Annotated in this window: 36 protein-coding genes and 1 pseudogene (2 of these 37 only partly in view); 15 read left to right on the top strand and 22 right to left on the bottom strand. The window is 61.5% G+C overall.

The features are described 5' to 3' along the window. Nucleotides 1–923, top strand: partial view of a cysteine--tRNA ligase gene (gene cysS, locus MPN23_RS14910; protein WP_243544995.1) — the 3' portion only. 535 nt of this gene lie to the left of the window's left edge; only the last 923 of its 1458 coding nucleotides appear in the window; the start codon falls outside the window, past its left edge; its stop codon occupies nucleotides 921–923. 556 nt (nucleotides 924–1479) lie between these two features. Here cysS and MPN23_RS14905 read toward each other — a convergent pair. From MPN23_RS14905 to MPN23_RS14870, 7 genes are all read right to left on the bottom strand, one after another. Next, nucleotides 1480–3558, bottom strand: a complete 2079-nt coding sequence (locus MPN23_RS14905) for an HD-GYP domain-containing protein (protein WP_243544994.1) — start codon at nucleotides 3556–3558, stop codon at nucleotides 1480–1482. Nucleotides 3559–3581: 23 nt separating this feature from the next. After that, nucleotides 3582–4625 carry a transglutaminase-like cysteine peptidase gene (locus MPN23_RS14900; protein WP_243544993.1) on the bottom strand — a complete coding sequence of 348 codons (1044 nt, stop codon included), beginning with the start codon at nucleotides 4623–4625 and terminating at the stop codon, nucleotides 3582–3584. Continuing rightward, nucleotides 4625–5959, bottom strand: a complete 1335-nt coding sequence (locus MPN23_RS14895) for an HlyD family type I secretion periplasmic adaptor subunit (RefSeq protein ID WP_243544992.1) — start codon at nucleotides 5957–5959, stop codon at nucleotides 4625–4627. Before MPN23_RS14895 ends, MPN23_RS14900 begins: the two co-directional genes overlap by 1 nt. A 6-nt stretch (nucleotides 5960–5965) precedes the next feature. Further along, nucleotides 5966–8200, bottom strand: coding sequence for a type I secretion system permease/ATPase (locus MPN23_RS14890; RefSeq protein ID WP_243544991.1), 2235 nt, complete (start codon nucleotides 8198–8200; stop codon nucleotides 5966–5968). Nucleotides 8201–8362: 162 nt separating this feature from the next. Further along, on the bottom strand, nucleotides 8363–9091 hold the full coding sequence (pgl, locus tag MPN23_RS14885; RefSeq protein ID WP_243544990.1) for a 6-phosphogluconolactonase: 729 nt from the start codon (nucleotides 9089–9091) through the stop codon (nucleotides 8363–8365). 163 nt (nucleotides 9092–9254) lie between these two features. Further along, a complete protein-coding gene (locus MPN23_RS14880) occupies nucleotides 9255–10583 on the bottom strand; it encodes a TolC family outer membrane protein (protein WP_243544989.1) in 1329 nt (442 codons plus the stop codon). 106 nt (nucleotides 10584–10689) lie between these two features. Continuing rightward, nucleotides 10690–25050, bottom strand: coding sequence for a cadherin-like domain-containing protein (locus MPN23_RS14870; RefSeq protein ID WP_279388675.1), 14361 nt, complete (start codon nucleotides 25048–25050; stop codon nucleotides 10690–10692). A 434-nt stretch (nucleotides 25051–25484) separates the two neighbouring features. On the opposite strand from MPN23_RS14870, the gene MPN23_RS14865 reads away from it, so the two are divergent. Beyond that, on the top strand, nucleotides 25485–26825 hold the full coding sequence (locus tag MPN23_RS14865) for a tetratricopeptide repeat protein (RefSeq protein WP_243544988.1): 1341 nt from the start codon (nucleotides 25485–25487) through the stop codon (nucleotides 26823–26825). Between the two features lie 43 nt (nucleotides 26826–26868). Next, nucleotides 26869–28212: a tetratricopeptide repeat protein gene (locus MPN23_RS14860; protein WP_243544987.1), complete on the top strand. Its 1344-nt coding sequence runs from the start codon at nucleotides 26869–26871 to the stop codon at nucleotides 28210–28212. Nucleotides 28213–28221: 9 nt separating this feature from the next. On the opposite strand, the gene MPN23_RS17110 is transcribed toward MPN23_RS14860, so the two are convergent. Next, entirely contained in the window at nucleotides 28222–28578 is a 357-nt protein-coding gene (locus tag MPN23_RS17110) for a rhodanese-related (seleno)protein (RefSeq protein ID WP_341540116.1), read from the bottom strand. A gap of 173 nt (nucleotides 28579–28751) precedes the next feature. Here MPN23_RS17110 and phrB point away from each other — a divergent pair, with 173 nt between their 5' ends. After that, a complete protein-coding gene (phrB, locus tag MPN23_RS14850; protein ID WP_243544985.1) occupies nucleotides 28752–30116 on the top strand; it encodes a deoxyribodipyrimidine photo-lyase in 1365 nt (454 codons plus the stop codon). An 84-nt stretch (nucleotides 30117–30200) separates the two neighbouring features. Here phrB and MPN23_RS14845 read toward each other — a convergent pair whose 3' ends face one another. Beyond that, complete coding sequence (locus tag MPN23_RS14845; protein WP_243544984.1) at nucleotides 30201–30968, bottom strand: exodeoxyribonuclease III; 768 nt, start codon at nucleotides 30966–30968, stop codon at nucleotides 30201–30203. A 282-nt stretch (nucleotides 30969–31250) separates the two neighbouring features. Between MPN23_RS14845 and MPN23_RS14840 the strand changes: the two genes are divergently transcribed. After that, nucleotides 31251–32447: a BaiN/RdsA family NAD(P)/FAD-dependent oxidoreductase gene (locus tag MPN23_RS14840; protein ID WP_243544983.1), complete on the top strand. Its 1197-nt coding sequence runs from the start codon at nucleotides 31251–31253 to the stop codon at nucleotides 32445–32447. A gap of 369 nt (nucleotides 32448–32816) precedes the next feature. Here the strand turns inward: MPN23_RS14840 and MPN23_RS14835 are convergent, their stop codons facing one another. The 6 genes from MPN23_RS14835 to MPN23_RS14810 form a co-directional block, all read right to left on the bottom strand. Beyond that, complete coding sequence (locus tag MPN23_RS14835; protein ID WP_243544982.1) at nucleotides 32817–34001, bottom strand: THUMP domain-containing class I SAM-dependent RNA methyltransferase; 1185 nt, start codon at nucleotides 33999–34001, stop codon at nucleotides 32817–32819. Beyond that, nucleotides 34001–34333, bottom strand: a complete 333-nt coding sequence (locus tag MPN23_RS14830; protein WP_243544981.1) for an MOFRL family protein — start codon at nucleotides 34331–34333, stop codon at nucleotides 34001–34003. The genes MPN23_RS14835 and MPN23_RS14830 overlap by 1 nt, the downstream gene beginning before the upstream one ends. A gap of 2 nt (nucleotides 34334–34335) precedes the next feature. Then, entirely contained in the window at nucleotides 34336–35583 is a 1248-nt protein-coding gene (locus tag MPN23_RS14825; protein ID WP_243544980.1) for a hypothetical protein, read from the bottom strand. Nucleotides 35584–35699: 116 nt separating this feature from the next. Further along, nucleotides 35700–36734, bottom strand: coding sequence for a cytochrome d ubiquinol oxidase subunit II (gene cydB / locus MPN23_RS14820; protein WP_243544979.1), 1035 nt, complete (start codon nucleotides 36732–36734; stop codon nucleotides 35700–35702). Between the two features lie 30 nt (nucleotides 36735–36764). Then, a complete protein-coding gene (locus MPN23_RS14815; RefSeq protein ID WP_243544978.1) occupies nucleotides 36765–38072 on the bottom strand; it encodes a cytochrome ubiquinol oxidase subunit I in 1308 nt (435 codons plus the stop codon). A gap of 129 nt (nucleotides 38073–38201) precedes the next feature. Next, nucleotides 38202–39545: an ATP-dependent 6-phosphofructokinase gene (locus tag MPN23_RS14810; protein ID WP_243544977.1), complete on the bottom strand. Its 1344-nt coding sequence runs from the start codon at nucleotides 39543–39545 to the stop codon at nucleotides 38202–38204. A gap of 103 nt (nucleotides 39546–39648) precedes the next feature. On the opposite strand from MPN23_RS14810, the gene MPN23_RS14805 reads away from it, so the two are divergent. From MPN23_RS14805 to MPN23_RS14780, 6 genes are all read left to right on the top strand, one after another. Next, nucleotides 39649–40047 carry an Hsp20/alpha crystallin family protein gene (locus MPN23_RS14805; RefSeq protein ID WP_243544976.1) on the top strand — a complete coding sequence of 133 codons (399 nt, stop codon included), beginning with the start codon at nucleotides 39649–39651 and terminating at the stop codon, nucleotides 40045–40047. Nucleotides 40048–40097: 50 nt separating this feature from the next. Then, the gene (locus tag MPN23_RS14800; RefSeq protein WP_243544975.1) at nucleotides 40098–40847 is read left to right on the top strand and encodes a substrate-binding periplasmic protein; all 750 of its coding nucleotides are present in this window, start codon (nucleotides 40098–40100) and stop codon (nucleotides 40845–40847) included. Nucleotides 40848–40903: 56 nt separating this feature from the next. Beyond that, nucleotides 40904–41644 carry a substrate-binding periplasmic protein gene (locus MPN23_RS14795; protein WP_243544974.1) on the top strand — a complete coding sequence of 247 codons (741 nt, stop codon included), beginning with the start codon at nucleotides 40904–40906 and terminating at the stop codon, nucleotides 41642–41644. Between the two features lie 158 nt (nucleotides 41645–41802). Continuing rightward, nucleotides 41803–42654, top strand: coding sequence for a zinc metalloprotease HtpX (locus MPN23_RS14790; RefSeq protein ID WP_243544973.1), 852 nt, complete (start codon nucleotides 41803–41805; stop codon nucleotides 42652–42654). Nucleotides 42655–42945: 291 nt separating this feature from the next. Then, complete coding sequence (locus tag MPN23_RS14785) at nucleotides 42946–43983, top strand: trypsin-like peptidase domain-containing protein (protein ID WP_341540079.1); 1038 nt, start codon at nucleotides 42946–42948, stop codon at nucleotides 43981–43983. 116 nt (nucleotides 43984–44099) lie between these two features. Then, the gene (locus tag MPN23_RS14780; protein ID WP_279388674.1) at nucleotides 44100–44669 is read left to right on the top strand and encodes a class I SAM-dependent methyltransferase; all 570 of its coding nucleotides are present in this window, start codon (nucleotides 44100–44102) and stop codon (nucleotides 44667–44669) included. 82 nt (nucleotides 44670–44751) lie between these two features. On the opposite strand, the gene MPN23_RS14775 is transcribed toward MPN23_RS14780, so the two are convergent. Continuing rightward, nucleotides 44752–44964, bottom strand: a complete 213-nt coding sequence (locus MPN23_RS14775) for a flagellar biosynthesis anti-sigma factor FlgM (RefSeq protein ID WP_243544971.1) — start codon at nucleotides 44962–44964, stop codon at nucleotides 44752–44754. Nucleotides 44965–45246: 282 nt separating this feature from the next. Here MPN23_RS14775 and MPN23_RS14770 point away from each other — a divergent pair, with 282 nt between their 5' ends. After that, a complete protein-coding gene (locus MPN23_RS14770; RefSeq protein WP_243544970.1) occupies nucleotides 45247–46917 on the top strand; it encodes a glycosyltransferase family protein in 1671 nt (556 codons plus the stop codon). 187 nt (nucleotides 46918–47104) lie between these two features. On the opposite strand, the gene ilvD is transcribed toward MPN23_RS14770, so the two are convergent. From ilvD to MPN23_RS14750, 4 genes are all read right to left on the bottom strand, one after another. Beyond that, the gene (gene ilvD, locus MPN23_RS14765) at nucleotides 47105–48769 is read right to left on the bottom strand and encodes a dihydroxy-acid dehydratase (protein ID WP_243544969.1); all 1665 of its coding nucleotides are present in this window, start codon (nucleotides 48767–48769) and stop codon (nucleotides 47105–47107) included. Between the two features lie 77 nt (nucleotides 48770–48846). Beyond that, on the bottom strand, nucleotides 48847–49671 hold the full coding sequence (locus tag MPN23_RS14760; RefSeq protein ID WP_243544968.1) for a TatD family hydrolase: 825 nt from the start codon (nucleotides 49669–49671) through the stop codon (nucleotides 48847–48849). A 15-nt stretch (nucleotides 49672–49686) separates the two neighbouring features. Next, nucleotides 49687–51111, bottom strand: coding sequence for an NADPH-dependent glutamate synthase (gene gltA / locus MPN23_RS14755; protein WP_243544967.1), 1425 nt, complete (start codon nucleotides 51109–51111; stop codon nucleotides 49687–49689). Then, nucleotides 51104–51952 (bottom strand): sulfide/dihydroorotate dehydrogenase-like FAD/NAD-binding protein, encoded by an 849-nt coding sequence (locus tag MPN23_RS14750; protein ID WP_243544966.1) that lies wholly within the window; start codon nucleotides 51950–51952, stop codon nucleotides 51104–51106. The genes gltA and MPN23_RS14750 overlap by 8 nt, the downstream gene beginning before the upstream one ends. Nucleotides 51953–52419: 467 nt before the next feature. On the opposite strand from MPN23_RS14750, the gene MPN23_RS14745 reads away from it, so the two are divergent. After that, nucleotides 52420–52848, top strand: coding sequence for a hypothetical protein (locus tag MPN23_RS14745; RefSeq protein WP_243544965.1), 429 nt, complete (start codon nucleotides 52420–52422; stop codon nucleotides 52846–52848). Between the two features lie 6 nt (nucleotides 52849–52854). On the opposite strand, the gene MPN23_RS14740 is transcribed toward MPN23_RS14745, so the two are convergent. Beyond that, nucleotides 52855–53769, bottom strand: coding sequence for a DMT family transporter (locus tag MPN23_RS14740; RefSeq protein ID WP_243544964.1), 915 nt, complete (start codon nucleotides 53767–53769; stop codon nucleotides 52855–52857). 144 nt (nucleotides 53770–53913) lie between these two features. On the opposite strand from MPN23_RS14740, the gene MPN23_RS14735 reads away from it, so the two are divergent. Then, nucleotides 53914–56388, top strand: a complete 2475-nt coding sequence (locus MPN23_RS14735) for a heavy metal translocating P-type ATPase (RefSeq protein ID WP_243544963.1) — start codon at nucleotides 53914–53916, stop codon at nucleotides 56386–56388. An 8-nt stretch (nucleotides 56389–56396) separates the two neighbouring features. Here MPN23_RS14735 and MPN23_RS14730 read toward each other — a convergent pair whose 3' ends face one another. Then, a complete protein-coding gene (locus MPN23_RS14730) occupies nucleotides 56397–56720 on the bottom strand; it encodes a hypothetical protein (protein WP_243544962.1) in 324 nt (107 codons plus the stop codon). A gap of 558 nt (nucleotides 56721–57278) precedes the next feature. Between MPN23_RS14730 and MPN23_RS14725 the strand changes: the two are divergent. Further along, nucleotides 57279–57671, top strand: a pseudogene (locus MPN23_RS14725) (sodium-dependent transporter) (it continues 973 nt past the right edge of the window).

Below are 57671 nucleotides of genomic sequence, written 5' to 3'. Positions count from 1 at the left end.
ATTTCGCCCTGTGGAAGGCGGCCAAGCCCGGCGAACCTTCCTGGGAAAGCCCGTGGGGACAGGGACGGCCCGGCTGGCATCTCGAATGCTCGGCCATGAGTGAAAAATACTCCACCCTGCCGCTGGACATTCACGGTGGCGGACAGGACCTCGCCTTCCCGCATCACGAAAACGAGATCGCCCAGTCCGAGGCGGCCACGGACAAGGAATTCTCCCGCTTCTGGGTGCATAACGGATTCGTGCAGATCAATTCCGAAAAGATGTCCAAGTCCCTTGGCAACTTCTTCACCATCCGTGACATTCTCGCCCAGTTCCTGCCCGAGACCCTGCGCTACTTCCTGCTGACCATGCACTACCGCAGCCCTCTGGACTTCTCCTTCGACGCCCTTGAGGAAGCGGAAAAGGGCATCAAGCGCGTCTACGCTGCCCTTGCCCAGATCGATCAGGAACTTGGCAAGAGCTCGTGGAAGAAATCCCCGTTCCCGGAAGACATCGTCGCCGAACTCGACGAGATCGAAAAGCACTGGAACGAGGCCATGGAAGACGACATGAACACCGCTGCGGCCCTCGGCCACATGTTCTCGGCCATCCGCCTTGCCGGACGCGTGTTCGAGGACAAGAATCTGCGCAAGGCCGAAGGCGGACGCGATCTCATGGAACGCATCCGCAAGGACATGGCCGCATGGGGCGACGTGCTCGGCGTGTTCCGCCGCGATCCCGCGGAATTCCTCCTTGAACTGCGCGACAACCGCGCCGCGCGCCGAGGCATTGAACCGACCAAGGTCGATGAACTCATTCAGGGCCGCCAGCAGGCACGCAAGGACAAGGACTTCGACCGCGCCGACCAGCTGCGAGACGAAATCGCCAACCTCGGCGTCGAGGTCAAGGACACCCCCCAGGGACCGGTCTGGGACGTGGCCTAACACCCCAAATATTCACAAATAAAAAAGGGAGCGTCCGATGTGGCCGCTCCCTTTTTTTGCCTTCGGCGACCAGAGAAACCTTGATTCGACCCGACCTGGGCCTCACCCTTCGGGCGCTGCAAAGCCAGCGTCCAAATCCGCTGTCCTGCGGATTTGTCATGAAAGTTTCTCTGGACTCTTCAAAGCTTTCTGGCGCTACGCCGCCTGCGGGGATGAGGAAACTTGTCCGGCTTGCATGGCGGCGTAAGGAGATGCGGAAAAGCGAAAAATTCTGCTCTCGAAAAATACAACTCCGGAGAAACAGGTAAAAGAAAAAAAAGTCAATTTCTCTTTAGAAGCCACCCCGTCTTGAGAATTTGGAGAGGCCGGATGCATGTCCCGACAGGGCATGTATCCGGCCTCTTCAAATTCTCAAGACGGAATGGGAATCCAAGGGGCCCTGCTCCTTGGCGGGGCCGGGCAGAGCCCGGCCCCCCGGGAGGGTCGCCGAAGGCATCAAAAAAACGCCCCCCGCGTCGAAATGACGCAGAGGGCGTTGCATGGCTGATATCAAACGCTAGTCGTCGTGCTTGAGAATCTTCTCGCCTGCGGGCGAGGAGACCACGGTTCGAAGGGCCTCGACCACGGCCGGGTCAAAGCGATGCGACTCGGAGCTGAGGATTTCCAACGCCTTTTCCGGGGTTTTGGCTCCCCGGTAGGCGCGAGGCCGGATCATGGCGCAGAACACATTGCCCGCAGCAAGAATGCGGGCAGGCAGAATGATGTCCTCGCCCTCAAGTTTCTTGGGATAGCCCGTGCCATCGAGCCGCTCGTTCATCTGGTAGATGGCCTGAAGCACGCCCTCGCCCATGTCGATATCCTTGAGAATCCGGTAGGCATGCTCCACATGCTGCTCCATGACCTTGATCTCGTCCGGAGTGAGCGCGCCGGGCTTGGACAGGATTTCCTTGGGCACGAACACCTTGCCGATCTGGGACAGATTGGCTGCGGTCTCGACCTCGACAATGTCCATCTCGGAGAGGTCCATGCGCTTGGCCACCTCGCGGGAGAGCCCGGCCAGAACATGGCTGTGGCCACCAAGATACGGATCTGCCGCCTCGATGGTACTGACCAGCGCTTCCATGGCGCGCTGAACCAGCCGCTTGTTCTTTTCCTGCACCGACACGTATTCGGTCACGTCGCGAAACACGGCCACAACGCCCACGACCTTGTTCTGGACGTCGGTGTACGGCGATTTGGAAACCAGAAAATCATGCCGCTTGGAATGGATGAAGATGGTTTCCCGGGACGTGACAGGCTGGCCCGTGGCAATGACCTTGTCGTCCGAGGCCTGAAGCCGCTGGCCCGTGTCGAATCCGAAGATGGCGGCATTGTCCATGCCCACCATCTCCTCCTTGGTCCGACCGATGGTCCGGGCGAACGCATCGTTCACGTAGATGTACTTGCCTTCGAGATTCTTGAGGGAAATGAACTCGTCCACAGCCGCATTGATGCTGTCGATGAGGCGTTTCTGATTCTCTATCTCCTCGGCCAGGTCACGAAACTTCTCGGCCACCTTCTTGGTCTGGACTCCGGCCAGAATCCACCAGGCAAGCCCGGCCAGCAGGAAGATGGTGAGCACGGCGAAACCGGCCAGAAAGTACGCGGTGCGCTCATACCGGGCAAAATCCGCAAGCGCGGCCTTGGCACCGATCTCCTGAACGACCCACCAGTCCACGCCCGGCACCTTGGCACCAAAGGAATACACCGGATTGTCGCAATCGGCGAGACAGGCACGTTCCCCGAACACCAGATGCCCGTCGTCGGAAAAGTCCAGCCTTGCGGTAACGCCGACAAACCCTTCGGCCGTCCATGGCGTGACCTCACGGTATTTTCCGTCCTCGGCCTGCATGAGCCGGGTATGCTCGCCCTCGGCGGACAATGCGGAATTGGACAGCAATTCGGTTATCTTTCCGGTCACCTGCCGGGTCATCATGAGCGCGCCCACAGCCTTGCTGGTATTACCTCCGGCATCCGGCGGAAACATGGGCACGCACACATCCAGTTCAAGGCCGTACTGCGTCTTGCGAAGCGGCGAGAACGCGGACCTGCCCGACTCCATGGCCCGCTGGGCGATGCGGGTCTGTGTCACGGAAAGCGGCGGCAGATGCCCGTCCGTGGCAATGTAGGCCAGCCCGCTGCGATTCAGCACCCGGGCGGCCAGAAAACCGGAATAGGTGGAAAATTCCCGAAGCATGTTCTGCATCATGGGCAACTGGGCCGCAATGTCGGCCATGTCCTCGGGAGCGGTTTCGCCCACGCCGCCGAAAATCGAGGCAAGGTCGCCCTTGTACATGTCGATTTCCGAGGCATAAAGCCGAAACAGATCGGACTTGATCAGCCGGTCGCCCTGATGGGACAGATGGTTCAACCAGGCGTCGATCACGCCCTTGCGCCCGTCGGCCAGGAGTTCCAGCCTTTTCTGAACGTGGATCAACTGCTCGGCACGCTTGTCCGACACGAGCTTTCCGGTCATGAACACGATGCCCAGGGAAATCGCCGCGACAACGGCGAGCACCACGGCGATCTTGCCCGTAGGCTTCACCGCGAGTTCGCGGGGCACTTCCTGTGCGGGATTGGGATGTTTTTCAGCCATGCTCAAACTCCGTATGGATGCGGTTATTTGACGGCGGGAGTGCCGTACGTGGTCTTCTTGGTCGGCGGCACGTGGAACCACCGATACTTTTCATTCACGGAATACTGCGGGTTGTAATGCGTGTACTTGTCGTGAGGAAGCACCATCACGGTCTGGTTGTCCAGAATGTATATTTGATCGTCCACATACACGGCAAGCACGGCATGCCCGATGTTGCGGATGGTGTCCTTGACCGCCACGATCCGCAGGTCGTCCATGGAAAAACCCAGTTCCTTGAGTGCATAATACTTGGCGATGGCGTAATCCTCGCAATCGCCGGACTTGTGCAGGAACTCCGGTGGGGAGGCCCAGTAGTCGCGCATGCCGTAATTTGCCTGATCCAGACGGTATGGCCACTTGTTGAAAAACACGTTCACGGCCTTGAGCTGCTCCAGCCGGTCCTTGCCTGCGGCCCCGTTGCGCAACTCCTGCCACCCGGCCTTGCCCGACACGCCATTGGTCGAAGCGTCCCTGAAATATCCCTTCCACGCCTTCATCCTGTCCAGCACGCCCGTCCACTTGGGCAGGGCCTTGATCTTGCCCTTGAATTCCACGGTGCCGAACAGATGCGGCCTGCCACCCTTCCCATTCGCGCCGGATGCGACTGCGGTCCCGGATACGGCAGGCTTGACGCTCGGGGCCGGGATCGACACGGGAGCCGGAGGCGGCGTATGCATGGGTGCAGGAGCAGGCGTTTGCAGCGGAGCCGGAGGCGGTGTGTGAACGGGAGCCGGAGCCGGGGCCGGTGCATGAATCGGAGCCGGAGCCGGAGTATGCACAGGAGCGGGAGCGGGTGTATGCAATGGCGCGGGCTGGCTGTTCTGCACAACCATGTCCGGCACATCGGGTCGCGCCCGAGGGACGGTCCGTACCACATGAGTGCCCGAATCCGCGACTCCGGGGGAAACATGCGCCGCAGATGGAGATTCCGGCCTCAGGCCGACCCAGAGGCAGGCGGCCAGCACGGCCGAGCACACTGCGGCCAATGTGGCGGCCCGGGTTCTCCATGCACGCGGCTTCTGCTTCATCAGCGTTCCCTGAGTGCGTTCTGCTTGGCCTTGAGTATGGGTTTCAGCAAATAGTCCAGCACGGATTTCTTTCCGGTCAGGATGTCCACGCTCGCGGTCATGCCCGGAATGATGGGAAGTCTTTCACCCCGATAGGTGATGGAATTCCTTCTGGTCCGCACCTTGACCAGATAGTAGCTTTCCTTGCGCTCATCCATGATGGTGTCTGCGCTGATATGTTCCACCGTGCCCTCCAGTCCGCCGTAGATGGAATAGTCATAGGCTGTCACCTTGACCTGCGCCTTCTGCCCGGGATGCAGGAATGCAATGTCCGTTGGCCGAATCTGGGCCTCGACCAGCAGGGAGTCGTCAAGGGGCACGACCTCCATGATGGACTGGCCGGGCTGGACAACGCCGCCAAGGGTGTTGATGAGAATGTGCTTGATGATCCCGCGGACCGGAGAGCGCACGTCGGTACGGGTGACGCGATCCTCGCCGGCGGACAGGGTTTCCTTGATGGATGACAGTTCCAGCCGACGACGGTTGATTTCCTCAAGCGCCTGATAGCGGTATTCGGCCTCCCGCTGCTCGATGCGGCCAAGGGCCTCTTCCGCCGCCTTCTTGACCCGCGGGATGCCCAGAGCCAACGCCTCGATGTCCCCGCGCAGCTCCAGCACACGCTGCTCCAGAGCCAGATAATCCATCTTGGAATGAATCTGCTTTTCAACCAGCGGCTTGGCAATGCGGCGCTGCTCCAGAGCCACATCAAGACTCTTGGCAAGCTGGACCCGCCTGCCTTCCATTTCCTTTACTTCCTGTTTTTTCTGATAGTACTGGTCGCGCAGCATTTCCAGCTCGATTTCCAGCTGTTCCTTCTGAACATTGTAGATGGAAAGCTGATCCGCCACGAGCTGCGGGGCTTCGGTCACGAGTTCCTCGGGGAACTCGGGCTTCTTGTCCTCCACCTCGGCCGTGAGCCGCGCGATCGTCGCAATGTGTTCCTGCGACTTGGTGTAGGCGTCACGGTAGAAGCTGGCGGCCTGCTCGTTGCGCAGACGGCAGAGCACGTCGCCCTTCTGCACCTCCTGTCCCTCATGCACGAAGATGTCGCTCAGGATGCCACCCTCAAGATTCTGGATTTCCTGCACCCGCTGGGACGGAATGATCTTGCCCATGCCGCGCGTGACCTCGTCCAGCACGGCAAACTTGGCCCACAGCACGAAGAGCACCAGCAGGGCCATGATGGTGCCGGACATGACGTACGCGACCTTGCGCCCCTGACCGTACAGGGCCTGATCCACGTCGGACATGAAAAGGAGTTCATCCGTGGGATATTTCTTTCTGTTGTATCTCATGAGGCGTTACCCGGTGAATTTGACGTGGCCGGACTTCAGGGCTTCGAGCACGGCCTTTTTCGGCCCGTCCGCGGCAATGGTGCCGTTGTCCATCACCACGAGCCGATCCACGAGATCGAGCATGCTGAAACGGTGCGTGATCACGATGAGGGTCTTGTCCTTGATGTACGGGGCAAGCCGCTCCTTGAGCTTGAATTCGGACTGGTTGTCCATGTTGCTGGAGGGTTCGTCCAGAATCAGGATTTCCGGGTCCGGCAGAATGGCCCGGGCAATGGCCACGGCCTGACGCTGCCCACCGGACAGGGACGAGCCGCGCTCGCCAACCATCATGCCGAATCCGGCGGGATGATCCTTGACGAACCGCGTCACGCCAGCGATGCGGGCCGCGTGCAAAATGGACTGGTCATCCGCATCCGGCAGGCCGAAGGCAATGTTCTCCTTGAGCGTGCCATAGAACAGCAGACTGTCCTGCGACACATAGCCCACCTTGTGGCGCAGGTCGGCCACGTCCATCTGACGCAGGTCGATGTTCCCGACCTTCACGTTGCCCTCGACAGGCTGATACAGCCCCACGCAGAGCTTGCCGAACGTGGACTTGCCCGCTCCGGTCCGACCGATGATGCCGACCTTTTCCCCGGCGCGGATATTGATGTTGAGCGAATGCAGAACGGTCCGGTCCGTGTTCGGATACTTGAAGGCCACGTCCGAGAACTTCAGGGACGGGGTTATCGGTCCGTAGTAGAAACTCTCCATGTCGTCGGGCCGTTCCGTGGGCATTTCCATGAGCATGTTCAGGGCGTTCAGCGCCATGCGCGACTGCTGGAAACGGGTGAGCAGCCCGGCCACGGCACTGAGTGGAGCCATGGCGCGGCCGGACAGGATGTTGCAGGCAATCAGCCCCCCCACGCTCAAATGGCCTTCGGAAATCCGGTACACCCCGAGAATGACCACGGCCACGCTCACGAGCTGGGCCACGAGCATGGAAAATGTCAGGGAAATGTTGGCCATGGTCTTGGCGCGACTGTTGGACTTGGCACTCATGCCGACCACATTTTCCCAGCGGGCCTGAATGCGGCCCTCGGCCAGACTGGTCTTGATGGTCTCCAGCCCATTCACTATCTCGAAAAGCAGGGCGTGCTTCTGCGTGGATTCCTTGTAGCTGTTCTCGATGATGTGCTGAAACGGCACTTGAAGAAGCAGACCCACCAGAATGACCACGGGCACGGCAATGAAGATGGGATAGGCCAGCGGGCCGCCAATGTAGTAGACCACGCCGATGAACAGAAGCAGAAAGGGCAGGTCTATCAGGGCCACCAATGTGGACGAGCTGAAGAATTCGCGCAGGGATTCGAACTCGCGGATGTTGTTGGCCACGGCGCCGGCGGATTCCGGCATGTGGTCCAGCCGGGCGTTCATGAGATGGTTCATGATGCGGCTGCCCAGCAGCACGTCTGCGCTCCGCCCGGCCACATCCACGAAATAGCTGCGCAGATTCTTGAGAAGGAAATCGAACACGTAGGCAATGACAATGCCCAGAGCCAATGCCCAGAGGGTTTCCATGGCGCTGTTCGGAATGACCCTGTCATACACGTTCATCACGAACAGGGGCGAGGCCACTATGATGATGTTGGTCATGACGCTGGCCCCGATCACGTGGCGATAGATGGGCCAGAATCGGAAGATCGTGTGCCAGAACCACTGCTTGGACTTGAGAAGCTGGAGTTTCTTGACCCGGTTGTCCAGCTTGGGCGTGACCCGGGTGAAAATGGCGTAGCCCGTGTACTCCTCAGCAAGCTGGTCAAGGGGAATCTCCACGGGCTCCCTGCCCTGCCCCGGAATGATCACCCGGGCGTTGTCGTCGTCCGCATCCAGCATCACGCAGGCATTGTTGCCGTGCAGAAGCAGAATGCAGGGCAGCACGAGCTGGGTCAGTGATCCGAGTTTCGGCCTGTGCACGGTCTTGGCCGTGATGCCGATGCGCTCCGCAGCCCGTATCATGGCCGAGGCCGTGACCACGTTGTCCTTCTGTGGCATGCCCGCCCTGAGCGTGGCCGAGGAGACCGGACGGCCGAGCAGCCCGCTGATCACGGACAGGCACTCCACAAGGGGCGGCTGAAAATCGATATCTCTTGGAGAAAGCCGCTCGTCGCTCTTGAGCTGATCGCGTGACGGCTGCTGCACGGAATCGCTTGCGGATTCCGCTTCAGCCCGGGGCGCGTCGGCCTTGGTATCTGATGCCATAGGTTGTCGCCGTTGCCTGTTTGAGGATTAGGGACGCTCCGGTCCAAAGGCCGCGGCTGGCGCAGCCAGCCAGGGAAAAGGCCTATCTTCGAGTATCACTTTTTTGCAGCAGGCACAATTTTGTCAAGCACTGACAATGGATAGCGCCTCGCACTCCGGACTTCAGCCTTCCGTTGCCAAGGCATGGGTGGGCTGATCCGTCAGCCACAGAACGTCCCCGGAAAAGAGTCGCGCCACAGGGTACTTTTCAGATTCCGAAGCCGCGCTGAAAATGTTCTTCAAAACCGGTGCCTTGGAAACTCCTGTTGCCAGCACGATCACGTTTTTCGCCGCAGCCAGCAAGGGAAGGGTCATGGTCACGCGCTCCACGCGCGGCTCCATGTCCGGCGCGGGCACGGGCTCCACCCACTCCCGGGAATCCAGTGCATGCGAACCGGGAAACAGGGATGCGGTATGGCCGTCCGGGCCGAGCCCCTGAAGCATGAGGTCGAATGCGGGCACGGCATCCTCGAAGAAACGGGCCAATTCCTGCCGATAGGCAACAGCCGCGTCCTGTGCGCCCAGTTCGCCACGAATGCGGTGAACATGGTCCCCGGGGATCGGCACCCGGCTCAGCAGCAGGTCCCGGGCCGGGCGATAATTGCTGTGCTCATGGTCCGGCCCGACAGCGCGATCATCACCCCAGAACACATGCGTCCGGTCCCAGGGAACGGCCCGCCAAAGCGGTTCCGAGGCCAGCATTTCGAATACGGGCAGCGGCGAGGATCCACCCGAGAGAGCGACGGCAAACCTGCCGCTACGTTCCAGAGCACGATGCGAATGAAAGACAAACAGTTCCGCAGCCCCCCTGCTCAGGGCCCGGGTATCCGGGAAAACGCGAATCTCCGGCATTTCGCCTCCGAAAAATCTCGGTATGCCCGACACATGCCGGACCACCATCACAATTGCATTCCCCTGCCCAATGCGTCAAGAACCGACCCTGTCCCATTCAGCAAAACGGGACGCGGCCCTTGGCTGACCGCGTCCCGTTTCATCGTCCTTTCAAGACGCCAGACTACTCGGAGCTGGAGTCGTAGCTGTCCCTGCCGAGCTCAAGGGTGGCGACAAGCTTCCCTTCGAGGGTGCGAAGCTTGTAGAGCGTGAATATCTGATTGTTTCTGGCGCTTTCCAGCAGCACGGCGTTGCTGAACACCTCGTTCACGGCGTCCAGCACGTCCAGCAGGCTGCGCTGGCCCACGTTGAACTGAAGCATGTACATGTCCCGGGATTCCCGGCTGTACTGCAAGGCTTCGGTGTGCTTGGCCACCTGTCCGGCCGCAGTCACGTATTCGGACCATGCCGAGGAAACCTGACGCACGAGATCGTCGGTCGTATCCTGAAGATTGGCCTGCGCCTCGTCGATGCGGGCTTCGGCGGCCTTGGAGTCATTGTAGTCCGACCCGCCGCTGAACAGATTCCAGGACAGGGCAAGCATGGCGCGGTTGTCCTGAAGGTAGGTACGCGATGAGTCCAGATTGTCCGTATACCGGGAGCTGAGCTTGATATCCACGTCCGGATACATGCGCGCGTCCACCATGTCCCTGCTTTCGGACGCGGCTGCCACCTCGGCCTTGTACACCCGAAGCTTGGGATTGTCGGCAAGGGTCCTTTCCATGACCTCTTCCAGACTGGCGGGCATGAATTCCGGCGCAAAACCGGGCACGGCCAGCACGCCGGGAGTATGTCCGGTCATGCGCAGATAATTGGCTTCCACGGTACGCAGATTGCCTTCATAGGTAATGAGCGTGGTCTCGGCGCGGGCAAGGCGGCCTCTGGCCTGCATTTCATCGGCGCGGCTTCCGGCTCCGGCAGCCACGCGTTCCGCGATGGAGGACAGAATATCCTTGTGCGATGCCACGTTCTCCACGGCCAGATGCGCCAGCATGCGCTCCCGGTGCACGTCGATGTGCGCGCGCACCGCGTCCAGACCAATGGTTTCCACGTTGTCGAACAGCCGGCCCTCCGCAGAGTCCAGACGCGCCTTGTCCATGTCGTACCGGCTCAGGCGTTCCATGCCGTCGAACACGTTCTGGGTCAGGGTCAGCGTGGAATCGGAAGCGGCCTTGGAGTCCTGATCCCGCCCGGCAAGCCGGGTATCCTGACTGTCATACTGCTGCAAGCCGTAGGAGGAAGAGAGATCAAGGGACGGGAAGAACCGGCCCAGAGACGCGGACAGGGTCCGGGACATGGCCTCGCGATTGTGCAGCATGGCCTTGACCTTGGGATGACTTTTCACGGCAAGGGCCACGGTTTCCTTGAGGGACGTGGTCCCGTCCGTCCCGGCCCACGCCGGGGCACAACACAAGACCGCGACAAAGGCGGCCAGAAGAATCTTGTTACGCATCAGAGTTCGCTTTGGTTCAGGTTCGCACTTGTTGAGACTAGATATAGCTTTCTTTCTTTTCAGACAAGCCCCGCCTCTGCCACGAAGCGGGGCTTGCGCAATTCGTTTATTCCACACTCTTGCCATGATCGATCATGGCCTGAAGAATCCTGTCCGGTTCGGAATCGGCCAGAGACAGGGACATGTCGGGCATGGGCGTTGCTGTCGCGGCTCCATCGTGGAAAACCACACCGCCGTCATCCGAGGAAAGCATTTCCTCGAACCGCAGCGCCTCGCTGTCGTCGCCATCGATCTTGTCCAGTTGATCGAATTTATTCTCACTCTTGACGCCCTTGAGGTAAACGGTTCCTTCAACCCCCTTGAAATGGACTTCCACACTGCTGCCATGGTCCTTCACGTACGAGACTTCAAGGTCCCCGAAATCCAAGGTGTCGTCAGACTTGTCGAAATCCATGACGTAATTGCGGTTGCCGTCCGCCAGCGCCTGTCTGGTGAAGCCGAAGGTATCATCGCCCGAGCCGCCATACAGGATATCGCGTCCCTGTCCGGCAATGAGCAGATCGTCGCCGCCATCACCATACATGGTGTCGTTGCCAGCGCCTCCGTACAGAAAGTCGTTGCCATCGGCCTGGCAATCATGATCGCGGCAGTACTCATCGTCATCATCATCATCGTCATCGTCGTGATGCCAGCCGGATCCCAGACCAAGGCCACCATGCATCACGTCATTGCCGGTCCCGCCATACATCACGTCGTCGCCGCGACCGCCGTCCATGACATCGTTGCCAGCGCCGCCGTCCATGGCATCGTCACCGTCGCTCACGCCGTGACCATGCTGCCAACCATAGCCGTCATCGTCATCCCAATCGTCATCATCGCCGTGACGCCATCCGTAAGCGCCGTAGCCGCCGCCCTGCATGGTGTCGTTGCCATCGCCACCATGCATGGTGTCGTTGCCGCCTTCGCCGTACATGCGGTCATGCCCGGCTCCGCCGTCCATGAAATCCGCGGAATCCCCGGTGCCGACCCATTCGTGCCCCTGACGGTATTCGCCATCATTGCGATCATCATCGTGGTCATCGTGGTCATCGTCCCGAAGATGCTGATTGCCGTAGCGAAAACCGTCGAAACCGCCGCCGTACATCACATCATTGCCGTCCTCGCCGAACATGGAATCCTCGCCATGCCCGCCGTACATCAGATCGGCCTCGGTCCCACCGTGCATGGTGTCGTTGTCGCGACCACCGTACATGGTGTCACTTCCGGAGCCGCCGAGCAGGATATCCTCTCCACGCTCGCCGTAAAGCAGGTCGGCCCCGCCATTGCCACGCAGATAATCGTTACCCTCATGTTCGACAAAGGAGTTCCACTGGTAATCGCCATACAGGATATCCGACCCTTCGCCACCGTGCAGAAAGTCGTCGCCCTCCTCGCCGAACAGCTTGTCACCGGCTCCGCTGCCTGCATAGATGGCATCGTCTCCGGCTCCTCCATGCAGATTGTCGCCAACCTCGCGGTAGGGAAGGCTCGCTCCCTGATCAATGCTGTCACGCTGAGACCCCATGATCAGATCATCGCCTTCCGTTCCGAAAAGATTGTTGCCCCAGCCACCCCGAGGATCATGAATTTCCGCATCAAAATCGCGATAGACCTTGATTTCGTCGAGCAGCACGCCGTAGCTGTCGTTGCCGCTCGCCTGCTCCGCGAATTCCAGTGTGGCGTGATCCGCATTCGGCATCATGGTCATGCGCACTTCAGCCCAGCCATCCGCGCCCTCGAACGCGCTCGCCGGATAGAACTGGGAGGCTCTGTCGCCATCGGCAAAGGAAAGCTCGAAACCGTTTCGATCGGCATTCCACGTCATGGAGGCAACGGTTTCGCCGCCGAGGCGGATGTCGAAGTTGCTGGTTGCGGGATCAAGCCCGGGTCTGGGCGCGAAGGCAAAGGTCATGGTCACTTCCTGACCGGCCTGCACCGCGATGTCCTGAGCAATGGAATCAATGCCGTTCTGGTTGTCCAGCTCGATGAACTGCTCCCCGGCATAGGGATTCTTGTTCATGCCGCTGCCCCAGACTTCCATGTTGCCGGACGGATTGTCCCAGTGCTCCACATTGCCCGTGTGCACTGAACCGCCGCTTGGCTGGTGCGCATACTCGAAACCGGGGTTGAGCACGATCTGGGTGGTTCCGGCAGGCGGTCCGCTCTGTTCGATGGTGAAGTCGAAACGCTGGGTCTCTGTCTCGCCTCCGTCCCCGTCGCTGACTTTGAAATCGAAGGAATCCGAGGCAGCACTGCCGCCATCGTGCTCATAGGTCACGCGGCCGCTGTTCACATCTTCCTGAGTAAAGGTGCTGCCCGCGCCCAAAGCCTGCCCATTCAGGAAGAGCGTGCCGTGATCCGGCAAATCCTCCACCGTATACGTCAGGGTATCGCTATCCGGGTCGGTTGCCTGCATATCCTGATTCGTGAAGGTATGCGTGGCGCCGTCATCCATGGTTTCACCCATGTCGCCGCCCATGGTGGGCGCGTCGTTCACCGGATCGACCGTGATCTTTGCGGTCGCATCGGTCGTGGTCGTACCGTCGCTCACCTCGTAGCTGAGCTGCACGTCACCGTTGAAATCCTGACCCGGGGTAAAGGTCCACGTGCCGTCGGCATTGGCCTCCAGCTTACCGTCATCGGCAGTCAGGTTCTGGACCGACAGGGTGTCGCCGTCCACATCCCCGGAACCGGCCAGAAGATCGGCTGCGGTGATGATGACGGAATGATCCTCGGCCACCGACACAGTCGGGGTGCCGACCGTGGGCGCATCGTTCACCGGATCGACCGTGATCTTTGCGGTCGCATCGGTCGTGGTCGTGCCATCGCTCACCTCGTAGCGGAGCTGCACATCGCCGTTGAAATCCTGACCCGGGGTAAAGGTCCACGTGCCGTCGGCATTGGCCTCCAGCTTACCGTCATCGGCAGTCAGGTTCTGGACCGACAGTGTGTCGCCGTCCACATCCCCGGAACCGGCCAGAAGCTCGGCTGCGGTGATGATGACGGAATGATCCTCGGCCACCGACACAGTCGGGGTGCCGACCGTGGGCGCATCGTTCACCGGATCGACCGTGATCTTTGCGGTCGCATCGGTCGTGGTCGTGCCGTCGCTCACCTCGTAACTGAGCTGCACATCGCCGTTGAAATCCTGACCCGGGGTAAAGGTCCACGTGCCGTCGGCATTGGCCTCCAGCTTACCGTCATCGGCAGTCAGGTTCTGGACCGACAGGGTGTCGCCGTCCACATCCCCGGAACCGGCCAGAAGCTCGGCTGCGGTGATGGTGATGGAATGGTCCTCGTCCACAGCGAAAGTCGGGGCGCCGACCGTGGGCGCGTCGTTCACCGGATTGACATGGATCACCGACGTGGACGGAGCACTATCCTCGTGCCCGTCATTAACGACAACGGTGATGGTCCGATCGGCATTGCCCGGCGTGTCGGAATCATTGAAGAATCCGATGTGGCCCAAAGCCTGTTCCATGACATCCGGAGTCACGCCGCCCTCGGCGGTCAGCACAACGGTCATGGACCCGTCGGAATTTTCCACGATGTTCGCGGAAACACCGAGAGTCTGAAGCGCTGCGGCATCGTCCACGCCCAGCGAATCCCCGGCATGCGCCTTGGTCAGGGTAAGCGTGGCGCTCATGATGTTGTCGCCGTCCACATCCGAAATGTTCAGATCGTCGTTCCAGACCATGACCGGTTCGCCCTGCTCCGTGTAGGTTCCCAAATCCACGGAATCCACCTTGCGTATGGTCAGGACGACGTCATCAAAGCTCTTGTCCCATTGCGGCAAATCCTCAAACTTAACTGTCAGCGAGCCGTCTTCATTGTAGACACGCTGAACAGGAGAAAAACCGTGGGCATTGGCTTCCGCGTCCTCGAAATGGACATTTTCCGTCACAGGCGTGCCATCCACTGCAAGCGAATACTTTCCGTCTGCCCCCACTTCAATGGAGACCTGAGAATCCTCGGTAAACGAATGATTGTTGCTGCCGTTCGAAATGACAAAGAACCTGATGTTTTCCTCGCCGCCGAAAGTATGCAGCAAGTCGCCATTCCTCGCATCATCGCTACTCAAAAGAATCAGCTCACCCGTGGGCTGCCCAGCGTCATCAACCTGATACACGCCAACAACATTGTCGAATCCTCCCTGATCCGAGTCGAAAAAGATTCCCTGCCCGGAAATCTCGGGCCTGTCATTCGTACCTGCGATGGTCACCTCGACGGATTGTTCGGTACCGTCCGCAGTGCGAACGGTAAACCTTTCGGTCAGGCTCTGGCCCACACCGAGCTGCTGGATCGCGGCCTGCCCGTTATCCGCCGTGTAAGTCCAGAAGCCATTGGCATCGACGGAAAAACTTCCATACGTTCCATTCTGGGTTTCCTGCTGAAAGAGCGCGGAGGAATCCACGTCCTCGGCATCCAGATCGCCGCTCACGGTCAGGACATTGCCAGCCGCCACATCCGTGTCTTCCCTGACGCCGCCGGACACATCCCCGTCGATCACGGCGGGATCGTCCACCGGAGTAATCGAAATGTCGCCGGTCACGTCAACGGATTCCTCGCCGTCACTCACCGTAAAGGAGACATCCGCCTCGCCGTGGTAATCCGCATTCGGCGTGAACGTGTACGTGCCATCCTGATTGTCCACGATGGTCCCGTTCTCGGCGGTGAAGCCCGTGATGGACAGATCGTCGCCATCAGCATCCGCAACCTTGGCCAGAATGTCTTCCTTGCTGAAAACAATGGAATTGTCTTCGGCTATGGTCTGATCCAGCCCGCCAGTCACAACAGGCGCATGGTTCACATGTTCGACATTGACCGTGGCCGAGGCATCGGTGGTCACTGTACCGTCGCTCACCTCGTAGCTGAGTGAAACTTCGCCTTCGAATCCCGGGTCCGGGGTGAACGTCCACATGCCGTCGCCGTTGTTCACCAGCGTGCCGCCATCGGCCTGCAGGTTGAGTACGGACAGGTCGTCCAGATCGACATCATCGGCATTGGCAAGCAACTGGGCCTCGGAGATGGTGATGGCAACGTCTTCATCCGTGGCAAAGGTCAGGGCGTCGCCCACGGTAGGAGCGTCGTTCACGGGCGCAACATTTATGGTCACCGTGGCGGTATCGGTTCCGCCATGGCCGTCGGACACTTCATAGGTAAAGGAAGCCTGCCCGTTGAAATCCGCCTCTGGCGTAAACACGATCTGCCCATCCACCAGAGCCACGGAGCCATGCACGGCATTGGCAACGCCGACAATGGTCAGGGCATTGCTTTCCGCATCCGTATCATTCTCCAGCAAGGTTGCCGGATCAATGGTAATGGCTTCATCTTCGAGATAGGTCCCGGTCACCTGCTCCACGGTTTCGCCGGAAACCGAACGCAGCAGGAAATCGGAATTGTTGCCGTTCAGCAATGCGCCATCGTCAAGCGGCATGAGCGCGACCTTGGCAATGGGAACCCCGAATCCGCCCAGATCAACCGATGCCAGCCCATTCGGAGTTCCGGGAACATCCACATATCCCAGCAGATTGCCGGCGGCATCAAAGGCCGCCACCCGCGCCAGTTCGATATGTCCCCAATCATAGGGACCGGAATCATCTCCCGGCTGGCTCCAATCCTCATGCCCGTCGAACAAGGCCGAAATCTCCAAAGTCACGGAATGCATGGGTACGTCAAAGGACACGGTCAACACTTCAGTCGCGGTTTCATCGGAACCATCAATGGTATCGATCTCGCCGCCGTCGATGTCATCGTCCGCGTTCACGCCGAATCCGGAATAACGGTACCGCGAGCCATCATGCCGGAAGGACACATCCTTTGTTCCAAGCGAAGTGTCGGTCCAGGAATCCGGATCAAGCCCGTCCCCCACATGCGCTTCCACTGTCACACCCTGCCGACCCCAGGCATCAACCGTAGCCGAAACATCCATATCGGAATCCACGGTATCCACATCAATGGTCCGGCTCGGCGCAGTTTCCACCGTGCCAAGAGTGTCATCATGCGCAGTGGGCGCGTCATTCACCGGGCTCACCGTGATGCCCGCAGTGGTGCCGGTCGTGGTCGTGCCGTCGCTCACGTCGTAGCTGAGCTGCACGCTGCCGTTGAAATCCTGATCCGGCGTGAAGGTCCACGTGCCGTTGCCATTGTCCACCAAGGTGCCGTCATTGGCGGTCAGGTTCTGCACGGACAGGGTGTCGCCGTCCACATCCCCGGAACCCGCCAGAAGCTCGGCCTCGGTGATCAGGATGGAATTGTCCTCCAACACCGTGAAACTCGGAGTGCCGACTGTGGGCGCATCGTTCACCGGGCTCACCGTGATGCCCGCAGTGGTGCCGGTCGTGGTCGTGCCGTCGCTCACGTCGTAGCTGAGCTGCACGTCCCCGTTGAAATCCTGATCCGGCGTAAACGTCCACGTGCCGTTGCCATTGTCCACCAAGGTGCCGTCATTGGCGGTCAGGTTCTGCACGGACAGGCTGTCGCCATCCACATCCCCGGAACCCGCCAGAAGCTGGGCCTCGGTGATCAGAATGGAGTTGTCCTCCAACACCGTGAAACTCGGAGTGCCAACAGTGGGCGCATCGTTCACCGGGCTCACCGTGATGCCCGCAGTGGTGCCGGTCGTGGTCGTGCCGTCGCTCACGTCATAGCTGAGCTGCACGCTGCCGTTGAAATCCTGATCCGGGGTGAAGGTCCACGTGCCGTTGCCATTGTCCACCAAGGTGCCGTCATTGGCGGTCAGGTTCTGCACGGACAGGCTGTCGCCGTCCACATCCCCGGAACCCGCCAGAAGCTGGGCCTCGGTGATCAGGATGGAATTGTCCTCCAGCACCGTGAAACTCGGAGTGCCAACAGTGGGCGCATCGTTCACCGGGCTCACCGTGATGCCAGCGGTCGTGCCGGTCGAGGTGGTGCCATCGCTCACGTCATAGCTGAGCTGCACGTCGCCGTTGAAATCCTGATCCGGCGTGAAGGTCCACGTGCCGTTGCCATTGTCCACCAAGGTGCCGTCATCGGCGGTCAGATTCTGCACGGACAGGCTGTCGCCATCCACATCCCCGGAACCCGCCAGAAGCTCGGCCTCGGTGATCAGGATGGAATTGTCCTCCAGCACCGTGAAACTCGGAGTGCCGACAGTGGGCGCATCGTTCACCGGGCTCACCGTGATGCCAGCGGTCGTGCCGGTCGAGGTGGTGCCATCGCTCACGTCATAGCTGAGCTGCACGCTGCCGTTGAAATCCTGATCCGGCGTGAACGTCCACGTGCCGTCGTTGTTGTCCACCAAGGTGCCGTCATCAGCGGTCAGGTTCTGCACGGACAGGCTGTCGCCATCCACATCCCCGGAACCCGCCAGAAGCTCGGCCTCGGTGATGGTGATGGAGTTGTCCTCCAGCACCGTGAAACTCGGAGTGCCGACTGTGGGCGCATCGTTCACCGGGCTCACCGTGATGCCAGCGGTCGTGCCGGTCGAGGTGGTGCCATCGCTCACGTCATAGCTGAGCTGCACGCTGCCGTTGAAATCCTGATCCGGCGTGAACGTCCATGTGCCGTCGTGGTTGTCCACCAAGGTGCCGTCATCAGCGGTCAGGTTCTGCACGGACAGGCTGTCGCCATCCACATCCCCGGAACCCGCCAGAAGCTGGGCCTCGGTGATCAGGATGGAATTGTCCTCCAGCACCGTGAAACTCGGAGTGCCAACAGTGGGCGCATCGTTCACCGGGCTCACCGTGATGCCCGCAGTGGTGCCGGTCGTGGTCGTGCCGTCGCTCACGTCATAGCTGAGCTGCACGTCGCCGTTGAAATCCTGATCCGGCGTGAAGGTCCACGTGCCGTTGCCATTGTCCACCAAGGTGCCGTCATCGGCGGTCAGATTCTGCACGGACAGGGTGTCGCCGTCCACATCCCCGGAACCCGCCAGAAGCTCGGCCTCGGTGATCAGGATGGAATTGTCCTCCAGCACCGTGAAACTCGGAGTGCCGACTGTGGGCGCATCGTTCACCGGGCTCACCGTGATGCCCGCAGTGGTGCCGGTCGTGGTCGTGCCGTCGCTCACGTCATAGCTGAGCTGCACGCTGCCGTTGAAATCCTGATCCGGCGTGAAGGTCCACGTGCCGTTGCCATTGTCCACCAAGGTGCCGTCATCGGCGGTCAGGTTCTGCACGGACAGGGTGTCGCCGTCCACATCCCCGGAACCCGCCAGAAGCTCGGCCTCGGTGATCAGGATGGAATTGTCCTCCAGCACCGTGAAACTCGGAGTGCCGACTGTGGGCGCATCGTTCACCGGGCTCACCGTGATGCCCGCAGTGGTGCCGGTCGTGGTCGTGCCGTCGCTCACGTCATAGCTGAGCTGCACGTCGCCGTTGAAATCCTGATCCGGCGTGAAGGTCCACGTGCCGTTGCCATTGTCCACCAAGGTGCCGTCATCGGCGGTCAGATTCTGCACGGACAGGGTGTCGCCGTCCACATCCCCGGAACCCGCCAGAAGCTCGGCCTCGGTGATCAGGATGGAATTGTCCTCCAGCACCGTGAAACTCGGAGTGCCGACTGTGGGCGCATCGTTCACCGGGCTCACCGTGATGCCCGCAGTGGTGCCGGTCGTGGTCGTGCCGTCGCTCACGTCATAGCTGAGCTGCACGCTGCCGTTGAAATCCTGATCCGGCGTGAAGGTCCACGTGCCGTTGCCATTGTCCACCAAGGTGCCGTCATTGGCGGTCAGGTTCTGCACGGACAGGCTGTCGCCATCCACATCCCCGGAACCCGCCAGAAGCTCGGCCTCGGTGATCAGGATGGAATTGTCCTCCAGCACCGTGAAACTCGGAGTGCCAACAGTGGGCGCATCGTTCACCGGGCTCACCGTGATGCCCGCAGTGGTGCCGGTCGTGGTCGTGCCGTCGCTCACGTCATAGCTGAGCTGCACGTCGCCGTTGAAATCCTGATCCGGCGTGAAGGTCCACGTGCCGTTGCCATTGTCCACCAAGGTGCCGTCATCGGCGGTCAGATTCTGCACGGACAGGGTGTCGCCGTCCACATCCCCGGAACCCGCCAGAAGCTCGGCCTCGGTGATCAGGATGGAATTGTCCTCCAGCACCGTGAAACTCGGAGTGCCGACTGTGGGCGCATCGTTCACCGGGCTCACCGTGATGCCCGCAGTGGTGCCGGTCGTGGTCGTGCCGTCGCTCACGTCATAGCTGAGCTGCACGCTGCCGTTGAAATCCTGATCCGGCGTGAAGGTCCACGTGCCGTTGCCATTGTCCACCAAGGTGCCGTCATCGGCGGTCAGGTTCTGCACGGACAGGGTGTCGCCGTCCACATCCCCGGAACCCGCCAGAAGCTCGGCCTCGGTGATCAGGATGGAATTGTCCTCCAGCACCGTGAAACTCGGAGTGCCGACTGTGGGCGCATCGTTCACCGGGCTCACCGTGATGCCCGCAGTGGTGCCGGTCGTGGTCGTGCCGTCGCTCACGTCATAGCTGAGCTGCACGCTGCCGTTGAAATCCTGATCCGGCGTGAACGTCCACGTGCCGTCGTTGTTGTCCACCAAGGTGCCGTCATCAGCGGTCAGATTCTGCACGGACAAGGTGTCGCCATCCACATCCCCGGAACCCGCCAGAAGCTGGGCCTCGGTGATCAGGATGGAATTGTCCTCCAGCACCGTGAAGGCCAGAGTGCCGACTGTGGGCGCATCGTTCACCGGGCTCACCGTGATGCCTGCGGTGGTGCCGGTCGTGGTCGTGCCGTCGCTCACGTCGTAGCTGAGCTGCACGCTGCCGTTGAAATCCTGATCCGGCGTAAACGTCCACGTGCCGTTGCCATTGTCCACCAAGGTGCCGTCATTGGCGGTCAGGTTCTGCACGGACAGGCTGTCGCCGTCCACATCCCCGGAACCCGCCAGAAGCTCGGCCTCGGTGATCAGGATGGAATTGTCCTCCAGCACCGTAAAGGCCGGAGTGCCGACCGTGGGCGCATCGTTCACCGGGCTCACCGTGATGCCCGCAGTGGTGCCGGTCGTGGTCGTGCCGTCGCTCACGTCATAGCTGAGCTGCACGCTGCCGTTGAAATCCTGATCCGGGGTGAAGGTCCACGTGCCGTTGCCATTGTCCACCAAGGTGCCGTCATTGGCGGTCAGGTTCTGCACGGACAGGCTGTCGCCGTCCACATCCCCGGAACCCGCCAGAAGCTGGGCCTCGGTGATCAGGATGGAATTGTCCTCCAGCACCGTGAAACTCGGAGTGCCAACAGTGGGCGCATCGTTCACCGGGCTCACCGTGATGCCCGCAGTGGTGCCGGTCGTGGTCGTGCCGTCGCTCACGTCATAGCTGAGCTGCACGTCGCCGTTGAAATCCTGATCCGGCGTGAACGTCCATGTGCCGTCGTGGTTGTCCACCAAGGTGCCGTCATCAGCGGTCAGGTTCTGCACGGACAGGCTGTCGCCATCCACATCCCCGGAACCCGCCAGAAGCTGGGCCTCGGTGATCAGGATGGAATTGTCCTCCAGCACCGTGAAACTCGGAGTGCCAACAGTGGGCGCATCGTTCACCGGGCTCACCGTGATGCCTGCGGTGGTGCCGGTCGTGGTCGTGCCGTCGCTCACGTCATAGCTGAGCTGCACGCTGCCGTTGAAATCCTGATCCGGCGTGAAGGTCCACGTGCCGTTGCCATTGTCCACCAAGGTGCCGTCATTGGCGGTCAGGTTCTGCACGGACAGGCTGTCGCCATCCACATCCCCGGAACCCGCCAGAAGCTCGGCCTCGGTGATCAGGATGGAATTGTCCTCCAGCACCGTGAAACTCGGAGTGCCGACAGTGGGCGCATCGTTCACCGGGCTCACCGTGATGCCAGCGGTCGTGCCGGTCGAGGTGGTGCCATCGCTCACGTCATAGCTGAGCTGCACGCTGCCGTTGAAATCCTGATCCGGCGTGAACGTCCACGTGCCGTCGTTGTTGTCCACCAAGGTGCCGTCATCAGCGGTCAGGTTCTGCACGGACAGGCTGTCGCCATCCACATCCCCGGAACCCGCCAGAAGCTCGGCCTCGGTGATGGTGATGGAGTTGTCCTCCAGCACCGTGAAACTCGGAGTGCCGACTGTGGGCGCATCGTTCACCGGGCTCACCGTGATGCCAGCGGTCGTGCCGGTCGAGGTGGTGCCATCGCTCACGTCATAGCTGAGCTGCACGCTGCCGTTGAAATCCTGATCCGGCGTGAACGTCCATGTGCCGTCGTGGTTGTCCACCAAGGTGCCGTCATCAGCGGTCAGGTTCTGCACGGACAGGCTGTCGCCATCCACATCCCCGGAACCCGCCAGAAGCTGGGCCTCGGTGATCAGGATGGAATTGTCCTCCAGCACCGTGAAACTCGGAGTGCCAACAGTGGGCGCATCGTTCACCGGGCTCACCGTGATGCCCGCAGTGGTGCCGGTCGTGGTCGTGCCGTCGCTCACGTCATAGCTGAGCTGCACGTCGCCGTTGAAATCCTGATCCGGCGTGAAGGTCCACGTGCCGTTGCCATTGTCCACCAAGGTGCCGTCATCGGCGGTCAGATTCTGCACGGACAGGGTGTCGCCGTCCACATCCCCGGAACCCGCCAGAAGCTCGGCCTCGGTGATCAGGATGGAATTGTCCTCCAGCACCGTGAAACTCGGAGTGCCGACTGTGGGCGCATCGTTCACCGGGCTCACCGTGATGCCCGCAGTGGTGCCGGTCGTGGTCGTGCCGTCGCTCACGTCATAGCTGAGCTGCACGCTGCCGTTGAAATCCTGATCCGGCGTGAAGGTCCACGTGCCGTTGCCATTGTCCACCAAGGTGCCGTCATCGGCGGTCAGGTTCTGCACGGACAGGGTGTCGCCGTCCACATCCCCGGAACCCGCCAGAAGCTCGGCCTCGGTGATCAGGATGGAATTGTCCTCCAGCACCGTGAAACTCGGAGTGCCGACTGTGGGCGCATCGTTCACCGGGCTCACCGTGATGCCTGCGGTGGTGCCGGTCGTGGTCGTGCCGTCGCTCACGTCGTAGCTGAGCTGCACGCTGCCGTTGAAATCCTGATCCGGCGTAAACGTCCACGTGCCGTCGTTGTTGTCCACCAAGGTGCCGTCATTGGCGGTCAGATTCTGCACGGACAGGGTGTCGCCATCCACATCCCCGGAACCCGCCAGAAGCTCGGCCTCGGTGATCAGGATGGAATTGTCCTCCAGCACCGTGAAACTCGGAGTGCCGACTGTGGGCGCATCGTTCACCGGGCTCACCGTGATGCCTGCGGTGGTGCCGGTCGTGGTCGTGCCGTCGCTCACGTCATAGCTGAGCTGCACGCTGCCGTTGAAATCCTGATCCGGCGTGAAGGTCCACGTGCCGTCGTTGTTGTCCACCAAGGTGCCGTCATTGGCGGTCAGGTTCTGCACGGACAGGCTGTCGCCATCCACATCCCCGGAACCCGCCAGAAGCTCGGCCTCGGTGATCAGGATGGAATTGTCCTCCAGCACCGTGAAACTCGGAGTGCCGACTGTGGGCGCATCGTTCACCGGGCTCACCGTGATGCCCGCAGTGGTGCCGGTCGTGGTCGTGCCGTCGCTCACGTCATAGCTGAGCTGCACGCTGCCGTTGAAATCCTGATCCGGCGTGAAGGTCCACGTGCCGTTGCCATTGTCCACCAAGGTGCCGTCATCGGCGGTCAGGTTCTGCACGGACAGGGTGTCGCCGTCCACATCCCCGGAACCCGCCAGAAGCTCGGCCTCGGTGATCAGGATGGAATTGTCCTCCAGCACCGTGAAACTCGGAGTGCCGACTGTGGGCGCATCGTTCACCGGGCTCACCGTGATGCCCGCAGTGGTGCCGGTCGTGGTCGTGCCGTCGCTCACGTCATAGCTGAGCTGCACGCTGCCGTTGAAATCCTGATCCGGCGTGAACGTCCACGTGCCGTCGTTGTTGTCCACCAAGGTGCCGTCATCAGCGGTCAGATTCTGCACGGACAAGGTGTCGCCATCCACATCCCCGGAACCCGCCAGAAGCTGGGCCTCGGTGATCAGGATGGAATTGTCCTCCAGCACCGTGAAGGCCAGAGTGCCGACTGTGGGCGCATCGTTCACCGGGCTCACCGTGATGCCTGCGGTGGTGCCGGTCGTGGTCGTGCCGTCGCTCACGTCGTAGCTGAGCTGCACGCTGCCGTTGAAATCCTGATCCGGCGTAAACGTCCACGTGCCGTCGTTGTTGTCCACCAAGGTGCCGTCATTGGCGGTCAGATTCTGCACGGACAAGGTGTCGCCATCCACATCCCCGGAACCCGCCAGAAGCTGGGCCTCGGTGATCAGGATGGAATTGTCCTCCAGCACCGTGAAACTCGGAGTGCCGACTGTGGGCGCATCGTTCACCGGGCTCACCGTGATGCCTGCGGTGGTGCCGGTCGTGGTCGTGCCGTCGCTCACGTCATAGCTGAGCTGCACGCTGCCGTTGAAATCCTGATCCGGCGTGAAGGTCCACGTGCCGTCGTTGTTGTCCACCAAGGTGCCGTCATTGGCGGTCAGGTTCTGCACGGACAGGCTGTCGCCGTCCACATCCCCGGAACCCGCCAGAAGCTCGGCCTCGGTGATCAGGATGGAATTGTCCTCCAGCACCGTAAAGGCCGGAGTGCCGACCGTGGGCGCATCGTTCACGGACGAGACCGAAATTTCCCCCCCCACGTCCACGCTGACAAGGCCGTCGGTCACGGTGGCGGTGATATCCACGCTGCCGTTGAAATCCGGGTCGGGAGTGTAGGTCCACGTGCCGTCGCCGTTGTTCACCAGAGTGCCGGCGGAGACCTGCACGCCGGTCACGCTCAGCGGGTCCCCGTCCGCGTCCGTGACCAGTGACAGGATGTCGGCTTCGGAAAAGGTGGTGGACGTGTCTTCAAGCCCGGACAGGTTCAGCGAACCGTTCACCTGCGGAGCGCGGTTCGGCTGCTCGGTATCGTATCGGGCTGCAAAAAGATCCGTATCAACAACCCCTTCGCCCGGGGTGCCGTTGCTGCGTCCCAAGTCGCCCTGACCGCCAAGGGAATTCTGACCGTCCGCAAGGGAGCCGGGATCGTCGGAATAGGCTCCGGCACCGCTGCCGCCGCTGCCGCCTCCGGCTGCGGTTTCCATTTCCGGCTCGGCATCGTCCGCAAGGCTCATGAGCAGCACGTCTCCGGCCACTTCCATGCCGTCGGCCATCCGGATGACGGGCAGCTCGCCCTGTTCGGCAAGCAGCAGATAGTCCTCGAAAACGACCTTGCCCCCATTCTCAAGAGTGATTTCCAGATCGTTCCCATTGCGGGAAAAAACGGCCTCGTCCGTGCTGAATGTGAAACGAACGAGAGATTCGGCACCCACCCGATAGGTGGTCACGGCATTGGCTGCCGGAGCCGAAATCGTCAACGTCTGGGGAGAATTTCCTGAAATATCGGTCGTATTGGGGACCATACAAGCCTCCTGAGGCAAAAATTGACCGCCAGTCAGTCACGGACTGCACGGAGTTCTGTACAGTCTATAGATATCATCCAAAGGCAAGTCAATGCATAATAATTCCATGAAACACGGCAAGTTATCCTGTGGACAACAGGATGCATAAAAAAGCTGCATCCCTAGACACTTCTCATCTTTCACTGTGCCTTGAAAAACATGATTACATGGAATCCACAAAAATTGTACACATATGTTTTGTGGAAAACTTTTTTTTCGCGGAGACTTTTCCACCTAGGAGAAATTCCTGGATCGATCGTGCTCAATTCCCGGGCGGGCATGAAGACTCGGTGACTTGGAAGCGAAATAATATACTTCCGACACCGTGCGAAACATGCGAACATGCAGCGAAGAAATCGCAACAACAGCCGCAAGGCGGCGAGTATGGAGCCAGAATGCCCGACAAGAAATATGATGCCATAGTCTATGATTTTTTCGAAAAGGAAGGCGGCACCCTGGTGCTTGTCACGCAGGATCTGCTTTTTCGAAAAATGCTGCAGTCCACCATCCAGAAAACCCTGAGCATCAAAAGCGACAGCCTGTCCGCCTTCGAGAACGTGCAGCCGGCACTCAAGCGGATCAAGGACTGCACGTCAAAAAACATCCCCATCATCATGGTCATCGAGCGGCTGCTTTCCGACCGCCCCACCACGGACACCATCATCACCCTGAAGAAACTGCTGCCCGAAACCAAAGTCATTGTGCTGGTGGGCGAGACCCGACGCGAAAACATCGCATATTTCTACGAAATCGGCGTGAACAACGTCATTTCCAAACCCGCGTCCGTGAACAACATCATCGAAAAGCTGGCCTTCACCATCAAGCCGCAGGGCAAGCTCTCGGAACTCATGCACAAGGGCAAGCAGCTTCTGGCCGAAGGCAAGCTCAAGGAAGTGCTGGGCATTGCCCAGTCCATCCTGAAGATCAAGCCCAACAGCCCTGCCGGACTCATGCTTCAGGGCGATGTGTTTCTGGAGGCGGGGCACTCGGACAAGGCCATTGCCAGTTATCTCAAGGCCCATGAAAGCTCGCGCCTCTATCTTGAGCCCCTCAAGAAGCTTGCCAATGTCTACAAGGACATTGATGAGGACAAGTATCTCGAATACATGAAAAGACTTGACAGGCTCAGTCCCCTGAACACGGAACGCAAGACCGACATCGGTGCAGTGCACCTCAAGCGCAACGACGTGGGCACGGCCGAAAAGTATTTCGATCAGGCCATCGAGACCGCGACCCGGGAAGCCATGAGCATGGTCGGTTCGGTTGCGGAACGCATTTCCGAGACCGTGTCCAGGGTCTCCCCGCGCATGAGCGAAAAATACCTTGCCCAGGTCATCGAATCCAAGGGCGCGAACCTGACCAAGGACGATCTGGTGCTCTTCAACAAGCTGGGAATCGCGTTGCGCGGTCAGGGCAAATGGCGCGAAGCCATCGAGAATTACACCCGGGCGCTCAAGATTTCCCCGAACGACGAGGGCCTGCACTACAACATGGGCATGGCCTACTATGACGGCGGAGAGAAACGCATGGCGCTCAAGTGCTTCGAGGAGGCGCTCAAGCACAATCCGGCCCTGCACAAGGACAGCGAGGTCGCATCCGTGAACATCGGCGCCCTGTATGTGGAACTGCGCCACTACGAGGATGCGCTTCCCTTCTTTGAAAACGCCCTGCGCCTGAATCCGAACAATGCCACAGCCAAGCGCAGGCTGGATACCATCAGGAAGGCACTGGCCTGACGCAAGGCGACAGGAAACAACTCCGGCACAATGGAGCCCGGACATGGCGGACAGGCACCAGAGACTGTTGTGGGATTTTCTGGAAAACAGACAGGGCACACTGGTCTGCGTCTCGGATGATGCGACCTTTGCCCGGTCCCTGCGCAACATCGTCACCCACATTCTGGGCATTCGGCGGGAATGCCAGTTCACCTATCAGTCTCCACAGGCCGCGCTGGAGCGCATCCGGCAGCTTGCCGCGGAATCCGTTCCCTGCGTGGCTCTGGTGGAACGCATGTTCGGCGCGTCCACAAGCACCGGGTTCGTGCAACGGCTGGGCCGGGAGCATCCGGAAACATGCGTGGTGCTTCTGACATGGGAAGCCAGAAGCGATGCCGTGGCCTATCTGTTCGAGCTGGGCGTGGACAACGTGATCTGCAAGCCCGCGTCAGCAGACCGCATCATCGAACAGTTGGCCCAGTGCATATCTCCGCCCGGCGAACTCAAGTCGCACATGGAACGATGCCGCAGACTCATTGATACCGACAACCCGGACGAAGCGCTGGAAGTCACGGACCGCATCCTGATGCTCAAGCCGGACAGTGCACGCGGACTGTGTCTGCGCGCGGACGCGCTCCTTGCCATGGGCGAGACCGACAAGGCAGCCCGCGCCTACATCGATGCCCACGAAAACAATCCCCTGTACCTCAGGCCGCTCAAGAAACTGGCCGGGATATTCAAGGACATGGACGATGACAAGGCGCTGACCTACCTCAAGGAACTGGACGCCATCTCGCCGCTCAACCCGGACCGCAAGCTGGAGATAGCCGAGGTGCATCTGCGCCGGGACGAGCCGGAGCAGGCCGAGGAATACCTTGACCAGAGTGTGGAAATGGCCACCCGCGAGAACGCGGACATGCTCGGCGAGGTGGCGGAACGCATCGCGGACATCGTGGCGGGCGAGGCCCCGGCTCTGGCGGAAAAATACCTGAACAACGTGATCCGGGCCAAGCGCGGCCAGAGCGTGGACGACCTGATCCTGTACAACAGGCTGGGCATCGTGCTGCGCAGTCAGGGCAAATGGCGAGAGGCCGTGGACGTGTACCGCAAGGCCCTGCGCATCAGCCCGAAGGACGCGGTTCTGCACTACAATCTGGGCCTTGCCCTGCACGAGGGCGGAGAACGCATGCGCGCCCTGGAATGCTTCGAGAAGACGCTGGAAATCGATCCCGACTTCCACAAGGAGCATGACGTGGTGGCCTTCAACATGGGCTCCCTGTATCTGGACCTGCGCATGTACGAGGACGCGCTTCCCTTTCTGGAGCATGCCGTGGAACTGGCCCCGGACAATGCCGCGGCCTCGCACAAGCTGAAACAGGTCCGCGCCGTGCTTGAAAAATACCGGTAACGTGCCTGCCTATTCCCGAGGCTGGGTCGGCAGCCTTCTCTTCTCCCATTCCTCCCATCCGCCCTTCAGGACCTTCACGTTGGTCAGCCCCATGCGCATGAGCCGCAGCGCCACCCGGACGCTGGTGTACTCATTGTGTCAGGCGCAGTAGAGAATGATCTCCCGGTCCCTGTCCAAATCCCGCCCCCAGTCCCGGGCCTTGGCCGGATCGCGACGGATCGCCCCGCGAATCATGGCATCGCCGGAGTTCCAGTCGCGCAGGGCCCGCACATCGATGATGGTCACGTCCGGGGAATCGAGCAGTGCTGCGGTCTCCTCCGGAGAGATGCGCGCCACCTCCTCCTGAGCCGGGGCCAGCAGCGGCATGAGCAGAGCCAGAAACAGCAGGCCGGACACCAGATATTTCGCCTTCATCAGAAAACTCCTTTTTCAAAGAAACGCGTTTTCCCCCAAGATACGCGGATCGTGCCGACAGCGAATGATAAATGTTTCCCTGCCCGGATGATGCCATCCGAGCCGAGGCATGCTAGGCTCCCGGCATGACGAAAACACGATCCATACTACTCAGGGACGGGACCGGGGAATCCGGGCCTGTTGTCTACTGGATGCACCGGGAGCACCGCGCCCGGGACAACTGGGGGCTGTTGCGCGCCCAGCGCATGGCGCTGAAGCGACTGGTGCCCGTATGCGTGGTCTACGGCCTTTCCCCGGCATTTCTGGAGGCCGGTCCCCGCCAGTTCCGATTTCTGGTTCGCGGTCTGGAAGAGACCGCCAAGACGTTGGAAGACAACAACATTCCGTTCCTGCTCCGATTGGACTCGCCGGACAGGGCCGTGCCCGAACTCTGCCGCGAACTGCGCGCCTCGGCCGTGGTCACGGATTTCGATCCCCTGCGCCTCAAACGCGACTGGGTCGCCAGCGTGCTGCGGGACGTTCCGGTCCCGGTGTGGGAAACCGATTCCCGCAATCTGGTGCCGTGCCGCGCAGCCTCGGACAAGCGGGAATACATGGCCCGTACCATCCGCCCCAAAATCCACCGCAACCTGCCCGACTTTCTCGTGGAACCGCCCGGTCTGGTACGTCATCCCTTCCCCCTGGAATCCCGCCCCGCTTCGGCCACATGGGAGCAGGCGCTGGAACATGCCGCCAATCTGTCCGGAATTGATCGCGACATACCGTTCGAACCGGGCGAGGACGCGGCCCGCAGTCGGCTCGACACCTTCATCGCCACACGCCTGAACCGATATGGCAAGGGGCGCAACGTGCCCACGGACCCGGTTGTGTCCGGCCTGTCCCCGTACCTGCATTTCGGCCAGATATCCTCGTTGCGCGCAGCGCTGGAAGTCATGCAGTCCGGCGCTGACCAGCAGTCCGTGGATGCATTCATCGAGGAAATGATCGTGCGCCGGGAGCTGGCGGACAACTTCTGCCTGCATTCCCCGGACTACGACTCCGTGACGTGCTTTCCCCAGTGGGCGCAGGACTCGCTGGACGCACATCGGGACGATCCACGACCACACCTCTACTCGCTGGAGGAATTCGAACGCGGCATGACCCATGATCCGCTGTGGAACGCAGCCCAGACCGAAATGGTCCGCACCGGATACATGCACGGCTACATGCGCATGTACTGGGCCAAGAAGATTCTGGAGTGGACCGAATCACCGGAACAGGCCATGCAATTCGCCATTCTGCTCAACGACCGCTATCAGCTCGACGGCCGGGATTCCAACGGCTACACCGGCATAGCCTGGTCCATCGGCGGTGTGCACGACCGGGCATGGAAGGAACGTCCGGTGTTCGGCAAGATCCGGTTCATGAGCTACAACGGCGCGAAATCCAAGTTCAGGATTCAGCAGTACATCGACGCACAGATGCAGCCCGGACTCATGAACGGCTTCTGACAGGGCCTCTCCGCCCCCTGACAGAAAACGCCCCCCAGCAACAGAATCGCAGGGGGGCGTCTTGCCTTGGCGAATGAAATTCCGCTACACGTCCAGTTCTATGCCGATGGGACAATGATCCGAACCCATGACATCGGGCTCGATCCATGCGCGCGTCACCCTGTCACGCAGTTCCTCGGACACGAAAAAGTAGTCGATGCGCCACCCCGCGTTGTTCTTGCGCGCGTTGAAGCGGTAGGACCACCATGAATAGTGATGCGGCCCGGGTTCGAACATGCGGAAGGAATCCACGTATCCATGGCTGATGAACGTGTCGATCCACGCGCGTTCCTCGGGCAGGAACCCGGAGCGTTCCGCATTGGACCTGGGGTTCTTGAGATCGATTTCGGTATGCGCGGTGTTGAAATCCCCGCCAACAACCACGGGCTTGGTCTTGCGCAATTCCTCAGCATAAGCCAGAAAATCGTCATAGAAGCCCATCTTGAAAGCAAGCCGCTCATCCGACATCTGGCCGTTGGGAAAATAGATGTTCAGAAGATGGAACGCCTCGTATTCCATGCGGATGACGCGCCCCTCGCCCTGATATGCTTCACCGGGCAGACCGTAGTCCACGGCCAGAGGCTGCACGCGGGCAAAGGCGCTGGTGCCGGAATATCCCTTCTTTCCCTTGGACCAGTTCCAGTAGCGAAAGGGATAGGCTTCCGGCTCGCGGTCCGCCTCGGGAATCTGTTCCGGCTCGGCCTTGGTTTCCTGCAGCATGATCACGTCGCCGCCGCAGGCTGCCAGCCACTCGCGAAAGTTCTTCTTGATTACGGCGCGGTAGCCGTTCACGTTCCAGGAATAGATGATCATTGCGTCTCCGGACGAATATGAAAAAGGGGAACGCGCCACACCCGGCGGGTTCCCCGAAAATTCCTGCCGGCAACCCGGCAATCAGCCGACTAGTCCTCGTTGGGCGTGCTGATCTTCACCATCACCAGCGCGGCGATGGTCATTCCCAGGCCCAGAAAAAACCAGAAAAAACCTTCCATAGCGCTTTCCTCCTCCGCTAATTCTCGCGTTTGGTTTCAAGCACATAGCAGAAACCGTATCGGAAGGGAAGACGCAGCCGCGCAAAACCGACGCTTCCACACAATGCTTGCACCCTGTCCGCCCGCAGCCTACAACCGGGCCATGCCAATCTTCGACGTAGCCATTCTCGGGGCCGGAGCCTCCGGCCTGTACTGCGCCATCCACGCGGCCCGGCGCGGCCTGCGCATCGTGGTGCTCGACCACGCGCCCAAAACCGCACGCAAGGTTCGCGTGTCCGGCGGCGGCCGCTGCAACTTCACCAACCTCGCCACCGGGCCGGACAATTTCCTGTGCGCCAATCCGCACTTCGTGAAATCCGCACTCGCCCGGCACACGCCGTGGGATGTGGTCTCCTTTTTCGCGGAGCACGGCCTGTCATACGAGGAAAAGGCCGCAGGCCAGCTTTTCTGCACCGAAGGAGCAGGCAAGATCGCCGGAACCCTCACGGATCAGGCGCACAAGGCCGGGGCGGACATTCGCCTGAACACAAGGATCACCGATCTGAATCCGGGCGAGCCCTTTTCCGTGTCCGGCATCCGGGCGCACAAGGTCGTCATGGCCCTTGGCGGCCCATCATGGCCCGCCATCGGCGCAACCCGCCTTGCCCTTGATCTGGCAAAAGCCCTGAATCTGGATGTGATCACGCCCCGCCCGGCACTGGTTCCCCTGCTCCTGTCCGGGACGGACGCCTCCCTGTGCCGTTCCCTTGCCGGAACCGCGCTGCCCGCTTCCGTCACCTGCAACGGCAACACCTTCACCGACGACCTGCTCTTCACGCACAAGGGCATTTCCGGTCCGGCCGTGCTTCAGGCGTCCTCGTACTGGCAACCGGGCCAATCCGTGGTCGTGAATCTGCTCCCGACGCAGGACATGGAAGCCGTGCTGACCGAAGCCCATGCGTCCAAGACCCTGCTGCGCAATTTTCTGGCAACCATTCTGCCCAAGCGGCTGGCCCCGGCCCTGCTGCCGCCCGATCTCGCGGACATGCCCGTGAACCAGCTTTCCACCGCGCACAGCAAACGCATCGCCGCGCTGATCCACCACTGGGAGTTCGTGCCCGCACGCACCGAAGGCTATGCCAAGGCCGAAGTCACGGCAGGCGGCATCAACACCGATCAATTCTCGTCCAAGACATTCGAATGCAAAAGCATCCCGGGCCTGTACGCCATCGGCGAATGTCTCGACGTGACCGGGCACCTCGGCGGACACAATCTGCAATGGGCCTGGAGTTCGGCATGGGCCTGCGCACAGGCCTTGTAGGAAGAGGCCTTCGGCGACCCTCCCGGGGGGCGGGGCTCTGCCCGGACCCGCCAAGGAGCAAGGCCCCTTGGATCCCCATTCCGTCCTGAGAATTGGAAAAGGCCCGATGAATGCTCTGCCGAGACATTCATCGGGCCTTTTCCAATTCTCAGGACAGGGAGGCTTCAAAAAAATGGCTTTTCCTTTTTGCCAGTTTCCCCCGAGTTGTATTCTTCGAGAGCAGAATCTTCCGCTTTTCCGCCTCTCCCTACGCCGCCATACGAGCTGGACAGGCTCGCCCATCCTTCACAGGCGGCGGAGCGCCAAAAAGCTTTGGGAAATTCTCAAGAACCTTTTCCCGAAAAGGTTCTTGAGCCGCCAGCGGCATCCCTACTCTTTTCCCGCCTTTCGGGAACCGGCGTAGAGTTCGTATTCCAGCAGTCGGCATTCGATCTTGGCGTTCCAGAACGGGAGGCGACGGCTGGTACGCAGACCGACGCGCTTGGCGAGCTTGAGGTTGCCGGTGAAGATGTAGCCGGTCTTGCCCTGACAATGGCTCTTGAAGAAATCGCCGATGGCCTTGTAGGTATCGACGAGTTCCCTTTCATCGCCGAGCCGTTCCCCGTATTCCGGGTTGAGCATGATCACGCCCGGTCCGTCCGGAATTTCGGTTTCCCGGAAATCGCAGGTCCTGAACTCGATGCAGTGGGCCACGCCAGCGGCCTCGGCATTGGCACGCGCGGCCTCCATGGCGGCGGGGTCGATATCCGTGGCGATGATGCGGCCCGGGATATCCGGAGTCTCGCCATCCTCGGCCTGATCCACGAGATGCTGGAACCGCTTGGGATTGTAGCCCTTGAGATGCATGAAGGAGAAATGTTCGCGCAGCAGGCCGGGCGCACCGTTCATGGCCAGCAGCGCGGCCTCGATGACCAGCGTGCCCGAACCGCACATGGGCGCGATGAAATGCCCGCCGGTGCGGGCGATTTCCGGCCATGTGGAGGCCAGAATGCAGGCCGCGGCAAGCGTTTCCTGCATAGGCGCCGTGTGCGGCCGTTTGCGATAGCCGCGCCGGGGCAGCGGTTCGCCCGAAGTGTCCAGATACAGGGTGGCTCTGGCGCCGCGCCAGTGCAGGAACAGATTCACGCCCCGGGCCTGATCCGGGCCAGAATCCGGCCTGCGGTCGAACTTTTCCATGAACCGGTCGGCCACGCCGTCCTTGACGCGCAGGCCTGCGAACCGGGAGTCGTTGACCTCGGTGTCGCGGATGCTGGCGGACACGGAAAAATAGCCGTCCGGGTCCATCACGGTTTCCCACGGATAGGCACGCACCTCGCGATGCAGATCGTCCGGGCCAAAAGCCTGAAACGAGGCGAGCTCGAAGAGCACGCGGTGTCCGGTGCGCACGTGCAGATTCAGACGCATGCAGTCCATGAGCGTTCCCTTGGTGAGCACACCCGCGTCCAGAGGTTCGGGATGCGGCATGCCCAGCGCCTCCAGTTCAGCCTGAAGATACGGGGGCATGGCCTTGGGACAGGTAACGAGAATCGGGCCTTTTTTGTCGAAAAGAGACATCAGTTCACCAGTATTGCGGCAAGGTCCATGACGTTGGTTCGGGTCGAGCCCGCAACCAGCAGATCGCCGGAAGCCTTGAGCAAGGGGTAGAAGTCATTGTTGTCCAGATGCGCAGCCCGGGAAAATCCCGCGTTTCGCGCACGCTGAAGGGAATTCGGCAAGGCGAATCCGCCTGCCGCGTCAGTGGGGCCGTCGGTACCAACCGTGCCTGCGCACAGGCCGGACACGCGTGGCTCGCCGTCCGCACGCAAAGGATTGCCAACTGCCCGGTCCGGTGCCACGGAGGTCAGGGCAGCATTCGGCCTGAAAAGGGGAATGTCCTTTTGGTGCATGACTACAGGGGACGCATGTCCCAGTCCTCGGGATCGGAATCCGGAACAGGCTCCGAAACCGGCGTGGAAAAATCGTCGCGCATTGCCGGAGAAAACGCGGTCAGCAGAGCCAGTCCGATGACCATGCCGGTTGCCGGACTGTACAGGAGTGGCGAGACCATGCCCATGGCGAACAGGCATGCGGCCAGCCCGGCCCCCATGCGCGAGGGACGGCGCGAGAGCGGCACGGCCAGCGCGGTCATGCAGGCCACAGGAACAAGTGCACCCCATGCCAGCGATGCACGCAGCCAGAACGGGCCGATCTGGGGCAGAAACACGCCGATGTCCGGGGAAACGCCCTGCGCCTGATGCCAGATCATGGCCATGCCCGGGGAAAAGGTCATGGGCAGGGGCGCGTGCACCGGAAATCCGGCCGCAAGCAGGGACGGATTTTCCGAAAACAGCCGAAAGCCCTCCACCCAGAGCCAGTAGTCGGCGTAGCGCACGGCATCGCCCGGGGCCGGGGCCACGAGAAACGAACCGGCCAGAACCAGTGCGAAAAAACCGGAAACGACCAGTCGCCTGCCGCGCGAGGCCGTGTTCAGCCAGAGCACGATCCATATCGAGGCGAACAGGGCGGCGCGGGAAAGCGTGGCTGCCAGACCGAACAGAATCAGGGCACGGCAGAGCGTATCCGCACGGGACCGGGAATCGCCGGGGCCGAGGCAGGCACACATGCTGGCCAGCAGCGGCACGGCGAGCATGTCCGCATTGCCGATCCAGCGCAGGGCCGGGGCAGCCCCGGCAAACGCGAATTCCGCGGCCGTGTCCGCAACAACCAGAGCGCCCAGCGCCGCGCCAAGGCGAATGAAATCGCGTCCGGACGGCAGGCCGAACGTGGCAGTCCAGAGTGCACAGAAAAGCAGATAGGCCAGCGGTGCCGACTCGCGGAAGATGCCAGCCAGCACGGGCAGGGAAAGGAGCGCGTCGGGCACGTACATCAGGATTGCCGAGGCGATCAGGCCGACGAGCGCAAACGCACCAAGAGCCTTTGGCAGAGAGGGAGCACGGTTCTCCCGTCCGGCACAGGCGGCGAGAAATCCCAGAGCCGCAAGCACGGCCCACGGCGCGGCGGCCGGAGGCGTGAGCGGCACGTCCGGCACCCGGCGCGCCAGCGATGCCATGGGCAGCGCGGCATAGGCCACATAAAGCGGTACCGGGGCCAACGGCCCGTGTTTGCGGAAAATCCCTTTCAGGTGCGTCATACGCATTGTGGAATACCGTTTCCGGCCCGGTTGGTAAAGCGCGGCGAACCCGAGAGGCAGGCGAAACGGAAACGGCGCGGAACGGTTGCCCGTCCCGCGCCGTTGCGAACGCATTGTATCGGCTAGTAATGGATGTCCGACTCGCCCACGGGATGGGCAAAGGTCCTGTAGGCCCAGAACTGGTAGCCGATGACCAGAGGCACGAACACCAGCGCCACGCCGAGCATGATCTTCAGGGTCAGCGGGCTGGACGCGGAATTCATGATGGTCAGGCTGTTGCCGGGATTCGGGTTGGACGGAATGATGGCCGGGAATATGCCGCCCAGCCCGAATGCGGCCACGCCGCCGATATAGGCTGCGGAAGCGCCCCATGCCAGCCACCACTTGCGCGCGCCCATCCATGTGCGCATGAGCACCAGCCCGCCCACGGGCAGGGCAAGGATCACGAGCAGGAACGGGTACAGGAAGTAGTTGCCGAAGAGCTGGGTTTCCAGCGCAGTGAAGGCCAGAAACAGGACCGTGGCCACCACCTGAATAGGCCAGAGCTTCACGGCCAGATTCTCGGATCGCGTCTTGAGGTCGCCCGTGGCGCGGATGGCGAGCCAGAGCGCGCCGTGCATCACGAACATGAGCACGAACATCAGGCCGCCGGCCAGTCCGTAGGGATTGAGCAGACCGATGATGGTGGCGGTGTTGAATCCGGTCTCGTCCAGAGGCAGGCCCCGGAAGATGTTGGCAAAGGCCACGCCCAGCAGCAGGGCCGGAAGGAAGCTGCCTGCAATCTGGCAGAAATCCCATGTTCTTTTCCAGTTCTCGTTGTCCACCTTGGACCGGAACTCGAAGGACACGCCCCGGATGATCAGGGCAAAGAGCAGCAGCATGAGCGGCACGTACAACCCGCTGAACATCTGGGCATAGGCATAGGGAAACGCCGCAAAGGTCACGCCGCCCGCCGCGATGAGCCAGACTTCATTGCCGTCCCAGAACGGGCCGGTGGCGTTGTACATGACGCGTTTTTCCTGCTCGTTTCTCGCCAGAAAGGGCATGAGCGTGCCCACGCCGAGGTCGAAGCCGTCCAGGATGAAGTACACGGCCCACAGCAAGCCCCACAGGACGAACCAGATCGCCTGAAGGAATGTATAGTTCATGGTTTCCATGGATATTTCTCCTTAATGGTCTGATGGTCGCTACTTCTCGTCCAGCACGGCGGGTCCCTTTCTGGCGATGTTGGTCATCAGCCAGATTCCGGCCACGCCCAGCAGGGTGTAGATCACGCACATGGTTACCATGGAAAAGCCCACCTGCGCGGTTGTCACGCGCGAAACCGCGTCCGAGGTCCGCATCAGGCCGTACACGATCCACGGCTGGCGACCGACCTCGGCCAGTGTCCAGCCCGCGAAGATCGCCACGTACGGCAGGGGAATGACCCAGGGCAGCACCTTGAGATAGAGCGGATACTGCTGGATGCGCTTGCGCATGAGCCAGCCGAATCCGGCCAGCAGCGGGAACAGGGTGCCCAGCCCCACCATGATGCGGAAGGACAGGAAGGTAAGCACGATCGGAGGCCGTTCGTCCTCGGGAATGTCGTTCAGCCCGACCACTTCGGCGTTGAAATCGTTGTAGGCCAGAAAGCTCAGCGCGCCGGGAATGGGCAGAGCCTCGAGCGCATTGCCGGTCTCGCCCGGAACCAGAAGCAGATACAGGGGCGCGCCCTTCTGCGTTTTCCAATGGGACTCCATGGCCGCGAGCTTGGCGGGCTGCACCAGGGACATGTGATTGCCATGGGCATGACCTTCGATGGCCGTGACAATGGAAAAGACAAGGGCGACCGCGGCTGCCATGCGAAAGGACTTGCCGAAGAACTCCTCCTCGTTCTTCCGCAGCAGATGCCACGCGGACACGCCCATGATGAAGAAGCCGCCCAGCAGCATTGCTGCGGGGATCACGTGGAAGAACTGGTACCACGCAAAGGGGTTCAGGACCACGTCCGCGAAATTCTCCAGTTCCGCGCGACCGTTGCGGAGCACGAAGCCCTGCGGGTCCTGCATGAAGCCGTTGGCAATGATAATCCAGATGGCGGACAGATTGCTTGCCCCGGCCACGCACCATGCCGCGATGCAGTGCGCCTTGGGCGACAGCTTGTTCCAGCCGAAATGCCAGACGCCGATGAACGTGGATTCCAGAAAGAACGCGGCCGTGGCCTCGATGGCCAGCAGCGATCCGAAGATGTCGCCCACATACGCGGAATACCCGGCCCAGTTCGTGCCGAACTGGAATTCCAGCGTGATTCCCGTAACCACGCCAAGAGCGAAATTCACCAGAAATATCTTGCCCCAGAATTTGGCCATCCGCTGGTAGATGTCCTTGCCGGTCCTGACATAGGCGGTCTCCATGCTCGCTATGAGCACGGACAGCCCGAGTGTCAGAGGCACGAAGATGAAGTGGAACATGGTCGCGGCCGCGAATTGCAGCCGGGAAAGCATCAGCGCATCCATATAAAACCCCCTTTTTGAGAAGCTGCCTTCACTCTAAACGGACTTTGCGGTGCAATGTCAAACATTTCTGGCACGGTACAATCGCCATTCGACAAATGCAACAATAATTATTGTTATCAGATATGCTTTCTATCCATTCTGCATGGAAGCGGGCTGGCCCGTGGACTCCAGAACCGCGCGCCAATAGTTGGAACAGGTGTTGATGCGCTTGCGGCTCCGAATCACCAGATCCATGGGGATGTGCACGTATCGCCCGTTCCACCGGCTGATGACCAGCCCGGTACGGCCGCTCATGCCCGCGTGCACTGCGTGCATGCCCAGAAACGAGCAGTAGATGCGGTCGTTGGCATTGGCCGGCACCGAACGGATGATGTAGCTCGGATCAATGTACTTGAGAGTGATGTTGATGCCTTCTTCCCTGAAATGGTCCTTGATCCGGTCCTTGAGCAGGGACGCGATGTCGCCAAGCACCACGTTGCCCGAAGCGTCGGTTCTGCCCGAGGCCTCCAGCAGGGACTGCCCCGCGCCCTCGGCAACCACGATGACCGCATGCCCCCGGTCGTGCATGCGCTTGTCCAGATGAACAAGAAATCCGTTCGGGCCTTCCATCTCGAACGGTTCCTCGGGGATGAGCACGAAGTTCACGTCCTGACAGGCCAGTGCGGCCTGCGCCGCGATGTAGCCCGACTCCCTGCCCATGACCTTGACCAGACCGATGCCCCACGGCGCGCCCATGGCCTCGACATTGGCGCAGCGGATGGCCTCGGTGGCCTTTTCCACTGCCGTGTCGAAGCCGAAGGACGGGGAGGCGAAATTGATGTCGTTGTCGATGGTCTTGGGCATGCCCACCACGGAGATGGACAGCTTGCGCCGGGTGATTTCCTCCATGACCTTGCTGGCGGCGCGCATGGTTCCGTCCCCGCCGATCATGCACAGGATGGACACGTTCATGCGCTCCAGCGCGTCCACGATGCCCTCGGGCGGCTGCGGCCCGCGCGAACTGCCCAGCACGGTCCCGCCGAATTCGTGGATGGAGACCACGTTGTCCGGAGCGAGCTCGACCACGTCGTGCCCGTGTTCCGGCATGAATCCCTCCAGACCGTAGCGGATGCCGAGCACGGACGGGACATTGTATTCATGGTGCGCGGTCATGACCACGGCCCGGATCACGTCGTTCAGGCCCGGGCACAGCCCGCCGCAGGTGACCACCGCGCATTTCGCCTTGCTCGGATCAAAGTAGATCTTCTCGCGCGGTCCGGCAGGCTCGAAATACACGGGCGGCGACTTTTTGGTGCGCCTGCTGTTCTTCTTCTCGAAATGAGTCACGCTCTTGCGGGAAATATTGACCAGAACCGCATCATCTTCCTCCACGAAACGGCCAAAGGACATGGGATTGGCGACCTTGGCCTCGCCCAGACGTTTGATCTCGGTTTCCAGGGACGAATAGATTTCTTCTCGGCACTCGACGACCATGCGCTGTCTCCTTGGCTGGGAGTTGTCTTATCGTGAACATTGTTATAGGAATTCATATTAGTCGGCAAATTATAAATGGTTTTCCTTTGGCAATTGGACGGATATGGCACACAGCAAGAAAAGGGACTGCGCAGCCGGAGAACCGCTGCAAAACACTCTCGGATGCGGCCGCGGCCTTGTCGGTTCCGGCTGGGAACCGCCTGCGGACGTGCAGGAGAATCAGGAGGGATTCCGCATCGTGATCGAACTGCCCGGCGTGCCTCCTGAAGAGGTATGCGTGGAGTTGCGGGGCCGCGACCTGTGGGTGTTCGGATGCAAGCCCGGTGGCTCGGCCAAGGGCGAATACCTGATGCTGGAACGCACCTGCGGCCGATTCGTCAGAAAATTTCCGCTGGGGGTCGAGGTGGACACGGACTCGATCCAGGCCGAAATGCGGGACGGACTGCTCACCGTGAGCGTAGTGCGAAAAAGTCCCGAGCGCCGAACCATTCCGGTCGGCTGACTCCTCATCTCTAATGGACCGTCCCGCCGCTCCTGTGCCATGAAAAGGCCATGATGCAGGCTGTATTGCGATACGTGGGAATGCTGCTTGCCGCAGCCTTGGTCGTCTTGCGACCTTTTCCCGCGTGGCCCGCAAAAGCCCTGCTCGTGGTATTCGACGACTATCCTCCCTATCACTACTGGGACGGCGAAACTCCCGCAGGCCTGAACGTGGAACTGACCCGCGAGGCATTCCGGCGCATGGCCGAGCCCATCCGGTTCGAGCGCCGATCCTGGCGACGGAGCCTGCACGATGTGGCGACCGGGGACGTGGATTGCGTGGTGGCGGGATTCCGGACTCCGGAACGCGAAGCCTTTGCATTCTATCCGGACGAGCCTCTCAGTCTGGAGACCAATGCCGTGATCTTCCGGGCCGACGACGCCAACCCGATCAGACATCTGAACGATCTGTACACGCGAACCGTGGGAGTGGTGGCCGCGTACAAGTACGGCGAATCCTTCGACACCATGCCCCACCTGAAAAAACAGGAAAGCGCATCGGATTCCCTGCTGCTGTCCAAGCTGCTGGAGCATCGGGTCGACGCCATCATGGGCAGCAGGCTGGTGATCCGGCATCTGGCCATGAAACGGGAGGCGCTGGACCGCATCGCCATCGGCCCGCTACTGAAAGGGGAACCGCTCTATCTCCTGATTTCCAGACGCCTTGGCCCTCGGGGATCGACCCTTGCCCGCAGGTTCGGGGAAACGCTTCGCCAGATGCGGCGGGACGGTACCACGGCGAAATTCAAGGCACGTTACTAGACGGCATTCCATTGCTTATCATTGCCGAATGTCCGTTCTCACGGTACCCCTGAAACATGTTCAGAATCCGGATGTTCCTTTTCCTCTGCGCCCTTGCCTGCGCGGGTGCGGCCTCCACGGCCTCTGCCGCCGATCGGCTGGTGGTGTACGAGGCATATCCTCCCTACGAAATGCTGGACAGGGACGGCGTGATCACGGGCATCCACATCGACATGGCCCGCGAGGCATTCCGGCGCATGGGGGATTCCGTGAAATTCGAGGCCCGGCCGTGGCGGCGCGCACTTCAGGACATCCGCACCGGCGACGCCTTTGCCGCCAGCTCCGGCTTTCGGATTCCCGAGCGCGAGGAGTACGCCTTCTACCCGGACGAACCCCTGTCCGACGAAGTGACCGTCATCGCGGCCAACAAGGTCAGCGGGGTCGAGGTGAACAGTCTGGAGGACCTGCGCGGCCTGACCGTGGGCGTGGTTTCCGGCTACGTGTATGGCCACGGCTTCGAGGAACTGGACGGCCTGAAAAAGGAATACAGCAACTCCAACGACCTTCTGCTGAAAAAACTCTTCAACTTCCGGGTCGACGTGATCATCGGCAACAGGGACGTCCTGCGCCACCTGACCCGCGAACAGGACCGATCCGCCCATATCCGGTTCGTGTACGAAGTCGGACGCCAACCCTTGTACCTCTTCTTTTCCAAGGCGTTCGGCATGGAGGCCAAGCGTGCCGCCGAACGATTCTCCGAAGCCATTCGGGAGATGCGCCGGGACGGCACGGTCGACCGCATCCTCCGCAAATACTGACCCACTTCAACTCGGCCATGGAACAAGGGCTGCCGACTGCCCGGGACAGACAGCGCAAAGGAGCGTTCCTTTTCAGGGCGGCCCGCCCGGACGCATCTTGACGCGGCCCCGGGAATCACTATCTTCCATACGAACAATTTCATGGAGGAAAATCGAGTATGACCAGTCAGATAAAAACCGTATTGCTTCTCGGCCTGCTCACCGGCCTGCTCCTGTTTCTCGGCGGTCTCATGGGCGGTCGAGCCGGGCTTGTCATCGCCTTCGGCTTCGCTCTGGTCATGAACGTGACCAGCTACTGGTATTCCGACAGGATCGTGCTGCGCATGTACAAGGCGCGCGAGCTTTCGCGCGGAGACGCGCCGCACATCCACGCCGTGGTCGAGGAAATGTCGGCCCGGGCCGGGATTCCCAAGCCGCGCATCTTCCTGATTCCCCAGGACCAGCCCAATGCGTTTGCCACGGGCCGCAATCCCGAAAACGCGGTGGTTGCCGTGACCCGGGGCATCGTCAGCATTCTGGACCCGGACGAACTCAAGGGCGTGCTCGGCCATGAACTGGGGCACATCGCCAACCGCGACATCCTGATCCAGTCCATTGCCGCGGTCATCGGCGGAGCCATCGTGTTCATCGCCACCATGCTTCAGTGGACCGCGATCTTCGGCATCGGCGGCAGCGACGACGAGGAGGGATCCAACCCGCTCGCGGCGCTGGCCATGGCCTTTCTCGCCCCCATTGCGGCCAGTCTGATCCAGATGGCCATTTCCCGCTCCCGGGAATATCTGGCCGACGACACGGGCGCACGTCTGGCAGGCAACCCCCTGTATCTTGCCGGAGCCCTTGGCAAGCTGGATGCGGCCTCGAAGCAGATTCCCATGCAGGGCAGCCCGGCCACGGAAAACATGTTCATCGTCAGTCCGTTTGCGGGCCGCCGGGCAGCCGCCCTGTTCAGCACGCATCCGCCCATCGAGGACCGCATTCGCAGGCTGCGCGAAAAGGCCGGGAGCCGCTGATGCGTCGGGGTGCCCCCCTTCTCCTGCTGCTGTTCGCCATGGTGCTGGCCGCTCCGGCCCGAGCCGACGACCTGCGGCGCACCCCGGTGGTGCGCGCCGTGGAAAAGGTCAGCCCGGCCGTGGTCAACATCACCGTGGTCAGGACCGTGCGCACCGAGTTCCGGTCCCCGTTCGGCGACCCGTTCTTCGACCGCTTTTTCCGCGACATGAACCCCGGGCCCACCACGCGCAAGTCCCAGAGCCTCGGGTCCGGCGTGATCATCGACGGGCGCAAGGCGCTGGTCCTGACCAATGCCCATGTCATTTCCGGGGGAGGGGGACATCACGGTCCGCCTGAACGACGGCCGGGAGTTCGTCGCGGACCTCGTGGGCTCGGACCCGGATTTCGATCTGGCCGTGCTCAGGCTGCGCAAGGCCGGAAAACTGCCGCAGGTCAGCATGGGCGACTCGGAAGACATTCTGATCGGGGAAACCGTGATCGCCATCGGCAACCCCTTCGGCTATTCCCACACCGTGACCACGGGCGTGATCTCGGCCCTGAACCGGTCCATGCAGACCGACCGGGGCGCCTTCGGCAGCTTCATCCAGACCGACGCGGCCATCAACCCGGGCAATTCCGGCGGGCCGCTTCTGAACATCCGGGGCGAGCTGCTGGGCATCACCACCGCGATTCAGGCCCGGGCCGAGGGCATCGGGTTCGCCATTCCCATCAACAAGGCCAAGTACGTGGTGGACGAGCTGCTGTCCTCCGGCCATGTGGAGCCCATCTGGTTCGGCATGTTCGGGCAGGACATGGATCAGGCCATGTGCCGCTATTTCGGGCTTGAGGACCAGTACGGCATGCTGGTCACGGACGTGCGCAAGGGATCGCCCGCCGCACGCGCCGGTATCCGGCCCGGCGACGCCGTGCTGGCCGTGAACGACAAGCGCGTCCGAAACAAGGACGACTATCTCTCCCGGCTGTTCGGCACCACCAAGAAGGAACGCGTTTCCTTTCTGGCATTGTCCTGCGGCGAGGAAAAGCCGCGCCGGATCACGCTTCGGCCACAGGTGCTGGATTCGGCAACGGCCACGGAACTCGTGCGCGACAGGTGGGGATTCGAACTGGAAACCCGGGGCACGAAGGCGCGAGTCGCCAAGGTTGTGCCGGGCTCTCCGGCGGCCAAGCTCGGACTCCAGCCCGGGGACGTGATCCATCAGATAGGCAACCGCCGCCTGACCAGAGGCGCGGACCTGCTGAACGCCTTTCTGCGCAACCGGATGCAGAAGTCCGTGCTCATGCGCGTGCAGCGGGAACGCGGTTTGTACTATGTGCGCTTGACGCTCTGAGCGGAATCGCTCAATAGTAACGTGAAGCATTTCATCCCGGAGGTGTTCCCATAGAAGGTCAACGAACCTACTGGGCGGAGTCGGGCGCGGGCAAGACGTTCACCACTCCGTTCCAGTTGAAGGCATTTTCCAAGTACGTGCCCCGGCACAGCCGGGTGCTGGATTACGGTTGCGGATACGGCAGGACTGTGGCCGAGCTGGCCGAGGCCGGCTATGCCGACGTCACGGGCATCGACTTTTCCGAATCCCTGATCAACAGGGGCAAGGCCGAGCATCCGGCCCTGGATTTGCGAGCCTATGCCGGCGGCCCTCTGCCGTTCGAGGACGGATCGTTCGACGCCGCCCTGCTTCTTGCCGTGCTCACCTGCATTCCCGAGACAAAGCATCAGGCCGAGACCCTGCTTGAACTCAAGCGCGTGCTCAAGCCCGGAGGAATGCTCTACATCAACGACTTCCTGCTCAACCGGGACAAGCGCAATCTGGACCGCTACAAGCTGGGACAGGACAAGTACGGCCTGTACGGCATATTCGACCTGCCGGACGGCGCGGTCATGCGCCATCACCACAGGGACTACATGGAGGCGCTGCTCTGGGATTTCGAGATGGTGTTCTTCCGAACCGCCATTTACGAAACCATGAACGGGCACACCTCGCGCGGATTCTACTGCATGGTGCGCATGCCCTGATTCCCCGTCCCGCCGAATGAGAAGGAACGCTCCCCGACGCATCTGCATCGGGGAGCGTTTCCTGCAATATGGTCCGCGAGAGCTACAGGGTCGGGTCCATGGCCGAAGTCAGAAGCCGGGCTATGTCCCGAATGTCCGGCTCGTAGCTGCCATCGCGGATTTCCCTTTTCAGCCGGGCTATCCTGTCCGCGCGTTCGGTGTTGCGCAGATGACTTTCCCGGACCTCGAATTCATCCGATATGCGTTTCTTCTCCATGCCGGACGCGTTGCCCGGACAGGTTTTTCCTCTGCCCATGAACCCCTCCCTGGGTCATTGACGGGCCGGGATCACGGTGTTCCCGGTGTTGTTTCGCGAGTGCTTCGCTCTGACCCGATTCCATTCGGTTCAGGGAAAGCCGCGTGAAGTTGTCCCTCTTATCGGACGCGGCACCGGAATGCTTAGGGGCAATGGCCGGATAATTTGAAAAGTTTTCAAATACAATCATTGCGGTTGATTATATGTTTGCTGGTACGAATGTTCCACTGGCCGGAATCTCCGATCTTGGCGTTCCGCCCGAATTCGGTGTATACGTCCGCCATGCCGCAGAAACCGCTTCGCCTGTGCCTTGTGGACTTCCATCCGCTGCTCGTGCCGGTTTTCCGGCAACTCGGGCATGAGGTGCTGGACATTGCCACGCATTCCGTCCCGGTCTTCGACATCGCCCGGGAGCTGGAAGCGCGACAATTCCGACCCGACGCCCTGATCCAGCGGGAGAACCTCGCAGACCGAAGCCTGCTTGCGGGTCTTGACCGTCTCGACTGCCCGTGCCTGTTCTGGGCCGTGGACCCGCATCTGAACGCACACTGGCAGTCGGCCTATGCCCGGCTGTTCGACATGACCTGTTCCACACAGCAATCATGGATGCCCGCACTGCGCGAACGCGGCGCAACGGATGTTCGCTGGATGCCGTGGTTCGGCGTACCCGACGGATGCCCGCCATGGAAGGACCGAAAGCACGGCCTCGCATTCGTCGGCCGCGTCACCCCGGCACGTCCGGTCCGGCAATGGCTGGTGAACTTTCTCGGGCAGGCCGGACACGACATGAACCCCGCGTTTGCGGATTCCCTGAGCTTCCCGGACATGATGGCCCTGTACCGCGACACCCGCATCGCGCCGAACGAATCCATTCTCGGGGAAGTCAATTTCCGGCTCTTCGAGGCCGCGTCCGCCGGATGTCTGGTCCTCGGCCAATCCCTTGGCCCGGAACAGGAACTTCTGTTCGAGCCGGGCCGCGAATTCGACACCTACTCCCATGTCATCGAACTCGAAGAGAAAATCCGGCGCTATGCCAACACTCCGCGCCTTGCCCGGACAATGGGCCGGGCCGCCTGCGAACGCGTCCGGGCCGAACATCTTCCCGTGCACCGGGTCGAACGGTTCGTGCAGTACGTCCGGGATGCCGTGCAGTGCCGATCCAAGGGCAGGGACGCGGAAAAATGGCTTTTCCTGACCACTTCGCTGCTGGCCGAGGCCGGACTCATGGAATCCGACCCCGCTGTTCTGAGCTGCGGACTGGCCTCGTTTCCCCATGATCCGGACATGGCCGAAGCCCGGCTCCGCACCCTGCGGCGGGCCAAGGACAGACAGGGAGTTGCCTGCATGCTCCGCGAACTGGCCGCGTCGCGCGAATTCGCGGATTCCCTGCGCGTCAACCTGACCGCCTCTCTTGCCGCGCTCTGGCTCGGGGAATCCGGCTCGCACTGGGACATGGCCCGGCAGTTCCATGTCTTTCAGACGCAATCCGGCAATCAGGTTCGCCACGAACTGCCGGACTCGCCCGGCAGGCTGCGGCTGTTCTGGGCCGGGGAACTGCGCCGTCAGGGCCGAATCATGCGCGGCGGCTTCCCGTTCGACGCCGGGACGCACATCCCGGCAACCGCTTCGGAATGCCTGCTTGCCCATCTGGATTCCCAGCCGTGCGACGCCGAGGCTCTGCGGCTTCTCGATTCCCTGCTGCGGCCCATTCCGGGCATGGAACAGACCCGGATCGGCTTCCTCTCCCTGCTCACCCTTGCCCAGCCCGATGACTGGCGGCTCGGCCTCGAAGCCGGACTCGCCAACCTCAAGGCCTACCGGCTGTCCGCCGGGCTGGAAGAACTTGCCCTTGCCCGTTCCCTTGCCGAAAGACACGGCGCTCTCAAACGCTTCGACACCGTGCTTCAGGCGCGCGACAGCTCCGGCCTGATCACCGAGAGACTCAAAAAATAGGGGAACAGGCAGACAAAAGAATCGCCTCCCTTCCTTGACCTCCCGAAACAAATGGGGATCCAAGGGGCCATGCTCCCTGGCGGGTCCGGGCAGAGCCCGGCCCCCGGGAGGGTCGCCGAAGACATCAAAAAAAAACAGGCGCAGCCCCAAAGGACCGCGCCCGTTCATGATCTCTTTTCTGCCGAAACTACCTGTTCTCGTAGACCGCGCCAGTGGCGGCGGAAGTGACGAGCCGAGCATAGCGGCGCAGAAGCGGAGACGTGACTTCCTTGACCACGGGCTTCCACTCGGCGCGCCGCTGTTCAAGGGTTGCCTCGTCCACGAGCAGCTCGATTTTGCGGGCAGGAATGTCGATTTCGATTTGATCACCGTCCCGAACCAGTCCGATGAGACCGCCTGCGGCCGCCTCGGGTGAAATATGCCCAATGGCCGCACCGCGCGTGCCGCCGGAAAAACGGCCATCCGTGATCAGGGCGACGGACTCGCCAAGGCCCATGCCGGCAATGGCGGACGTGGGGGTGAGCATCTCACGCATGCCCGGACCGCCGCGCGGGCCTTCGTAGCGCACCACAAGGACGTCGCCGGGCTTGATCTCGCCGCCCAGAATGGACTCGACACAGGCTTCTTCCGAATCGAAACAGCGGGCCGTGCCCGTGTTCCGCATCATGGCCGGGGCAACTGCGGACTGCTTCACGCAACAGCCCTGCTCGGCCAGATTCCCGTAGAGAATGGCAATGCCGCCCTCTTCGGAATACGGGTTGTCGATGGGCCGGATGACCTCGGGATTGACGTTGGCCGCGTGCAGCTCGTCCAGATTCTCGCCAAGGGTTTTGCCCGTGACGGTCATGACGTCCAGATGCAGCAGGTCGCGCTTGCGCAGTTCGGACATGACGGCCGGGATGCCGCCCGCCTCGTTCAGGTCCTGAATGTAATGGCCGCCCGCCGGGGACAGCTTGCACAGATTCGGGGTCTTGCGGCTGATCTCGTTGAACACGTCGAGATTCAGATCAAGTCCGGCCTCGCGGAACAGGGCGGGCAGATGCAGCACCGTGTTGGTGGAGCACCCCAGTGCCATGTCCATGGTCACGGCGTTGTGCACGGATTTTTCCGTGACGATGTCACGCGGCTTGATGTCCTTTTCCAGCAGATCCATGACGCGCATGCCCGCCTGCTTGGCAAGACGGACGCGACCGGACATGACTGCCGGAATGGTGCCATTGCCGGGCAGGGCAAGCCCGATGGACTCGGACAGACAGTTCATGGAATTGGCCGTGAACATGCCTGCGCACGAGCCGCAGGTGGGACAGGCCGACATTTCCAGCTCGGTGAGTTCGTCCTCGGTCATGGTCCCGGCCTTGACCCGGCCCACGCCCTCGAACACGGTGATCAGGTCCGTGGTCTTTTTGTTGCCGGGCAGCATGGGGCCGCCGGAAACGATGATGGCCGGAATGTTCAGGCGCAGAATGGCCATGAGCATGCCGGGCACGATCTTGTCGCAGTTGGGGATGCACACCAGCGCGTCGAACGGATGGGCCGTGGCCATGATCTCCACGGAATCCGCAATGATCTCGCGGCTGGGCAGGGACATCTTCATGCCCTCGTGGTTCATGGCAATGCCGTCGCATACGCCGATGGCGGGAAATTCGATGGGGACGCCTCCGGCCAGCCGGATGCCGTCCTTGACTGCGCGGGTAATGGTGTCCAGATGAATGTGGCCGGGAATGATTTCGTTGGCCGCGTTGCATACGCCGATCAGGGGGCGGTCCAGCTCCTCCCTGGTCAGGCCGGTCGCGTACAACAGGGAACGGTGCGGGGCCTTTTCCAGGCCGCCAGTCATTTTCTTGCTTCTCATCTGGAACTCCTTTTCGTGAATATGAGGGAATATCCTTTGTCTCGCGTGGCCCGCGTGTCAAGGAGATTCAATGCGAATCAGCGGATTCCGAAAAAACGGCGGGCGTTTTCCCCGGCAATGCGCCAGAGGTCTTCCGCGGCAATGCCCTTGATCTCGGCCACGCGTCTGGCAGTGAAGGCAATGAGCGCGGGATGGTTGCGCTTGCCGCGCCACGGCTCGGGCGCAAGGTAGGGACAGTCGGTCTCCAGCAGCAGCCGGTCCAAGGGGATGCGGGCCACGGCGGCCTGCGTCTCCTCGGTCTTCCTGTAGGTGATGGGGCCGGGAATCGAGATGTGCCAGCCGTTGGCAAGAAGCCGCTCCGCGGTTTCCACGTCCGCGCCGAAACAGTGCCAGAGCACCGGGAAATCGCGAAATCCGTGCTTTTCCAGAATGGCGATGGCCTCGGGATTGCTGTCCCGGGAATGGATGACCACGGGTTTTTCCAGTTCGCGGGCCAGTTCGAGCTGCCGGATGAACGCGCGCTCCTGCAAATCGCGGGGCATATCGTCCCAGTAGAAATCCAGCCCGATCTCGCCCACGCCCACAAGACGCGGGTCGGCCTTGAACGCCTCGCGCATGGCGTCCAGTTCGGCGTCGTCCAGCTGGTCCGCATCATTGGGATGCGTGCCCAGCAGAAAGGACACGTTACGGCCTTCGAACAGATGCCTGCCGTCCAGATAGGCCCGATGGCTCAGAAACACCTGAACAATATGCGATATGCCCGAGGCCTCGGCACGGTCCAGCAACTCCTCCAGATCGTCCGCGAATTCCTCGGAATCAAGGTGGGCATGGGATTCCACGCCCACGCACGGGAGCCCGATGGTTTCGGGCTCCTGACGGGGTTTGTGACTTTTCTTGCTCATGGGAATGAAAGGAGGTTAGTCGGCGGCCTCGTCGCCAAGCAGACGGCGGGCAATCTCGCGCGCGGCGCGGCGGCCCGCGCCCATGGCGGAAATCACGGTAGCCGAGCCGGTCACGATGTCGCCACCGGCAAACACGTTGCGCAGCGAGGTCTCCCCGGTCTCGGGATCGACCTGAACATAGCCCCAGTCGTTGAGGCCGAGTTCGGGCGTGGCTTCCAGCAGGATGGGATTGGGCCGGGTGCCCACGGCAATGATCGCCATGTCGCAGGGAATGGTCTCGGTCTCGCCCTCCACGCTCACGGGACGACAGCGGCCGGACTCGTCAGGTTCGCCCAGACACATCTTCTGGACCGTGATGGATTCCATGCGGCCCTTGTCATCGCCGTTGAAGGACAGGGGGCCGCACAGGCAGCGAAGCCGCACGCCCTCTTCCACGGCGTGTTCGATCTCCTCCCTGCGGGCGGGCATCTCGTCCTCGGAGCGACGGTACACGATGGACACCTTTTCCGCGCCCATGCGCAAGGCAGTACGCGCCGCATCCATGGCCACGTTGCCCGCGCCGATAACGGCCACGTGCTCGGCCTTGAACACCGGGGTGTCGTGATTGGGAAAATCGTATCCCCGGCCCAGATTCACGCGGGTCAGGTACTCGTTGGCAGAAAACACGCCCACCAGATTCTCGCCCGGAATGGACATGAACCGGGGCAGGCCCGCGCCCACGCCGATGAAGATCGCGTCGTACCCCTCATCCAGCAGATCCTGAATGGTAATGGTCTTGCCGCCCACCCAGTTGCACACGATGTCCACGCCCAATTCACGCAGGCCGTCCAGCTCGCGGGCGACAATGGCCTTGGGCAGCCGGAACTCGGGAATGCCGTAGACCAGCACTCCGCCAGCCTCGTGCAGGGCCTCGTACACCGTGACCCCGATCCCGCGCGAGGCAAGATATCCGGCCACGGTCAGGGAAGCCGGCCCCGCGCCGATGCAGGCCACCTTGAGATCGTCGCGGAGCATGACACATTCGCGCTTGCCCGTGATCTCCTCGCACGCGTCGGACGCGGCAAAGGCGTCGGCCACGTAGCGTTCCAGACGACCGATGGCCACGGATTCGCCCTTTTTGCCGAGAATGCACCTGCCCTCGCACTGGTTCTCCTGCGGGCACACCCGGCCACACACTGCGGGCAGGGAATTGTACTTGCGGATGACCTCGTACGCGCCGGGCACGTCGTCCTCGGCCACACGGGCAATGAAGCCCCTGATGTCGATCTCCACGGGGCAGCCTTCGCGGCACAGGGGCTTCTTGCACTGCAGGCAGCGCTCGGCCTCGCGGCGCGCATCCTCGGGGGTGTAGCCGAGAGCCACCTCGTTGAAATTGCCCACCCGCTCGTCAGCGGGCTGATGCGGCATGGGAGTGCGGGGAGTCATCGTCTTCCTAGCCATGACACTTGCACCCCTTGTGATGGAAATGTTCGAGCGAGGTCTTTTCCTGATCCTTGAACTGCCAGAGCCGGGCCTTGAGTTCCGCGAAATCCACCTGCTGACCGTCGAATTCCGGACCGTCCACGCAGGCAAACCGGGTTTCGCCGTTCACGGTGCATCGGCACGCGCCGCACATGCCGATGCCGTCCACCATGATGGAATTGAGGCTGACCGTGGTCTTCACCTCGAAAGGTTTTGTCACGCGACACACGGCCTCCATCATGGGGACCGGACCGACCGCGACCACTTCGGCAATATCTTCCTCACCTTCCAGCAGGCCCTGAAGCACCTCGGTCACGAATCCCTTGTGGCCTTCGGAACCGTCGTCCGTGGCAATGCGCACCTCGGCACAGAATTCAGACAGTTCAGAACGGAACAGCAGCAGATCCCTGCTGCGTGCGCCGATAACCGCGACAACCCGGTTTCCGGCCTGCGCATGCCCCTTGGCGATATGATGCATGGCCGCAATGCCGGTGCCGCCGCCCACGCAGACCACGGTGCCGCATTTCTCGATATGGGTTGCCTTGCCCAGCGGGCCGCACACGTCCAGAATCTCGTCGCCCTGATTCAGGGTATTGAGTTCGGCCGTGGTCTTGCCCACCACCAGATACACGATGGTGATGGTGCCGTTTTCGGGATCGCGGTCCGCAACGGTCAGAGGAACGCGCTCCCCGTTTTCGTGCACGCGGAGAATGATGAAGTTGCCGGGCCGGGCCTTTTGCGCGATCTGGGGCGCGTCAATGACCAGCAACGTGGTCTGGCCGGGAATGAGTTCCTGTTTTTTCAGAATCTTGTAACCCATGAAAAATAATCCTTCCAAGCAAATTAGTGGTCCGGGAAACACGTGATGGGCAAAGGTGCGCGGCTCCGTCCGCGACACGAACCGCGACAGTCGCGGGGCACGGAATGTACCGCTAGGCGATACGGGTTGTCAAAGCGCGAAGCCTCCGGAACAACACCTGTGCGCAACCATCTGCATGCCTTTGCTTTTCCCGGGAAAAAACGCCGGAACGACCGGAAAGGACGACGAATCAACCGCCTTTTCCATGCGTGAGGGCGTGATTATTTTCCGCACCACGGTTTTGACTTTCCGCCTCTGCTGGCGTAATGGGGAATGCATAATCAGTCAGTCGCCTTTTCCACGGATCGGAACAGGCGGCCCGCAGGCTCCCTCTGGAACGAGCGCGGCGCAATGCCGCAGGGACGGCCGGGCAACACCATGTTGCGCCCGGTCTTTTTTGTTTCCGGGCACGAAAAACAGGGGATGTCGTGCGGATCGACCAGCAATTCCAGCAATATCAGACCACGGACTCGACCAGGGCCGAGGAGCCTCGGTACCGGGTCCGGCCGCAGGCCAGAATGGTCTCCAGGAGCTTCGGCTTCCGGCTGGGCAATTTCGGGCTGGACGTTTCCCTGAACGACATGGAGCTGGACCCGGCCCTTGCCCGGTCCGAACGGGAGCGCAGGCAGCAGGCTCGGGCCTACGAGGCCGAAGCCGAAGTCGAGGGACTCCGTGAGGAAGTCGCGGCCCGTGCCGCATCCCGCACGGATTTCGATCCCGGCCCGATCGCGGGCGGCAATGCCCTGCCCTCGGGCACACCCTCAAAAATCCGGCTGCGCACCGCACTCGGCGCGTATGCCAAGGCCCAGTCACCCATCCTTCCCGACCCCGGCAGCATGCTTGCCTCGGTGGTCTGACCTTTCCTACTTCGCCTGTCCACGCTTCGTGGCCACCAGTATTCCGCCCAGAATCAGGGCAAAGGATGCACCGTGCGCCCATGTCACGGACTCGCCCAGAAACAGCAGCGCCTCCACGGCACAGAACACGGGCAGGGAATAATAGACCATGCCCGGCCGGGACGGCCCGAGAATGGCCACGGCCCGCGCCCACAGGAAATACGCGGCCAGCGACGCGCCCACACCGATGTAGAGCACGGCCCCGGCAATGCCCGGGGTCAGGGACCATGGCGCACAATACTGCTGCTCCAGCAGCGCGGCCGGAATCAGGGGCAGGAATCCCAGCGCAAACGTGACGGACAGAAACACCAGAGGGTCGACATCCCCGGGCTTCCTGCGGATCATGATGGAATACACGGCCCAGAGAATCGCAGCCCCGAGCATCCAGAGATCGCCTTCCCGAAAGGTCAGGGCCAACAGAACGGACAGATCACCCCGGGTCACGAGCAGCACGATGCCGCTCACTGCGGCAATCAGCCCGATCAGCCGGTTGCGGGTAATGGCCTCGCCAAGAAACACGCGCGACAGCAGGATGATGAACACGGGCGTGGACGCGGCAATGAGCGACAGGTTCAGGGCGTTGGTGGTTCGGCCCGCTTCATATATCATGGTGTTGAACACCGTGACCGAAACCAGGGCCACGGCTGCGAGGTACACGAACCGGGCACGCACGATCTGCCTTGCCCGCCACACGCGCAATACGGTAAACGGCAGCAGGGCTGCGCAGGCCACGGCCCAGCGCAGGGTGGCCAGAGTCACGGGCGGCAGGGCTTCGGAAAGCCCCCGGGCAATGATGAAATTGCCGGACCAGATCACGGTGGCAAGCAGGGCGCAGATATACCCGGCCAGCGGGGAATCAGGGGATGACAGGGTGTTTTTCATGGAGCATTCGTGCTACCCGGACCATGATGCCGCGTCAACCCGATTTGACGAAAGACAGGGTATTGCGGATAACTCTCCCCTTGCCAAAATTGATTTTGAAGCGCAGAATATGAGAATCAATTTCAACCACAGGGATATATTTTTATGAATACGGTGCAAGCACAGATAAAAGGGATGCATTGCGCGGCCTGCTCCGCGCGGATCGAGCGCGCGGTGGGAGCCATGGACGGCGTGGAGTCCGTGGCCGTGAATCTGGCCGCGGAAACCATGAGCCTGACGCACGATCCGGACACCACAAGCGTGGAGACCGTGGCCGAACGCATCAAGGAACTCGGATTCGAGGCGATCTTTCCGCAGGACAACGGCCTTGAGGAGCTGAATCTGGTCATCGGCGGCATGCATTGCGCAGCCTGTTCCTCCCGGCTGGAGCGCGTGCTGAACGGACTGGACGGCGTGGACTCCGCCAGCGTGAGTCTGGCGACCGAAGCCGGGGAAATCTCGTTCGATCCGGCGACCATCTCGCGCAAGACCATCCGGCAGGCCGTGGCTGACGCGGGCTTCACCTCCGAGGTGCGCAGCCCGTCCGCAGCCCTGTACGAGGAACGCCGCAAGGAAGCCGAAGCCCGGCTTGCGGCCCAGAAACGGGCGCTCATCCCGGCGTTTCTGTTCGCCTTTCCCCTGCTGATCCTGTCCATGGGCCACATGTGGGGCATGCCCCTGCCCCAATGGCTGGACCCGGCGCATTCGCCCGTGACCTTTGCTCTGGCCCAGCTCCTGCTGACCCTGCCCGTGGTCTGGTCCGGTCGGCATTTCTACCTTCAGGGCATCCCGGCCCTGCTGCGCGGCGGCCCGAACATGGATTCCCTCGTGGCCACCGGAACCGGCGCGGCCTTCATCTATTCCCTGTGGAACACCGTGGAGATTCTGGCGGGCATCGACGTGATGACGCGCGTCATGGACCTGTACTACGAATCCGCTGCCGTGCTGATCGCCATGATCTCGCTGGGCAAGTATTTCGAGGCGCGCAGCAAACTCAAGACCTCGGACGCGATCCGCGCCCTGATGCGTCTCGCTCCCGAGACCGCCACTCTGATCCGGGACGGCGAGCAGAAGACCGTGCCCGTGGACGAGGTGGAACCGGGCGACGCCCTGCTGGTCAAGCCCGGCGAACGCATTCCCGTGGACGGAGCCATTGCGGACGGTTCCTCCTCGATCGACGAATCCATGCTGACCGGCGAGTCCATGCCGGTCTCCAAGGGCGAGGGCGATCCCGTGGCAGGCGGCACCATGAACACGCACGGCGCGTTCACCATGACCGCCACGCGCGTGGGCGGAGACACCATGCTGGCGCGCATCGTACGGCTGGTGCAGGAGGCGCAGGGCACCAAGGCGCCCATTGCCAATCTCGCGGACAGGATCAGCTTCTATTTCGTGCCCACGGTCATGAGCATTGCGCTGGCAGCGGGCCTTGCCTGGTATTTTTCGGGCGCGGATTTCGCGTTCAGCCTGCGCATCTTCGTGGCCGTGATGGTCATTGCCTGCCCATGCGCCATGGGACTGGCCACCCCGGTCTCCATCATGGTGGGCACGGGCCGGGGCGCGCAGCTCGGCGTGCTCATCAAGTCCGGCCGTGCATTGCAGGAAGCCGGAAATCTGGACACCATCGTGTTCGACAAGACCGGCACCCTGACCCGGGGCCGTCCCGAGCTTGTGGAATGGACCATGACCCGAGGCACGGCCGCCCGGACCGAAGCCCTGTTTCTGGCTGCCGGAGCCGAGAGCCGAAGCGAGCATCCCCTTGCCCAGGCCCTTGTGCGCCATGCCCGGGAAAAGCAGCTTGATCCGCCCGAACCCACTGCGTTCGAGGCCATTCCCGGACGCGGCATCCGCGCCACGGTCATGGGCCGCGAAGTGCTCATCGGCAATGCGGAACTGCTCGCCGAAAACGACATTTCCCTGATCGACGATCCGTTCACCACCCGGGAAATCGAACGCTATGCGGCCGAGGGCATGACTGCCGTGTATTTTGCCAGCGAAGGCCGATTCAACGCGGTGTTCGCCATTGCCGACACCATGCGCGACGAGACCCCGGAAGTGATCGCCGAACTCAAGCGGGAAGGCATGCGCCCCATCATGCTCACGGGCGACAACGAGGTCACGGCCCGCGCCGTGGCAACGCGCGCCGGAATCCATGAAGTGATTGCCGGAGTGCTGCCGGACCGCAAGGCCGACGAGGTGGAGCGCCTTCAGAAGGAAGGCCGCAAGGTGGCCATGATCGGGGACGGCATCAATGATGCGCCCGCACTGGCCCGGGCCGACATCGGCATAGCCATGGGATCGGGCATCGACGTGGCCGTGGAATCCGGGGACGTGGTGCTCATGCAGAGCGACCTGCGTTCCCTGCTCACGGCCCTGCGCCTGAGCCGCGCCACCATGGGCAACATCAAGCAGAACCTGTTCTGGGCCTTCGCCTTCAACACCATCGGCATCCCGGTCGCTGCCGGACTGCTGCATGTGTTCGGCGGGCCCACGCTCAACCCCATGATCGCGGGAACCGCCATGGCCATGAGTTCCGTGACCGTGGTATCCAACGCCCTGCGGCTGAGGTTCTTCAAGTAGTCTGAAACCTAGTGCGTGGCCTGCCGCACTTCGCGGAAGCCCCACTGGCCGGACGGGATTTCGGCATAAAAGGACTCGATGTCCGCGCCCTGAAGCCGGAGCATGATGCCCAGATTGCCGGAATCCTCGTGCCAGTACATTTCCTGCGTCAGCCGCTCGCGCATGTGCGCGAACGACAGGCCGTAGGCCACGCACAGGGCCTGAAGGTGCCGTCCCACGCTGACCTGCGCCTGTCCGGTGATCCACACGTCCGTGACTGCCACGGAAAAGGTGCGGTCCACGTTCCACCCCATTGCCTGAGCCTCTTCCATCTGGTGCGCGTTCAGAAACATGACTTGCCTCCGTGTCGCCTTGCCGGGCCGCGGAGAACGAGGATCGATGCCGATTCCGAAAAAGCCCCTTCGGGCGGATGAGGATGAGCAGGATGCGGGGATTTCGTCCGTTTCCCGGCGTTTTCCCTGTGCCGTGAAACATGCGCAAACCATGCCAGCAACCCGAGCATGCAAGTCGGATTTCGTTTTTTATACAGGGTTCGGAAGTCCCGGCCCTGAAATATTTCGGAAAAATCAAGGCCGCACCTTCACGTCGGGCAAGCCCACTCTCCCCGACTTTGCCTTGAATCCCCATCCCCCGAGGTCAGTTCGTTGACGAAAACGTCAATTCCCCAATTGTTCCTGACGAAAACCGTGCAAGGAAACGTACCACTGCCCGGAATTCGCCACGAACCGGGGAAAAAAGCCGCCAGCCGAGGCCAGCCAACGCTTTCCATGGAACAATATGGAATCGCTCATACTATTTAAACATTGCATGAAACGGCAGAAAAGATTATCGAAGTTGCGCTTTGAGAGGGTATTTTTCTTCGTTTTCAACCGCAATCACAGAGAAACTGCATGTCTGCCAATCAAAAAAACATGGATGGGTTCGCCACCAAACTCGGCGTGCTCACGGCCACGCTGGGGTCGGCCGTGGGGCTCGGCAACATCTGGAAATTTCCCTACATGACGGGTGAGCATGGGGGTGCCACCTTTCTGTTCGTCTATCTGGCCGCCACACTGGTTGTCGGCCTGCCGGTCATGATCTCCGAGATCATGCTCGGCCGCCATGCCCAGGGCCAACGCGGTCACCACATGGAAGGCCGTTGCCCCGGACAACTCCCTGTGGATGCTCGTGGGCGTGGGCGGCGTTGCCGCGGCCTTCTGCATCATGGCCTTCTACACCGACGTGGTGGGCTGGATCTTCGCCTACATCGTCAAGGCCGTGACCGGCGCGCTCTCCTCTACCGA

The organism is Pseudodesulfovibrio tunisiensis, from assembly GCF_022809775.1.
In the GTDB taxonomy this organism is placed as follows: Bacteria; Desulfobacterota; Desulfovibrionia; order Desulfovibrionales; family Desulfovibrionaceae; genus Pseudodesulfovibrio; species Pseudodesulfovibrio tunisiensis.
The sequence above is the reverse complement of the archived record's forward strand: the minus strand, read 5'-3'. Positions and strand labels throughout refer to the sequence as shown.

Coding starts and splice junctions, on each gene's coding strand:
- MPN23_RS14860 (WP_243544987.1), top strand. CDS start 26,869: ATGGCGGACAGGCACCAGAGACTGTTGTGGGATTTTCTGGAAAACAGA.
- MPN23_RS14825 (WP_243544980.1), bottom strand. CDS start 35,583: ATGCGTATGACGCACCTGAAAGGGATTTTCCGCAAACACGGGCCGTTG.
- MPN23_RS14830 (WP_243544981.1), bottom strand. CDS start 34,333: ATGCACCAAAAGGACATTCCCCTTTTCAGGCCGAATGCTGCCCTGACC.
- pgl (WP_243544990.1), bottom strand. CDS start 9,091: ATGCCGGAGATTCGCGTTTTCCCGGATACCCGGGCCCTGAGCAGGGGG.
- MPN23_RS14845 (WP_243544984.1), bottom strand. CDS start 30,968: ATGATCATCTATTCCTGGAACGTGAACGGCTACCGCGCCGTAATCAAG.
- phrB (WP_243544985.1), top strand. CDS start 28,752: ATGACGAAAACACGATCCATACTACTCAGGGACGGGACCGGGGAATCC.
- MPN23_RS14905 (WP_243544994.1), bottom strand. CDS start 3,558: ATGGCTGAAAAACATCCCAATCCCGCACAGGAAGTGCCCCGCGAACTC.
- MPN23_RS14890 (WP_243544991.1), bottom strand. CDS start 8,200: ATGGCATCAGATACCAAGGCCGACGCGCCCCGGGCTGAAGCGGAATCC.
- MPN23_RS14840 (WP_243544983.1), top strand. CDS start 31,251: ATGCTTGCACCCTGTCCGCCCGCAGCCTACAACCGGGCCATGCCAATC.
- MPN23_RS14760 (WP_243544968.1), bottom strand. CDS start 49,671: ATGAGCAAGAAAAGTCACAAACCCCGTCAGGAGCCCGAAACCATCGGG.
- MPN23_RS14775 (WP_243544971.1), bottom strand. CDS start 44,964: ATGGGCAGAGGAAAAACCTGTCCGGGCAACGCGTCCGGCATGGAGAAG.
- MPN23_RS14815 (WP_243544978.1), bottom strand. CDS start 38,072: ATGGATGCGCTGATGCTTTCCCGGCTGCAATTCGCGGCCGCGACCATG.
- cydB (WP_243544979.1), bottom strand. CDS start 36,734: ATGGAAACCATGAACTATACATTCCTTCAGGCGATCTGGTTCGTCCTG.
- MPN23_RS14790 (WP_243544973.1), top strand. CDS start 41,803: ATGACCAGTCAGATAAAAACCGTATTGCTTCTCGGCCTGCTCACCGGC.
- MPN23_RS14770 (WP_243544970.1), top strand. CDS start 45,247: ATGCCGCAGAAACCGCTTCGCCTGTGCCTTGTGGACTTCCATCCGCTG.
- MPN23_RS14795 (WP_243544974.1), top strand. CDS start 40,904: ATGTTCAGAATCCGGATGTTCCTTTTCCTCTGCGCCCTTGCCTGCGCG.
- MPN23_RS14810 (WP_243544977.1), bottom strand. CDS start 39,545: ATGGTCGTCGAGTGCCGAGAAGAAATCTATTCGTCCCTGGAAACCGAG.
- MPN23_RS14735 (WP_243544963.1), top strand. CDS start 53,914: ATGAATACGGTGCAAGCACAGATAAAAGGGATGCATTGCGCGGCCTGC.
- MPN23_RS14740 (WP_243544964.1), bottom strand. CDS start 53,769: ATGAAAAACACCCTGTCATCCCCTGATTCCCCGCTGGCCGGGTATATC.
- MPN23_RS14895 (WP_243544992.1), bottom strand. CDS start 5,959: ATGAGATACAACAGAAAGAAATATCCCACGGATGAACTCCTTTTCATG.
- MPN23_RS14750 (WP_243544966.1), bottom strand. CDS start 51,952: ATGGGTTACAAGATTCTGAAAAAACAGGAACTCATTCCCGGCCAGACC.
- MPN23_RS14835 (WP_243544982.1), bottom strand. CDS start 34,001: ATGTCTCTTTTCGACAAAAAAGGCCCGATTCTCGTTACCTGTCCCAAG.
- MPN23_RS14870 (WP_279388675.1), bottom strand. CDS start 25,050: ATGGTCCCCAATACGACCGATATTTCAGGAAATTCTCCCCAGACGTTG.
- MPN23_RS14805 (WP_243544976.1), top strand. CDS start 39,649: ATGGCACACAGCAAGAAAAGGGACTGCGCAGCCGGAGAACCGCTGCAA.
- MPN23_RS14900 (WP_243544993.1), bottom strand. CDS start 4,625: ATGAAGCAGAAGCCGCGTGCATGGAGAACCCGGGCCGCCACATTGGCC.
- MPN23_RS14880 (WP_243544989.1), bottom strand. CDS start 10,583: ATGCGTAACAAGATTCTTCTGGCCGCCTTTGTCGCGGTCTTGTGTTGT.
- MPN23_RS14800 (WP_243544975.1), top strand. CDS start 40,098: ATGATGCAGGCTGTATTGCGATACGTGGGAATGCTGCTTGCCGCAGCC.
- ilvD (WP_243544969.1), bottom strand. CDS start 48,769: ATGAGAAGCAAGAAAATGACTGGCGGCCTGGAAAAGGCCCCGCACCGT.
- MPN23_RS14865 (WP_243544988.1), top strand. CDS start 25,485: ATGCCCGACAAGAAATATGATGCCATAGTCTATGATTTTTTCGAAAAG.
- MPN23_RS14730 (WP_243544962.1), bottom strand. CDS start 56,720: ATGTTTCTGAACGCGCACCAGATGGAAGAGGCTCAGGCAATGGGGTGG.
- MPN23_RS14785 (WP_341540079.1), top strand. CDS start 42,946: ATGCCCATGTCATTTCCGGGGGAGGGGGACATCACGGTCCGCCTGAAC.
- gltA (WP_243544967.1), bottom strand. CDS start 51,111: ATGGCTAGGAAGACGATGACTCCCCGCACTCCCATGCCGCATCAGCCC.